This window comes from Oceanisphaera avium, assembly GCF_002157875.1.
GTDB classification, from domain to species: domain Bacteria; phylum Pseudomonadota; class Gammaproteobacteria; order Enterobacterales; family Aeromonadaceae; genus Oceanimonas; species Oceanimonas avium.
Genome location: NZ_CP021376.1, coordinates 1,532,501 through 1,590,171 on the forward strand (window position 1 = coordinate 1,532,501; position 57,671 = coordinate 1,590,171).

A 57,671-nucleotide genomic window follows, 5' to 3' on the forward strand; every position below is an offset into this window, starting at 1 on the left:
AGAGATAAACAAGTGCTGAACGCTGAAAATGAGACTGCTACTTATATAGTGAAGTATAAAAGGTAGTTGCAGCTATACAGGCAGAACTGGCCAGCGACTAAACAGTATCTCTATAAAGTGTGTCGCCGATACTGAAATTTATTCCATATCAACGACTTTTTATAACTTAGTCGCGATACGGCTCCGTTAACGTATATCTGCTAGCCCATTATGCAGCTTACTACTGAAGTGTTTTGGTTTTACGGGTGCGCCCGTAAGCTGCTTGCGCTAAGATAAGCCCCCATTTTTTACTCCCACTCTTTCGCTTGGAGACTTGAATGCCTTTTTCCCTTGGCCAGCGCTGGATTAGTGATACCGAAACCGATTTAGGGCTGGGCGCCATCGTCGCTATTGATGTGCGCATGGTGACCATGCTTTTTCCGGCTTGCGGCGAAAACCGTATGTATGCCATTAGTGACGCTCCTATTACTCGTGTCATGTTTAACCCAGGTGATGTGATAAGCAGCCATGAAGAATGGGAGTTAGAAGTCGTCTCGGTAACAGAAGATAACGGCCTGCTTACTTACCATGGCACGCGCCTTGATAACGGGGAAGAAACCAGCCTAAGAGAAACCTTTCTTAATCACTTTATAAAATTAAATAAGCCACAAGAGCGTTTGTTTGCCGGCCAAATAGATAAAATTGGTCGTTTTAATCTGCGCTATCAAGCGCTAATGCATCAGTTTAATCGTCGTCGCTCACCGCTACGGGGTCTTGCCAGTGGCAAAGTGAGTTTGATCCCTCACCAGTTACATATCGCTAAGGAAGTGGGTAGTCGCTATGCCCCTCGGGTGTTATTAGCCGATGAGGTAGGTTTAGGTAAGACCATAGAAGCGGGCATGATTATTCAGCAACAATGGCTATCGGGTCGCGCCAGTCGGATTTTGATCTTGGTGCCGGATGCGCTGATCCACCAATGGTTAATTGAAATGATGCGCCGCTTCAATCTGCATTTTGCGCTATTTGATGAAGAGCGCTGTGTGGAAGCCTTTGCTGATGCGGCCAATCCGTTTGATACCGAGCAGTTGGTATTATGTAGCTTAGATTTTATTACTAAGAAGCGTAAGCGCTTCGAACAATTACATGAAAGCGATTGGAACCTGCTGGTCGTAGATGAGGCGCACCATTTATTATGGGATGCCGAGCAACCAAGCCGTGCCTATGAAGTCGTAGAAGCGTTAGCTCAAGATACTGCGGGTGTGTTATTGCTTACCGCAACGCCAGATCAACAAGGCCATGAGAGTCATTTTGCGCGCTTGCGCTTATTAGATCCCGAACGCTTTTATGATTATGACGCTTTCTTAGCGGAAGAAGAAGAGTATCAGCCGCTAGCCGCTGCCGCAGAAGCTTTGTTAACTGAGGGGCCGCTTGATGCAACGGCGCTAGCTAATTTAGCGCCTTTTATTGATGAACTTGATCAAGATGTTTTACAAGATGCCAGCCAACGAAAAGCGCTGCTCGCAAAACTATTAGATCGCCACGGTACGGGACGCTTGTTATTTCGTAATACTCGCCAAGCGATTAAAGGCTTTCCGGCGCGTCTGCTGCATTTACATCCACTGCCCTTACCCACTCAATATAAGACGGCCATAAAAGTCGCTAATATGATGGGCTCTCAGCAAGACATTACCCAGCAAGCCTTACAAGCACTCTACCCAGAAGAAATTTATCGCCAATTTGAAGGTGATAATAATGCGTGGACCTTATTTGATAGCCGCGTGGACTGGTTATTGGAATTTACGAAAGCGCGGCGCAACCATAAGGTGTTAGTAATCACCGCTAAAGCGGGGGTTGCTCTCGCCTTAGAGGAAGTGTTGCGGACTAAAGAAGGTATTCGCGGCACTGTGTTTCATGAAGGCATGAGCTTATTAGAGCGAGATAAAGCCGCGGCCTATTTTGCTCAGCAAGAAGGCGGCGCTCAGGTGATGATTTGCTCAGAAATTGGCTCCGAGGGTCGTAACTTTCAGTTTGCTCATCAGTTAGTATTGTTTGACTTACCGCTTAATCCAGATCTATTAGAGCAGCGCATTGGCCGCCTCGATAGAATAGGACAAGAACACGACATCGATATTCATGTGCCTTATTTAGAAGGCACAGCCCAGGCCGCGCTCACCCACTGGTACGATCAAGGGATGGATGCTTTTAGTAAACCTAACGCCGTGGGCCAGCCAGTGTTTCAGCAGACATCGGCTACATTATTGGCATTATTAGCAGAGCATGGTCAAGACCAAGCAGGCTTAGCGCAATTAATTGAGCAAACGCGCGCCTTAACTCTCGAGCTAGAAAGCCAAATGGAACTAGGCCGAGATCGCTTATTAGAGCTAAATTCCAGTGGTGTAATAATGGATCGAGACTTGGCGGGTGAATTAAATGCCGTAGACGAAGATCCTACCTTAGCTATTTTCGCAATTAAATTATTTGATGAAGTGGGCGTACATCAAGATGATAAAGGTGAGAACGCCATTGTCTTACACCCCAGTGAGCATATGTTAGTTAGCCATTTCCCGGGCTTGCCTGAAGATGGCGCCAGCATTACTTTTGATAGAAACACCGCTCTTAGTCGTGATGATTTACAGTTACTCTCTTGGGATCATCCCATGATCCGTGGCGGTATTGACTTGGTATTAGGCTCTGAAATTGGTACCACCTCGGTTGCCATCCTTAAAAATAATGCCCTACCGGTAGGTACCCAATTTTTAGAAGTGATCTTTGTTGCCGAGTCGGCACAAAATTCACAGCTATATCGCTTTTTACCGCCCGCGCCCATTCGTCTCTTATTAGATAAAAAGGGTAACGACTTAGCAGAGAAAGTAACGTTCGAATCCTTTGATCGTCAACTCAGCCCAGTTAATCGCCATTTAGCCAGTAAACTGGTCAGTGCTTCGCAAACGATTATTCATCATCTGCTTCAACAAGCAGAGCCAGTGGCGCAATTACAAATGCAGACATTAGTTGAGCAGGCCCGTGAGCGCATGCATGACTCATTAGGCCAAGAGCTGGCACGCTTGCAGCAGTTGGCTAAGGTGAACCCGAACGTGCGCGAAAGTGAAATCATTCACATGCAAAGTTTAATGGAAGAGCTAGATAGCTTGCTCAATAACACCCGTTTAAAGCTGGATGCCATTCGCTATATTATTGTTAGTCATCAATAAGGAAATTCCATGGCCTTGCTGCACTATGATCCGCCGATGGATCCCATGTTTGACGTTGTGTACCAAGACGACAGCATTATTGTATTAAATAAGCCCAGTGGGCTATTAAGTGTGCCAGGGCGAGACCCGATTCACTTTGATAGTTTGTCACTGCGCGTAGGACGGGTGTATCCCACCACTCAGGTAGTGCACCGCTTAGACATGGCTACCTCGGGAGTCATCGTTATGGCGTTACACCGTAAAGCACACAGTGAGCTTAGTCGCCAATTTCGCGAGCGAGAAACGGCTAAGTGTTATTACGCTTGGGTTTATGGTAATCCTAAACAAAGTGCTGGCAGTATCGATTTACCACTTTGCTGTGATTGGCCAAATCGGCCACGGCATATGGTGGATCACGAAAACGGTAAAGCCGCACTTACTCATTGGCGTTGCATACGGCGCTTGAGCGATCGCAGCTTAATTAAGCTCACTCCCATTACCGGGCGCTCTCATCAATTACGGGTGCATATGAAGAGTTTAGGTCATGTGATATTAGGCGATAACCTGTATGCCGAGGGGGAAGCCCTTAGCATGGCGCCTCATTTACAACTGCATGCGGCTGAGCTTGAGTTTCGCCATCCTAAAACTAAAGAGTGGCTAAAATTTAGCGCGCCTGCTCCTTTTGATATTACATGAAGTATGAGTGGGGCGTGCTGCGCACAAGCGTATGCTTATTGTTAGCGGGAGTGTTGCTTACTCCCGCCCACGCTCGCCAGCCCGCCTATCTCAGTTGGACCGCTCTCGAGCAATATCAGGCGCAAAGTCACTCACTGACATTTACGCCAAGCCAAGAGCCTCAAGGTTATTTATTGATCTGGCCTGAAGTGGATCAGGCTCATCGCTGGCTTGGTGTGGCCCACTATTGGCAACAACAGCAATGGCAGGTCAGCCTGTTACTGCCAGAGGACAAACAGTCTCAGTTTGATGCCAGTGATGAACACGCCAGTGCTGCTCAACAAGCCTGGCAAAGCCAACAATTACTGCGCTTAAATGCCGCGGCGCCAGAGACAAGCGCGGGCGCCGAGCAAGCTTATCAAGTCGCACTGCTCCAAGGCAGCGCCGCCCTTTGGTATCAGCAAGGAGTGGACGCCGGTGACATTGCGCTTCCTCAGGCCTTAGTGTTATTTGATGCGCTACCTAGCACTCGTGCCCAACAGAGCATGCTGGCCATTAGCCTAGCGCGCAGTCCCTACCCTATTTTAGATATTTATAGTCAACCTGAAAGCCCCTTGGCTTGGCATAACCAGCAACAACGACACCAGCAATTACAACGCCGTGAAAAAACCGGTTATGCTCAAATGTTCATTAAGGAGCCAACTCGTCTTAATAAGTCGCTTTCAGGGTGGCTAGTGCGCCTAGGCTGGCTCCCATTGCCGCGTCATGCGCCTCTTTATTTACAGGAGCAACACAGTGAATCTGGTATTTCTCGACCAAGACACGCTACCAGCGCAGGCCCAACTGCGCCGCCCTAATTTTGCCCACCATTGGCAAAGCTATAACGATACTCTGGCCAACCAAGTCGTAGAACGTCTTAGTCATGCAGACATAGTGCTGATTAACAAAGTCAGTTTAACCTCTGACATGCTAGCGCAATTACCTAAGCTAAAGCTGGTTGCTCTGGCTGCAACGGGCTGTGATAACGTGGATCTTGAGGCCTGCAAACGGGCAGGAATTGCGGTGTGTAATGTTCGAGATTACAGCAAAAGCTCAGTACCGGAGCATGCATTATCGTTAATGATGGCACTCAGTCGTAACTTGCATGCTTATCGCAGCTCCATTGTTGAAGGGCGTTGGCAAGAAAGTGGGCAGTTTTGCTATTTTGATTATCCAGTACGCGACTTACAGGGCCAAACCTTAGGCTTAATCGGTTATGGCACTATTGCTAAAGATCTTGAGCAGCGAGCCTGCGCCTTAGGTATGAAAGTGATAATAGCCGCTCGTAAAGGCCAAACGACGCCCAAAGGGCGAGTCAGCTTTGAACAACTGCTCGGTGAGGCGGATATCATTAGTTTGCACTGTCCGCTTAATGAAGACACGCGCCACTTAATTGGCGAGGCTGAATTTAAGCAAATGAAAAATGATGCGCTGCTTGTTAACGTGGGCCGAGGCGGCTTAGTCGATGAAACGGCGTTACTCTTGGCTCTTAAGAATAAGCAAATTGGCGGTGCCGGCTTTGATGTGGTCACGGCAGAGCCGCCGGCTGTGGAAAATCCGTTAATGCAAGCCCTAGCCTATCCTAATTTTATCTTAACGCCGCATATTGCATGGGCAAGCCAAGCGTCTATGCAGCGCCTCGCCGATCAGTTAATCGATAATATCGAAGCCTTTGTCGCGGGTAATGCACAAAATAGAGTGGTGTAACCAGGGCGCCGAGCGCCTAGCTAAGAAAAATACAGTTCGGCAATGGCGGCGGGGGGCTGAAAAATTAGCAGCACGCGTGTGAAACTAAAAAAAGCACCGAACCTATACGAAGGTTGGTGCTTTTTTATTTTTAGCTGGGCGCTGGGTGCTCGGCGCTGCGCTTTATTTTATATTGCGTACGCTTTTGATGGTTTCCCAAGCTTGTTGAATATCTTGGGCTTTTTCTTTAGCCAGCTCCATCATTTCTTTAGGCAAGCCTTGAGAAACCAGCTTATCCGGATGATGCTTCGACATCTGGCGACGATAAGCGCGTTTCACTTCACTGTCATCCGCCGTCTCTGCCACCTCAAGAATGCGATAGGCATTACTGAGATGATCAGCGCTAGGTGGGGCTTTAAAGCCGCCTTGGCGTGAGCCCCCACCTTGCATTTGCGCTTGAGCAAAGGCCAGCAACTGTTCAAGTTCAGTGGCAGAAAAGCCCAGTTCAGCGGCTATCACTAATAAAATGGTGCGCTCACTGGCTTGTAACTCGCCATCAGCAAAGGCCACTTGTAATTGCACTTCCATGAAAAAGCGCAGTAAGTTGCGACTGTCTTTGACTCGTGCCCGAAACCGGCGCAGCGTATCTTTAAGTGGAAAATCTGCGCTTTTACCGGCGCGAAATGCATCTTGAGCACGGGTGCGCAATTCACCTTGCAAGCGCATTTGATTCATTAACTGCTCAGCTAAGCGAATTTCTTCATGTGAAACTTGGCCGCTTGATTTAGCCAAGTGTCCCATAGTGGCAAAGGTGGTATAAAGAAATTCAGCTTGTGCATCTTTATTAAAAACCCAAGCATTAGCTAACTTTTTATCGAGTAAATGTCCTAGCCATAAGCCCACTAAGGCGCCCGGTATGTGCCCTAATAAGAAACCAAACACCAGACCAATGAGTTTGCCTTTAATGTGTGACAACATAAGTTATGCCTTTTGCTTAAAAATCGCCATGCTATGAGAGCGTCCAGTATATCGCCTTTTAACGATTTACACCGCCCTTTGCGGCTGATCTCATCAGCAATATCTTAAATGAATGAGGGGTTAAGGTTGGCTATTTTGCAGGCTGATAGTGCTCGCTGCAAGAATGCTTTATCATAGCCCGTTACCATAAAGTAATGACACCTAAACCTCAACCAGCCCCAGGGCGGTGTCGCCACCAGGAAGCGAGCGTCAACCCATGAGAAAACGGATTATCGGCTTACCCTTGCTGCTGCTTTCAGGCCTCACTCAGGCCCAAACTGAAACACCAGACTCTCCAGAAATCTCGGCTTTGCCTTTTAGTCGTTGTTTTAGTCATGTCCCCTTAGTAGTGGAGTCAGATGACGAACAAACGAATGGCCCCATTAGCGTGACTGCTGATGTACTCGATGCCACCCGAGATGGAAAAATTATTTACCAAGGGCAAGTAGAAGTAGAGCAAGGAGCGCGCAAATTTAATGCCGATTATGTCGAGCTTGAACAACTTAGCCGCGATGTCGTTGCCACGGGCAACATTAATTTTACCGATGGCACTATTAGTGTGAATAATACTCAGCGCCTGACCGGTAATTTAAACACCAAAGACACCGACTTGCTGCAAGCGGATTACCAATTTCATGGTGAGCCAGGCCGCGGGCAAGCGCAAAAGGTTAGCTTGCGCAACCATACTCAAGATGTGGAGTTACAAGGTGCCAGCTATACGACGTGCCCGCCTAATGGTGAAGTATGGAAGCTCAAAGCCAGCTCAGTGAAGGTAGAGCAAGACGAAGTATTTGGTGAAGCATGGAACGCCGTATTATGGCTGGGTAAAGTGCCGATTTTTTACTTTCCTTATTTAAAGTTTCCCGTTAAAGATGAGCGCCAAAGTGGATTTTTATTTCCCACTTTTGATTTTGGCCGCCATAACGGCACTGACATTAGTTTGCCATATTATTGGAATATCGCCGAAAACTACGATGCCACCTTTACGCCGCGTTATATGGAAAAACGCGGCACCATGGCCCAGTTAGAATTTCGTTATTTACCGGTAGCCGGACAAAGCGGGACTTTGTACGGTGAGTACTTAAGTAGCGATAAAGAGCGCATTAGTACGGGCTTGGCAGATGATGCACGTTGGCTGGTGAATTGGCGCCATAATTCGCAATTTGATGCTGCCGGTCACTGGCGAGCTAATGTGGACTACACCAAAGTAGCGGCGGAGGATTATTTTTACTTTACGGATTTTTCACCGCCCGTTGGCCAATTAGTAGAAAATCAATTAATGCAGTCTTTTCGCGGTGGCTATTACGATACTGATTGGCAAGTAACCACCGAAATGCGGGACTATCAAATTTTACGCTCTGAAGTATCGACGCAACCTTTTCAATTAGCGCCGAGTGTAGCCTTGGCGAGTTATAAAGGGTTTGGGGCTTTTGACTTAGGGCTCGATGCGGAAGTCACTCAATTTAAAAATGACGCCGATGACGTGTATGAAGCGACTCGTGTTCATATAGAGCCTAAGCTAGTGTACTCAGTCGTTAACCACCCTGGCGCACAGTTAACAGCAGATGTGGGCGCTTATTACACCCATTACGAGCAAGATATCCCTCAACAACTGGGCGACTATTACAATAACCAAAGCGCCTACGGCCAAGGTTTTACGACAGATAGCCTAAAAAACAGCGCCGATAGACTGCTACCGCGAGCGCGCCTTAATGGAACTTTAGTCTTTGATCGAGAAACACAGTGGTTTGAACAAGATTTTGTGCAGACTCTGGAGCCACAGTTTCAATACTTATATGTGCCTTTTAAAGACCAAGATCACATTGGCTTATATGACACGACGACCTTGCGCCAAGACTATTACAGTTTATTTAGCGACCGCCGGTTTGCCGGCCTAGACCGTATTAGTGATGCCAACCAAATCACCGGGGGCTTTACCAGTCGTATTTATGATGCAGAGAGTGTGGAGCGTTTACGCTTAGCCATCGCGCAAAGCTATAACTTTACCTCGCCTCGGGTTCGCCTCTATCCCAATGACGAACCCAGTGAAACCAAGCGCTCATTTTTAACCTTTGAGGGCGACTTAAATATCGACGGCCAGTGGTTTTTGCATTCAGAAGCTCAGCAAGATACCCGCAATCATCGCTTATCGGGCGCGAATCTTACTTTGGAATATAATAATCAAGGAAAATTGGCGCAAATTGGCTTTCGCCACCTCAACCAAAACTATTTCCCTGATGCCAGTTTAACAGAGGATCTAAACCAGCTAGGCGGTACCTTTTCTTGGCCGCTTAATCCAAGTTGGCATGTGATTGGCGGTTATTACCGAGACATTGAACTCAATCGCAATATCGACAGTCTATTAGGTCTGCGCTACGACTCCTGCTGTTGGGCGCTGAGCCTAACTTGGGAGCAAGCACTCACAGAAAACTACCAAAACGGTCGTTATACGCCGCTACAAGAAACGCTCATTGGACTCAGATTTGAACTCAAAGGCTTTAGTTCCTTTGGTGCGGGCAATGGAGACTTTAAAGCGGGGACGAATTTATTACCTTATTATCGCCCTTTTAACCTCAATAACTAATTTTCATAGTGCACAGGACTTGTCATGAATAAAAGATGTAAACAATTACTGCTTGCCGCCAGTTTGGGGCTATTTGCAACCGCCACCCAAGCAGTAGAGCTGTTGGATAAAGTCGTGGCCGTGGTCGATAAAGATGTGGTCTTAGAAAGTCAGCTAACGGGGCTGGTCAATCAAGTTAAAAATAGTGCTAGCAGTGCTGGGCAAAACTTGCCTGATGAGCGCTCACTGCGAAAGCAGGCTCTAGAGCGCTTGATTTTAGAGAGTTTACAACTGCAACTTGCAGAGCGCTTGGGCTTGCGTATTACTGACACGCAACTTGAGCAAGCCATCGCGAATGTGGCGCGCAGCCAAAATAAAACCCCAGAACAGTTGCAAGCTGAGGCCAAAAAAGAGGGCTTAACCTATAGCCAGTTTCGTGAGCAAGTCCGTAGTGAAATTTTATTAAGCGAGTTAGCCCGCAATCAAGTACGCCGACGCATTAATGTGTCAGATCAAGAAGTAAAGCAAGTTGTACAAATGATGAGCGAGCAAGGCCAAAATCAACAACGCTATCGGGTGGGAAATATTTTATTAGCCCTGCCCAGTGAGCCTAGCAATGAGCAATTGCGCCAAGCCAGTCAACAAGCAGAGCAGTTAATTGCCAAGTTAAAGCAAGGTGGCGATTTTAGGAAGCTCGCCATCGCTCATAGCGCAGGTCCTAAGGCCTTAGAAGGCGGTGATTGGGGAATGTTGGGCGTAAACGACATGCCTTCCTTGTTTAGCGAAGCGGTGAAAAATCATCAAAAAGGTGATATTATTGGTCCGCTGCGCTCAGGGGCCGGAGTACATATTTTAATGGTGTTAGATATGGAGTCTGCGGATCAGCAGCTAGTAGAGGCCACTGAAGTGCGCGCTCGCCATATCTTACTTAAGCCCTCTATCATCATGAGTGAAGAAAAAGCCCAAACCATGCTCACTGACTTTGCTAACGCGATTAAAAGCGGCAAAGCCACGCTGGCTCAACTGGCCGAACAATATTCAGAAGATCCCGGCTCCGCTATTCAAGGTGGAGACTTAGGTTGGTCAGCACCCCAAGCTTATGTTAGTAGTTTTCGAGATGTCGTTTCACAGCTTAAAGTGGGTGAGCTCAGTGAGCCTTTTCGCTCTGAGCACGGCTGGCATTTAGTTAAACTAGAAGACAAGCGCGTGGTCGATGCCACCGAGCAAGCCACGGAGCAAAAAGCCTATCAGCTTATTTTTAATCGTCGCTTTAACGAAGAAGTGCAAACTTGGCTGGACGAGCTCAAAGACGAGGCCTATATCCGTATTGTCGACTCTCAATTATCAAACGGTGAACTGTGATTTGTAAACGTATTGCCATAACCCCAGGCGAACCGGCCGGCATTGGCCCCGAGTTAATGCTGGCGTTAGCCGCTCAAGATTGGCCGGTCGAGCTAGTAGTCATTGCTGACCCTGAATTGATCCAGGCTCGCGCTAAGGCGCTAGGTAAAGACTTAGTCTTACTGCCTTATGATGCCGCGCGCGCACCTCAGCCCCAGCGTAAAGGCACGCTCACTGTTGCCTCAGTAAAATTAGCCAAGCCCGCTTCGCCTGGCGTACTCGATGAGGCTAATGGCTTTTATGTATTAGAAACCCTAAAGCGAGCATCCGATGGCAATATGAGTGGGGAATTTGCCGCCGTGGTGACCGGCCCGGTACATAAAGGCATTATTAATAAAGCAGGGGTGTCTTTTTCAGGGCACACGGAGTTTTTTGCTCAACAAGCAAACGTGCCCGATGTGGTCATGTTACTGGCCGCGCCTGGCTTGCGAGTGGCTCAAGTGACTACGCATATTCCTTTAGCGTATGTGGCTAAAGCCATTACTGAAGATCGATTAACTAAAATTATTCGTATCTTAAACGCCGAGCTTAAAAGTAAATTTGGTTTAGCTCACCCGCGTATTTATGTGTGTGGCTTAAATCCCCATGCCGGAGAGGATGGTCATTTAGGCCGTGAAGAGCTAGATGTCATCAGCCCTACTTTAGCAAAGCTCAATAACGAGGGCATGAACTTAATAGGTCCCGTCTCGGCCGATACCGCTTTTCAGCCTAAATATATGCAAGATGCCGATGCCTATTTAGCTATGTATCACGATCAAGGATTACCGGTGCTTAAATACATTGGTTTTGGGCAGGCGGTCAATATCACCTTAGGCTTGCCCTTTATTCGCACCTCTGTGGATCATGGTACCGCGCTGGAGCTGGCCGGAACTAATAATATCGATGCGGGCAGCATGTTGTGCGCGCTTAACCAAGCCATTGAAATGATAGAAAAACGCGATGAATAGTAACGTTCACCAAGGGCATAAAGCGCGCAAACGCTTCGGCCAAAACTTCTTGCATGACGATTATGTGATCGACCAAATCGTAGATGCTATTTATCCCACAGACGACTTTGTAATGGTAGAAATAGGCCCAGGCCTTGGCGCCTTAACGGGGCCGGTCTGTGAGCGGATAAAAAAATTAAATGTCGTGGAGCTAGACCGAGATCTAGCGGCGCGCCTTGCCAGTCATCCGTTTTTAAAAGATAAGCTCAATATTCATCAAGCAGATGCAATGAAGTTTGACTTCACGCAACTGCGAGAGCCAGGTAAAAAGCTGAAAATTTTTGGTAATTTGCCCTACAACATCTCTACTCAATTAATGTTTCATTTATTTGAGTTTGCCGCAGATGTGGAAGACATGCATTTTATGCTCCAAAAAGAAGTGGTTAATCGTCTCGCTGCAGGCCCAGGTAGCAAAACCTACGGACGCTTAAGCGTGATGGCGCAATATTATTGCCAAGTGGTGCCGGTATTAGAAGTGGGACCTGAGGCATTTAAGCCCGCACCTAAAGTAGACTCAGCCGTGGTAAAGTTACTGCCCTACGCCACTCCCCCCTATCCGGTGAGTGATATTGCTTGTCTGTCCCGCATTACCGCCGATGCTTTTGGTAAACGACGTAAAACGATTCGCAATAGCTTAAGTCATCTTTTTAGTGCAGACCAATTAAGCGAGCTTGGCTTGGATGCTGGCGCGCGCCCTGAACAGTTAACGCTAGCGCAATATGTCACTTTGGCTAATGCGCTCGCTCAACGTAAGGAATAAATATGTCTTCTGGCGATATTCGCATTACGACTGTGCCTCACTACTTAGCCGAGCACTCCACGCCTGATGAGCAAAACTATGTCTTTGCTTATACGATTACGATTCAAAACCATGGCTCAGCCAGCGTGCAGTTATTAAGCCGACGCTGGCTAATTACCGATGCCAATGGAAAAGTATTGGAAGTAGAGGGTGAAGGTGTGGTCGGTGAGCAGCCTAATATCGCCCCAGGAGCCGTTTTTACTTATACCAGTGGCGTTAATTTAGCGACCCCGCTTGGCGTTATGGAGGGCAGTTATCGCTTAGTGAAGCAAGATGGCAGTGAATTTGATACCCCCATTGCTCCTTTTCGCTTATCGCTGCCTAATCTTATTAATTAATGGCTACGTATATCGTTGGCGATTTACAAGGCTGCCTCACTGAGCTTGACACTTTACTCAATGAAGTGGCCTTTCGCCCTTCTCAAGATACTTTATGGTTAACCGGCGACTTAGTGGCCCGCGGCCCAGACTCGTTAGGGTGTTTGCGCCGCGTGATAGCACTTGGCAATGCCGCTACCACCGTCTTGGGTAATCACGACTTACATTTGCTGGCCGTCGCTAATGGCATCAATCGCGCTAACCCCGCCGATAAGATCGGTCCTATCTTGCAAGCGCGCGATAGCCAGGACTTATTATATTGGTTACGCCATCAGCCCTTACTTGCAGAGTTTACTCCTTCCTCTCCTCCGGCTCAGCCAACAGCGACTGCAAACCGCCCCCAAGTGGAAAGCTTTGTTATGAGTCATGCGGGTATTCCACCCCAATGGAGCATAGAGCAAGCCCGCAGTGCGGCACGCTTTGTGGAAGCGCAATTACGCTCGCCTCATTACAAAGAACGCTTAGCGCAGATGTATGGTAATAGCCCTGCTTTTTGGACTGAGGACTTAGGAGAAATAGAACAACTGCGTTTTGCTATTAATGCCTTCACCCGCATGCGTTTATGCTATGCCGATGGACGACTAGATTTTGATAATAAATCCACCCTTAGCGCCGCTCCTCGCCACCTTAGCCCTTGGTTTAAGTTACGCCAAGATCGCCAAGATCCGCCGCTGATCTTCGGTCATTGGGCGGCATTAGAAGGGGAGTGCCAGGTACCCGATATTTATGCGCTAGATACCGGCTGTGTGTGGGGAGGAAGCATGACGTTATTATGTTGGGAAACGGGGGAGCGTATTAGTAGTCCCTGCCCAGTTTATGCATGAAGCGTGAAATAATAGGTAACGAATAACACGGCAATAAAAATGAAGGGTGAGCTGAAAAATATGGGGATCTGCAACTGCAGCTTTTCCTGCTCACACTTAGCCCTTCACTTCTTACACTCGCTTATAAACCTGAAAGCGGCAATTATATTCATTGCGCTCATCGGCAAGGCGTAACTCTTCACACTCAAGCTGCCAGTCAGCGGCGTGAAACGGAAAGTAAGTATCCCCTTGCACATCCGCTTCAATCAAAGTGAGATATAAACGCTGGCTTAGCGATAAGAACGCTTGATACAGCTGCCCGCCGCCCATCACCATCACCTCAGCTTCATCCTTAACTAACGCCAGTGCAGCCGCGGGCGAAGAGACCACTTCAGTGCCGGTAGGCGCATCGGTTAAGCTCTGGCTAACAATAATGTTGCGCCGCCCCGGCAGAGCGCGCCCAATGGAGTTAAAGGTATTACGTCCCATTACAATGGGCTTACCTAAGGTAGTTTGTTTAAAATAAGCAAGATCCGCCGGCAAATGCCAAGGCATGGCGTTATCTTTACCAATTACCCCATTGCGCGTCATGGCCACTATCATGGCAACTATCATCTTTTACCTCAGTTAATAAAGCGGCGACAGCAGTCGTACTGTCGCTCTTTCGATACTATTCTCGGGTGTAGATAACGTGGCCGTCATCTTCTTCATCATCCCAGTCTTCATCATCATCTTCGTCATCAACCAGGGGCGCTGCGTGCTCTTGCAAGGTTGCTTCGTGGTAATCATCCCATTTAAAGTTGACCGGCTCACGGGCATCTTCTAACTCTTGTTGAGTACGAGGATGTTCATCTAAGAATTCCATTAAAGCTTCGGTAACCGCTTTAGTGCCCTCTTTACTGATGGCATTAATGCGAAACACCGGCCCTTGCCAATCCAGACGCTCTATCACTTGTTCGATAATAGCATCGCCTTCTTCTTCTAAGACTAAATCAAGCTTATTAAAGAGTAACCAACGCGGCTTATTAGCGACCACTTCGCTGTATTGATTAAGCTCATTAATGATCACTTCAGCATTATCAGCAGGACAGCTACCATCTGCGGGTAATACATCCACGATATGCAATAAGACGCGACAACGCTCTAAGTGTTTTAAAAAGCGAATACCTAAGCCCGCGCCCTCAGAAGCACCTGCAATTAGCCCTGGAATATCGGCCACGACAAAGCTTTTATGGTCATTACAGCGCACCACACCTAAATTAGGCGCAAGTGTCGTAAAAGGATAATCGGCTACCTTAGGCTTAGCCGCAGATACTGCCCGAATAAAGGTGGACTTACCGGCATTGGGCAAGCCAAGCATGCCCACATCGGCTAGCAATAATAGCTCTAATAATAAGTCTCGAACCTCACCTGGCGTACCATTCGTTTTTTGGCGCGGCGCCCGGTTTACCGAACTTTTAAAGCGCGCATTCCCCAAACCATGAAAGCCGCCTTTGGCGACTAATAGTTTTTGGCCGTCTCGCGTTAAATCTCCTAAGATTTCACCGGTCATCTCATCTTTGGCTCGGGTGCCTACCGGTACCTTAAGCACTAAGTCTTGGCCGCGTTTGCCCGTGCAATTACTACTGCGGCCATTTTCACCACGTTCAGCACGATGAAAGCGCTCAAAATGGTAGTCAATTAAGGTATTAAGGTTGGTGTCGGCCAGCATATATAAGTCACCGCCATCGCCCCCATCACCGCCGTCTGGGCCACCGTTTGGGATATATTTCTCGCGGCGAAAGCTCACACAGCCATTGCCACCATCACCGGCTTCGACCCTAATTTCTGCTTCATCTACAAATTTCATTACAATATCTCCCATTCACCCACTGTGCACAGTATATCTAGTTTAAGTAGGGAACGTGCTTTAAAAAGCAAAAAGCCCCGCCATAGGCGGGGCTTTCTTAGTTCGGCTATTACAGCTTACTCAGCTTCAATGCTGACGAACTTACGGTTATTTGGACCTTTAACTTCAAACTTCACCTTGCCAGAGGCAGTGGCAAATAAAGTGTGGTCTTTACCTAGGCCAACATTAACGCCGGCGTGGAAACGAGTGCCGCGCTGGCGAACGATGATGTTGCCCGCCAAGACACTTTCACCACCAAAACGCTTAACACCAAGACGTTTACTTTCTGAATCGCGACCGTTACGAGTAGAGCCGCCTGCTTTTTTCGATGCCATGGAACTGAACTCCTATCTTAGGCGCTGATGCCGGTGATCTTCACTTCAGTGAACCACTGACGATGACCTTGCTGTTTGCGTGAGTGCTTACGACGACGGAACTTAACGATTTTGACTTTTTTGCCACGACCGTGAGCTACGACTTCAGCTGTTACTTTGCTACCGTCGATGTAAGGAACACCCACTGTAACGTCTTCACCTTGAGCAACCATAAGCACTTTGTCGAATTCGACAGAGGCGCCAGTTTCAACGTCTAATTTTTCTAGACGAAGTACTAGACCTTCGGTTACACGGTGTTGTTTTCCGCCGCTTTGGATTACCGCGTACATGTTTATAACTCCGAATGATTGGCACTTTTACCCTCAAAGGGGCGTGCACTAAAACTGTTCTACAATGGTCGCGTATTGTACGCAGATTGCTAGGGTGAGACAAGAGCGCAGCCATAAAAAAATCAGTCTTGTGCCACACCCCATTAAAGCGGTACTTGTTGGCTTTAACCCTATGGTAAATAGTGTAAAATCGTTATCTCACTGATTTTTGACTGCGTCGTTTGGCTAATAATTCTATGGTAGACATGAATAAAATAAAACAACTAACCGAGCAAGATATGCAATCGGTGAATGACTTAATCGGGGCGCGCTTGCAATCTGATGTCGCGCTTATTAACCAACTGGGCTTTTATATTGTGAGTGCAGGCGGTAAGCGTATGCGTCCCCAACTTACCGTGCTGGCAGCGCGCGCCTTGGGCTATGAAGGTGACGCACACATCACCTTGGCCGCCATTATTGAATTTATTCACACCGCTACTTTGTTACATGACGATGTAGTGGATGAGTCAGACTTGCGCCGCGGTCGCGACACCGCCAATGCCTTATTTGGTAATGCAGCCAGCGTTTTGGTGGGAGATTTTCTTTATACTCGCGCTTTTCAGATGATGACTGAGCTAGATAACATGAAAATCATGAATATCTTAAGCGATGCCACCAATATTATTGCTGAGGGAGAAGTGTTGCAGTTGATGAACTGTAATGATCCCGACACTACTCAAGCCAGCTATATGCAGGTTATTTACTGCAAAACCGCCAAGCTCTTTGAAGCGGCCACCCGCTTAGCCGCGGTACTTACTCACCAGTCTGAAGAAGTTGAGCAAGCCATGCTTAATTATGGCAAATACTTAGGGACAGCATTTCAGCTGGTTGACGACATTATGGACTACAGTTCAGACAGCTCAGACATGGGTAAGAACGTAGGCGATGATCTGGCTGAGGGTAAGCCTACCCTGCCTTTATTGCATGCCATAGCGGTAGGTAATGACGCCCAGCGTGAACGAATTCGTGATGCCATTGCTCATCGGACCGGCATGGATCATTTAGAAGAAATCATGGCGATTTTAGCCGAGACCCAAGCCTTAGAATACAGTCAGCAACAAGCAGAATTAGAAGCGCAAAAAGCCATTGATAGCTTAAAGGTGCTGCCTGACTCTGAACATAAGCAAGCCTTAATCGACTTAGCCCATTTGGCAGTAAGACGTAATTCGTGAGGTGTGAGGTGTGAGGTGAAAATATCGTAGCAACCGTTCTAGAGGTTTGTTCTTATCCCTGCATGCTTTGCCCCTCCCAGAAAACAAAAACGCCAGCTTACGCTGGCATTTTTTATCACAGTAAAGCGATTAATTAAGCTTCAAAGGGATGGCGCAAAATAAGTGTTTCATCACGATCAGGACCGGTTGAAATAATATCAATCGGTACCCCGGTCAGCTCTTCAATGCGCTTAATGTAATTACGCGCAGCTTGTGGCAAGTCTTCTAAAGTCACCACACCCACAGTATTTTCGCTCCAACCTGGCATAGTTTCATACACAGGCGTCACTGTCTCATAGTCTTCAGCGGCCATGGGCGGCACATCTTTTACAGAGCCATCTGGCATCTTGTAGCCCACACAGATTTTTAACTCTTTCAAGCCATCTAATACATCTAACTTGGTTAAGCAAAAACCTGAAATAGAGTTTACTTGGATAGCGCGCTTGATGGTGACTAAGTCTAACCAGCCCGTACGGCGCAAGCGGCCCGTAGTAGCACCAAACTCATGGCCCACTGTCCCTAAGTGCTTACCAGCTGCATCCAGTTTTTCTTGACCGTCATACAACTCAGTAGGGAAAGGACCTGAGCCAACACGCGTGGTATAGGCTTTGATAATACCTAACACATAGTCAATGTAGCAGGGGCCAAAACCAGAGCCCGTCGCCACGCCACCGGCTGTGGTGTTAGAGGAAGTCACAAACGGGTAGGTACCATGATCGATATCAAGCAGCGTGCCTTGCGCGCCCTCAAACATGATCTTGTCACCGTTTTTGCGAGCCACATCCAGCACATCAGTGACATCAATTACCATACTGGTTAGCAGCTCGGCATAGCCTTTTGCTTCTTCCAATACGGTGTCATAGCACACCGCCTCTACACCGTATAAACCGGTTAATTGAAAGTTGTAGTAATCAATAACTTCTTTCAATTTAATGGCAAAGGTATCCATGTTCGCTAAATCGCCAACACGTAACCCGCGCCGCGCTACCTTGTCTTCGTAGGCAGGACCGATACCACGGCCGGTGGTGCCAATAGCATTGGCGCCACGCGCTACTTCGCGAGCTTGGTCCATAGCGACATGATATTGCAGGATCAATGGACAAGCTTCGCTCAGTACCAAGCGCTCACGCACTGGAATACCGCTGGCTTCAAGCCCAGCCATTTCCTTGAGCAAAGCCTCGGGTGACAGCACTACACCATTAGCAATGATGCAAGTACAGTTTTCGCGCAAAATACCTGATGGAATAAGGTGGAGAACGGTTTTTTTACCGTCAATTACCAGAGTATGGCCAGCATTGTGCCCACCTTGATAACGCACCACATAACGGGCTTTGTTAGTCAGAAGGTCAACGACCTTACCCTTACCCTCGTCACCCCACTGGGTGCCTAGTACCACAACGTTTTGTCCCATTTTTCCTTTCACTAACTGTTAAGTTATTAAAAACCGAGTCTATCAAATTTTGACCAAAGTCGGAATAAACTAACACCAACTTGGTGGAAAAACTCGAACAAAAAAAAGCCCGGTCTCCCGGGCTAGAGTTTACTGTGCTTTTCCTGAAGGATCTTTCATAAAGCGGAAGAAGTCCCCGTCAGGCTTTAATACCATTAAATCCCCACCCTGCTCAAAGCTCTTACGATAGGCTTCAAGGCTGCGGATGAAACTAAAGAACTCCGGATCCTCAGCATAGGCTTCGGCATAAATCGTGGCCGCCGCGGCATCGCCTTCACCTCGTAAGGTACGGCCATTACGCTGGGCATCGGCAATCATAACAGTTACGTCACGATCCGCCTTAGCTTTAATGATCTCCGACTGCTCACGACCTTGAGATCTATGCTCTCGCGCCACAGCGGCACGCTCGGCGCGCATCCGCTGATAGATAGAAGTAGAGATTTCGGTGGGTAGATTGATCTGCTTAATGCGCACATCCACTACCTTAATCCCTAAATCTGCCGATGACTCTAATTGATCACGTAGTGCGGCTTCCATCACTTCACCGCGTTTACCCGAAACAATTTCCCGAATCGTTAGGCTACCAATCTCAGAACGCAGACTGTTATTAATACGACGGCGCAGTAAACTTTCTGCTTGTAAGCGATTACCGCCGCCCGTGGCTAAATAATAAGTAGCAAAGTTATCGATGCGCCATTTTACGAATGAGTCAATAATTAAGTCTTTTTTCTCAGACGTAATAAAGCGATCCGCTTGATCATCAAGCGTTTGCAAACGCGCATCTAGCTTTCGCACCTGATCAATTAGCGGCACTTTAAAGTGTAGCCCTGGGCCATAAAGCGTCGGCAACTCGGTACCTTGTTCACGCTTTACTTTGCCAAACTGCAGCACTATGCCTCGCTCACCTTCTACTACCACAAACACTGAGGCATAAAAGATAATGGCAATCAGGGCAACAATAACCAATAAACCTTTTCTCATGGCTTAGTTTCTCCCTGTTGGACGTAAATTGCCGCTATCAACTTTGGGCGCGCGAGTTCGTTCACTTCCCGCACCGGCCGCTGCCGCCTGCTTTTGTAAGTCGTTGATATAATCCGAGGTAATAATATTCGGATCGACCTTAGCCTTACGATTAGCATTTTGCTCAACCAACTTATCTAACGGTAAGTACATCAGGTTGCTGCTACCTTCTGGCGTATCCACAATCACCTTATTCACCTTAGAATAGATATCTTCCATGGTTTCAAGGTAGATACGTTGGCGCATTAGCTCAGGTTGCTCTTTATATAAAGGCATGAGTTGGCGAAAACGGGCCACTTCACCTTCGGCGCGCAATGCAATCTGCTCTTTATAACCTTCCGCTTCTTGCAATAAGCGCTTCGCTTGACCACGCGCCTTAGGCCGGATTTCTCGGTCATAGGCTTCGGCTTCACGAATAAAGCGTTGTTCATCTTCTTGCGCAGCAATGGCGTCATCAAAAGCATCTTTTACTTCTTCAGGTGGGCGCGCGGGCAAGAAGTTAAGATCCAAAATCGATAAACCTAAGTCGTAGGGCTCGATAATTGTTTCTAATAACTCACGCGTTGCTTGGCGTACGCCATCACGACCTTTAGTTAACACATCATCCATGGTGCTGTGACCCACCACAAAGCGCAGCGCACTGTCTAGCGCTTGATGTAAACTGTCATCGGCATTAGTCACGTTAAACAGATAGTCGCGCGGCTCAATCACGCGATACTGCACTTCCATCTCAACGCGTACTAAGTTTTCATCTTCGGTAAGCATAAAGCCAGATGCAGGTTGTGAGCGCACTGACTCTACGTCTACCGGGAAGACACGATCAACAAAGGTTGCTTTCCAGCTCAGGCCCGGCTCTACGGTTTGGTAATAATTACCAAAACGCAACACCACCCCTCGCTGAGCTTCACCTATGGTATAAAAGCCACTGACGACCCATACCACAAGCGCTATGACCAAGGCGATAATCACGCCAAAAGAGCCAAGGCTGCCTCCGCTTCCGGAATCAGAGCTACGCTGACCGAGTAAGCCACCGAATTTATTTCTCAGGTTTCTAATTACCTGATCCAGATCTGGCGGCCCTTGTTGCTTACCGTTATTCCCCCACGGGTCACGGTCTTTGCCACCATTTCCAGGCTCATTCCAAGCCATTTGTCTCTCCGTCTTTCTGGTTTATAAAAGTAACTTTACCAAGCAATCAATCGCTTATAAAGCGCTGTAACGGCTCATCTTCTTGTTTTAGCAAACGGCGCCAATCTGCTTGCTGCAACCGAATATCTACTACAAACTCTCCTTGCTCACTAAAGGTCTCATTCACCACGCCATTCAATTCATATAAACGGCTGCGAAGTTTAGACTCGCTGGGCGGCAAGATTAATCGATGCTCAACTAATACTCCTGCAAGCAATTGATTTAGCGCATCCAGTAAACCCTCAATACCTAAGTCTTGTTGAGCCGACAGCCACACCGCTCGGGGTTGACCCTCGTCATTGAGCTCAATACGAGGCGGGATATCATCAAATTTATCTATCTTATTAAATACCATGAGTACCGGTACGTCTTGGGCATCTATTTGCTCGAGCACCGAATTCACCTCATCAATATTTTCATTCATCTGCTCATCAAAGCAGTCCACCACATGCAGTAATAAGTCTGCATCGCGCGTTTCTTGTAAGGTCGCCTTAAAGGCGGCAATCAAGTCATGAGGCAAATGGCGAATAAAGCCCACCGTATCTGCCAATACCACAGCACCGGCATCAGGCAATTCAATTTTTCGAAGCGTAGGATCTAGCGTGGCAAACAGCTGATCCGCAGCATACACCCCCGCATCCGTTAGTCGATTAAACAACGTCGACTTACCGGCGTTGGTATAACCCACCAAGGACACAGTGGGCGTTGCGGCGCGCTTGCGCGAACGCCGCCCTTGCTCTCGTTGGCGCGATACTTTTTCAAGCCGCTTTTGAATCAACTTAATACGCTCACGCAATAAGCGGCGATCCGTTTCAAGCTGCATCTCACCCGGACCACGCAAGCCAATACCACCTTTTTGGCGGCCTAACTCTTCATAGCCACCGACTAAGCGAGTGGATAAATGGCGCAGCTGAGCGAGCTCAACTTGTAGCTTGCCTTCATGGGTGCGCGCGCGCTGAGCAAAAATATCTAAAATCAAACCCGTGCGATTAAGGACTCGACACCGAATAATACGCTCAAGATTACGCTCTTGAGACGCACTTAAGCTGTGATTAAAAATAACCACATCTACGTCATGTAGCTGCACTAAGGCAGCTAACTCATCGACTTTTCCCGTACCAATAAAAAACTTGGCTTGAGGTGAGGCGCGCGTGCCCGTTAATAACCCACGCACCATTACACCCGCAGAGTCCACTAATAACTCCAGCTCTGCTAGGTCTTCACGCTCGTGGTCACTATTAAAATCAATGTGAACTAAGATTGCCGACTCAGGGCTTTCATCACGCTCAAACAAGCTGCGTACTCCCAACCATAAGATCACCACAGCTTATGCTCGGCCACCCGAGGACAATACTCAATCTATTTGTTGCTCAGTCGCCGATATTTCTGTGCTTGCGCTCGGTGTCATTTGCACAGGGCGCGAGGGAACCACAGTAGAAATGGCATGCTTATACACCATCTGGCTGACAGTATTTTTTAGTAAAATAACGAATTGGTCGAATGACTCTACTTGTCCTTGTAACTTAATGCCATTGACAAGATAAATAGAGACGGGGACGCGCTCGCGACGCAGAGCATTTAAAAAAGGATCCTGCAAAGATTGTCCCTTAGCCATAATGTTGTCCTTATCTTGGTAAATGTTGTTATTGTTAATTATTATTTTCAGCGTCGATCTGCGCCATTATATCCTGAACAAGGCTCTCACTATGGGTATCTAACCAGTGCACTTGGGGCCAGCCACGCAGCCAAGTTAATTGTCTTTTTGCTAACTGACGAGTGGCGGCTTGCCCTTGCGCTATCATGTCATCATAGCCGACAACACCGCTAAGGTAATCCCACATTTGTCGATAGCCCACACAGCGAATAGCGGGTAAGTCGCTATGTAAGTCAGGGCGTTGATATAAGCACTGCACTTCTTGCTCAAACCCCTGCGCTAGCATTTGTAAAAAGCGAGCATTAATTCGCTGATGTAACTCGGCGCGCTCTTGAGGCGCAATTGCAAACTGTAACACTTTGTAAGGCAGCGGATCACCTTTAAGCTGGGTTAATTGAGTTAGTGTGCGCCCCGTTAAGCGAAAAACTTCTAATGCTCGCGAAATGCGCTGAGGATCATTAGGGTGAATGCGCGCCGCTGCAACCGAGTCTACTTGCGCTAGCTCGTGATGCAGCGCCTCCCAACCTTGCCGCTGTGCTTGCGCTTCAATATCAGCACGAACTTCAGCATTAGCGCTGGGCAAAGGCGATAAGCCCTCTAACAAGGCTTTAAAATAAAGCATAGTACCGCCAACAAGTAGCGGAATACGTCCTCTGCTGGTGATATCGGCCATAGCCGCGAGTGCATCTCGTCTAAAATCAGCAGCCGAGTAGGCTTGTGCTGGGTCGAGCAAATCAATTAGGCGATGTGGGGCACGTTTAAGCTCAGCAGCACTCGGCTTAGCCGTCCCAATATCCATGCCCTTATAGACCAGCGCCGAGTCGACACTGATGATCTCACAGGGCAACTGTTGGCACAGCTCAATCGCTAACCCCGTCTTACCTGACGCCGTCGGTCCCATTAAAAATATGGCGAGCGGTTTATCGCTCATGATCCCACCTATCTAATTGTTGTTCTAACGCTAACGGCTGTAAAAAATGGGCCATAGTCTCAGGGGCTCCTTTGGCTAAGCACGCTTGTAGCTCTAACCACAAGGCATGGGCTTGTACTAAGCTCCACACTCGGCGCTGCATACCCTGTCTGCATAACCAGAGGCATAATTCCTGCCCCGACACTTGTTGTTCTAATTGTGCCAATAACTGCCCAAACAAGCGCGCTAAATCAGCGTGGCGCAGCGGCTGAGGCACTCGTGTCAAAATAATGGTGTCGCCATGCCCCTTTTTCAACTCCAAGCCAAGTTTTAATAATTGAGCTTGATGCGTTTCGACACTCTCTAGCTGGCTCGCACTAAGTGCTAACCGTATGGGTAACAATAGCGGCTGAGAAGTTAGCCCTTGCTCCCACATCGCAAATAAAGCACAACCATCTAAGTAGGCGCGGGCTTGATTAAGCTCACATAGCCACAGCTGTTGTTGATGCCACACGACCAAGGCGCGCTCTTTCACTAATTGCAAGACACCGCCGTGTTCATTATCCAACACGCGAAGTTCGCTACTTTGAGGCTGGGCATCCACAGCGGGAGCCAAGGTCGTTAATAAGCCATTAATCCCCTGCCACGTCTGCTCACTAATATTACTGGGGCTTTGCTCTCGGGCGAAATGAGATCTCGCCGCGCCGCCATAGCCATGGCGAGGAGCCTGATATTCAAGGGGAGTTTCAGCCTCTTCTTTTGAAGTCACAGGAGTAACCGGCTCTGCAGCACTCTCGCTGACGTCATCTACAGGACTTGGCTCATCAAGCGTTTGGCCTGAAGAAGAAGCGCTTATCGCCTGCTCCAGCGCTTGGGCTAATACTTGATAAATAAAGTCATGCACTAATCTGGCTTGCTGAAACCGCACTTCGTGTTTTGCCGGATGAACATTCACATCCACTTCAGCGGGATCCAGCTCCAGATATAAAACAAAGGCACCATGAGTGTCAGGCGCTAATCGCTCACCGTACGCTTGGCGAATGGCATGATTTAGCAATTTATCACGCATCATGCGCCCATTAACGTAAGTATATTGCACATCTGGCTGTGCTCTCGCCCCACTGGGTAAAACCCACCAGCCCCACAACCGCAGACCATTATGCTCACACTCCACTTTAAGGGCTGCTTGCATAAATGCGCTGCCACAGATGGCACTTAATCGTTTATCTTGTTGAGAAGGTAAGCGAGCTGCGCGATATTGGCGTACTTGTTTGCCGTTATGGCGCAAGACCCAATCTACATCAAAGCGGCTTAGCGCGATCCGGCGCACCACTTCATCAATATGGCCAAACTCGGTTTTATCGGTGCGCATAAACTTGCGCCGAGCGGGGGTATTAAAAAATAAGTCTTGTACTTCAAGCGTGGTACCCGTGGGATGAGAAGCCGGCACCAGTTTTACGTCCATGTCTCGCCCTTGTGCCATGGCTTGCCAGGCTTCACTTTGGGCGGCAGGTTTTGAGGTCAGTGTTAAGCGGGCCACCGAGCTAATAGAGGCTAAGGCTTCACCACGAAAGCCCAAGCTCATAATAGACTCCAGATCTTCTAGCGTACTGACTTTAGAAGTGGCGTGGCGAGAGAGCGCCAGCGCCAACTCGTCTTTAGCAATACCTTGGCCATTATCACGAATGCGAATAAGCTTAGCGCCGCCCTTTTCAATATCAATTTCTATACGACTCGCGCCCGCATCTAAGCTATTTTCAATTAGCTCTTTAACTACCGAGGCGGGGCGCTCCACCACTTCGCCTGCCGCAATTTGGTTGGCAAGGCGCGCCGGCAAGATCTGGATGGCCATGCTAACTCCCTGGAATATCCAACACTTGCCCAACTCGTACCACATCGCTTTGCATGCTGTTATAGCCTTTTAACCGCGTGAGACTAACGCCATAGCGCTGGGCGATTAGGGACAAGCTTTCACCGCTACGCACCGTATGCTTTTGTGGCTTGCCTGCGGCTTTATTCGCCATCATGGTGCCACTTGGCGGGTTTTGCTGGTAATAAGACTTAACGCCATTAAACACCGCTTGCGCTACTTTTTGCTGATGGGCCGGCGTTAGTAATAATCGCTCTTCTTCGGGGTTAGAAATAAAACCAGCTTCTATTAATAACGACGGAATATCCGGGGATTTAAGCACCGCCAGACTGGCATGCTCGGGCTTAGCTTTGTGTAAGCGCACCACCTTGCCCATGGCTGTTAAAATATGTTCACTAATGGCATAGCTATCCGCCCGAGATTTATCCATCGATAAGTCAAGAAAGGTACGCGTTAAATAAGGGTTACCATCGGTTTGAGAGATCACCTCCCCTACGCCACCTAAAAGCTCCGATTGGCGCTCTTGTTTTTCTAACCAACCAGCCATTTCTCGATTCGCGCGATTAGAAGATAATACCCACACCGAGGCTCCCCGTGGCCCGCTATTGGCCACACTATCCGCATGAATAGACAGTAAAAGGTCAGCACGCCCACGACGAGCGATCTCAGAGCGCTGATTAAGATTTACATAATAATCACCGGTGCGCGTCATGACCGCGCGCATGCCCGGCTCTTTATTAATTAAGTCGGCGAGGCGGCGAGAAATCGCCAAGGTGACATGTTTTTCATGATTTTTCTTAGGGCCTATGGCGCCAGGATCTTCACCGCCGTGGCCTGCATCAATAGCAATAACCACTTCTTTTTGTCCCTGAGGCGCCACCTTATGCAGTACCTGCTGTTGTGCAGGGGCACGAGTCGCATCCTGATAAGGCAAGTCGATGACTAAGCGATGGCCATAATCTCCCGCAGGCGTAAGTGGAAACACCACCGGTTGACTGGCACTTTTCAGTTCAAAAACTAAACGATAATTGCTGGGAGCGGTAGGTTTGCTATCACGAATTTTAGTGATGAGCTCACTTTTATTATTGATAGCGCTAAATTGCACCTGATTTTGGGTTTGTTGTAAGTCCACCACTAACCGATGAGGGTCTTGCAGCATAAAATATTGATAATTGGGCCCGGCACTCATGTCGAGTACGATGCGCGTATTATCTGGCGAGGGCCAGACACGAATGCTTTCTATCTGATTTGCCCAGGCAGACACACTGCAGCAAAAACACAAGAGGATGAGGATCGCCTTCACGCTGATAATTTCTCCAATAACGCAACCCCAATCGGAGTATTAGCCAACAACAGAGCCTGGCGGGCCAGAGCATCATAAGACAAAGTAATTTCGATATCAGCGCTTGGCAATAAGCCATGCCCGCGCTCAGGCCATTCCACCAAACACAGACTATTAGGCGTAAAGTAATCGCGAATGCCCATAAATTCTAGCTCTTCAGGATCGCTAAGACGATATAAATCAAAGTGGTATACCTGCCAAGCGGCCACTTGATAGGGCTCCACTAGGGTATAAGTGGGGCTTTTTACGTTGCCCTTATGGCCCAGTGCTTGGATCACGCCACGGCTAAGCGTGGTTTTACCCGCGCCAAGGTCTCCGTGTAAAAATATCACCGTGGCTTGATTGAAGGACTGAGCCAGTTTTTGTCCCAGCGCTAGCGTTTGTGCTTCGTCAGCAAGCGCTATGTGTAGCTGATTATTCGTCATATTCTTCATCTTCATTAAGTAGGCATCTAAGAGGGAGCAATAAGTCTGAAGCTAATAAGCCACGCTTTCCCTCCCTCGCTGCTCTATCTGCGGCAATGGCATGTAAACACACCCCAAGTGACGCCGCTGTAAAGGTGCTTAACCCTTGAGCCAGTAAGGCGGCGATGATACCAGATAACAGGTCCCCCATCCCACCCGAGGCCATGCCATTATTACCATAATGACATACTCTCACTTGCTGCTCATCAGCCACCAGCGTGCCTGCGCCTTTTAATACCACGACTCCTCCATATTTAGATTGCAAAGTGCGCACTGCACGTAAGCGATCCGCTTCTATTTCAGCTACGGTACACTGTAACAATCGCGCCGCTTCTCCAGAGTGAGGAGTGAGCACCCACTCTTGTTTAATGGCGCTAGTAGCGTGCGCTAACCGCGGATTCTGAGCAAGCCACCACAAAGCATCTGCATCGATCACCATAGGCGCTGTATTGTGCTGTAAGGCACATTGATACAAAGCAAACGCCCAGTCATCTCTGCCTAACCCTGGCCCAAGCACCATACAAGAAGGCCATTGCCAGTCATTAAAATCAGGAAAGCGAGCTGTCATTAGCTCAGGGCGCCCTAAATTTAAGCTAAATTGATGCTCTTTATGGCTCAACAAACGTACCAACCCCGCACCACAACGCAGCGCCCCTTCGCCCGCTAGACGAATAGCCCCGCTCATGCCTAAATTTCCACCCACCGCCAATACTCGCCCTGCTTCTCCTTTATGAGCAGCCACACGGCGTGAGGGCAATAACGGGCGCAATGCAGACCAATGCATTACCTGCGCAGCACTCGTTAAAAATTGAGCATGATGACTTAGCGCGGATTCAATATTTAATGATGCTAATAACACGCGCCCCGCCACATCGGGACCCCGACCCGTCAAGAGACCAAGTTTTAGGCCTATCATGCACACCGTGATATTGGCTTGTACAGCAACAGTGGCAATATGGCCGGTATTACTCTCCAACCCTGAGGGAATATCAATGGCTAGCACCGGAGTCTTTAACTGAGTGTGAGCGTGATTAATAAGACTAATTGCTTGGGCATAGGCGGGGCGAAGCACACCTTTAAAGCCAATCCCTAGCAGCGCATCAATAATAAGATCAGGCTCTTTGTCAGACTGCAGTGCACTGAGCTCAGAAATAGTGCCGCCTGCCTCAAGATAAGCGTGGCGCGCCTGAGCTGCTTCATCGCTTTGGCGCGTTTCATCCCCAACTTGTACCAGCGTTACCTTAATGCCCGCCGCATGCGCTAAGCGCGCCACTATATAACCGTCGCCGCCATTATTACCGCTTCCCGTCATTACCCACCAATGCTGAGCGTGAGGCCAAGAAGCATGAGCTTGGTGAAACACCGCTAAGCCGGCACGCGCCATTAGCTCCATCATGCTCACACCCGCTTGCTTGGCAGCCTGGTATTCTAAGGTGCGGATCTGCTCCGAGTGCCACACCGATTGTGTTAGCATGTGGGACTTTTCTAGTTTAATCATATCCAAGAAAGCTTCTATCCATGACCGACTTCGAGACATTAGCGCACAATATCAAGCTCTGGGCAGCAGAGCTAGGCTTTAGCCAAGTAGGTATTAGTGATACCAATCTCAGTGAGCATGAGCCCGCTTTGGCCGATTGGCTTGCTAAAGGTCATCATGGAGAGATGGAGTATATGGCGCGCCACGGCATGATGCGCGCGCGCCCTCAAGAGCTATTGCCCGGCACATTAAGAGTGATTTCGGTGCGGCTCAATTATATGCCAGAGCATGCCGCCATTGCCCATGTGCTAAGCCAGCCGGATTTAGGTTACATTAGCCGTTACGCACTGGGGCGCGATTACCATAAATTGATGCGCCAGCGTTTAAAAAAACTAGCCGACCGTATTGAGCAAGCCGCTCATGAATTAGTCGCGCGCCCTTTTGTAGACTCGGCGCCGGTATTAGAGCGTCCACTGGCCGCTAAGGCGGGATTAGGCTGGGTGGGTAAACACTCGTTACTGATTAATCAGCAACAAGGCTCTTTTTTCTTTCTGGGTGAATTATTAGTTAATCTGCCTTTACCGATCGACGCGCCAGTCGCCGAGGGCTGCGGACAATGTGTGGCTTGTATTACCGCTTGTCCCACTGGCGCCATCGTTGCGCCTTATGTGGTAGATGCTCGGCGCTGTATTTCTTATCTCACCATAGAGCAAGACGGCCCCATTCCGTTAGCGCTACGTCCCTTAATGGGAAATCGTATTTATGGCTGTGATGACTGCCAGCTTATTTGCCCGTGGAATAAATTTACTAATGCCAGTCAAGAAGCCGACTTTGCTGCGCGCGATAATCTGCATGCCCCTGAATTGCTAGCGTTATTTGCGTGGAGTGAGGAATATTTTCTTACACAAACCCAAGGCAGTCCTATTCGCCGTATTGGCCACCGCCGTTGGTTACGTAATATTGCAGTCGCACTAGGGAATGCGCCCGTGAGTCCCAGTATTATCTTGGCTCTAGAAGAAAAGTTAAGCCAACCTGCATTAGATGCCATGGTACGCGAGCATGTGGAATGGGCACTCGCTCAGCAACAAGGTGCGCTTAACCCACCACAGCGAAAAACGCAGCGCTTGATCCGGGCTGTAGATAAAGGCATGTCAGCTCACGCTCGCTTAAGCCAACCTAAGCCGTAAATTTACAGCTCGACAAGTGCGCCCTCGCCGTCCATCTTTAACTTGTAAGTTTTAGTCATAGGAGCGGCCAATGTCTTTTCACTTAGCACAACGCACACTTTATACTTTACTATGCGACTACATAGCACAACACGGTTCTGAACTGGTAAATAATCCTGCACTTAAGGCGGCACTACAAGATATTGAAGCCTTAATTGATTTTTCTTTATACCAAGAAGATATTGCCGTAGATGCCGATGCCGCTTTGCGAGTGAGTAAAGTAGGCTTAGCCTGGCTTGACTACGCAGCTGCGCACCCTAATCACCCTCAAGGCTATGCCTCTCAGGCAAAACAACAACTCGAAAGCACGGCACAAAATTAGCGTTTAACCATAACTCTCGCATGGCTTAGTATTACAGCCATAAAAAAACCGACCATAAGGTCGGTTTTTTTAATGTGGAGCGGGAAACGAGATTCGAACTCGCGACCCCAACCTTGGCAAGGTTGTGCTCTACCAGCTGAGCTATTCCCGCTAAACTTACTTTTAACTTTCTACGCCCACGTTCTGGTAACGCTTGCGTTTAATTTGGAGCGGGAAACGAGATTCGAACTCGCGACCCCAACCTTGGCAAGGTTGTGCTCTACCAGCTGAGCTATTCCCGCTAAACTTACTTTTAACTTTTTACACCCACGTTCTGGTAACGCTTGTATTTAATTTGGAGCGGGAAACGAGATTCGAACTCGCGACCCCAACCTTGGCAAGGTTGTGCTCTACCAGCTGAGCTATTCCCGCTAAACTTACTTTTAACTTTCTACGCCCACGTTCTGGTAACGCTTGCATTTAATTTGGAGCGGGAAACGAGATTCGAACTCGCGACCCCAACCTTGGCAAGGTTGTGCTCTACCAGCTGAGCTATTCCCGCTAATTATTACTTAGTATAATTTTGCAAAAGTCGCGGCGACCCGTTATCAACTTCAGCAAGGTTATCTTCTACCCGCTGAGCTATTCCCGCAAAACTACTTAACTTTCTTAACACTCAATATCGCTTTGCTAGCAATATTGTCTTAATTTGGAGCGGGAAACGAGATTCGAACTCGCGACCCCAACCTTGGCAAGGTTGTGCTCTACCAGCTGAGCTATTCCCGCTAATTATTACTTAGTGCGTATTTGCAGTGGTCGCGGCGACCCATTATCAACTTCAGCAAAGTTATCTTCTACCCGCTAAGTTATTCCCGCAAATAATCTAGTCACTATATTCTTAATATGTCGCAGACCAATGAAATAATTACCAGTGGCTACGGGATGCGAATTATACGAGCGCACTGTTTGAATGCAAGTCCTTTTTCGGTGTTAGCTAACCGTTTGGCTACTTACTCGACAAATCCGCCCTTTTTGTTTAAATCTTGAGCCTATATTTTAAAAACTTGCTCTCGATAAAATTGCATCTCACTGATCGACTCGCGAATATCGTCTAAGGCTTGATGGCTGCCTTGTTTTGTAAAGCGCTCCAATATGGCAGGTTGCCAGCGGCGAACCAACTCTTTCACGGTACTCACATCAATGCTGCGATAATGAAAAAACGCTTCTAACTCTGGCATATAGCGCACTAAAAATCGTCTATCTTGTCCAATAGTATTGCCACATAAAGGCGAAGTTTGCTCGGGCACCCATTGTTTTAAAAAGGCTAAGGTTTGGGCCACGGCTGTGGCTTCATCCACTTTGCTAGCTTTAACGCGCGCCACCAAGCCAGACTGGGTATGAGTATTGACATTCCACTCATCCATTTTCGCTAACTCATCTTCACTTTGATGAATCGCTAACACCGGCCCTTCAGCCAAAATAGTTAACTCTTTATCGGTAACGATACTGGCGATTTCGATAATTTTATGTTGCTCCGGTTCAAGGCCAGTCATTTCTAAATCGATCCAAACCAAATTTTCTGCATGTAAGCTCATATTATCTCGCAAAGCACAGCGGTGAGAGGGACAAGTTGAAACAGGAAAGTGTATCATAGCAACTAATAAATGCAGGGTTAGGAATAGCATGACCAAGAAAAAAAAGCTCAGTAAAGGCCAAACTCGACGAGTACGAGATAATCACAGCGCGCGTCTTAAGCGCGAGGTTGCCGATACCATAGACGATAGCCAATTAGGCCCACAGCAAGATGGACTGGTGATCAGTCGCTTTGGTCAACATGCGGACATAGAAGATAGTGAACAACACATTCACCGTTGCAACCTAAGACGCACCCTAGGCTCTTTGGTCACCGGCGACAAAGTCGCTTGGCGCCCAGGTATTGCCAGCGCTCAAGGCATCAGTGGGGTAGTTGAAGCCGTCCATCCGCGCTCTACTGTGTTAACGCGTCCTGATTTTTATGACGGTGTTAAGCCAGTTGCGGCTAATATTGACCAAATTGTCTTGGTTTCTTCGGTATTGCCTGAGCTAAGTTGTCATGTGATTGACCGCTATTTAGTGGCCGCTGAAGATGTGGATATGCCGCCTATGATAGTGCTAAACAAAGTGGACTTGCTCAGTAGTAGCGAGCGCCAGCAGGCTGAGCAACTATTACAGCGTTATGTAGCTATTGGTTATCAGGTGCTTTATGTCAGTTGTGACACAGGTGAAGGACTCATAGAGCTAAAACAAGCTCTTAAAGACCGTACTAGTATCTTTGTCGGTCAATCTGGGGTTGGTAAGTCTTCGTTAGTGAATGCCGTAATGCCAGAAGTAGCGGCGCTCACCGGCGCTGTTTCCGATAATTCAGGACTTGGTCAACACACCACCACGACGGCTCGTTTATATCATTTCCCCTCTGGCGGCTCGCTTATTGACTCGCCAGGGATCCGAGAGTTTTCTTTGTGGCACTTAGCTCCTGAGCGCGTGGCATGGTGCTTTAGAGAATTTAGAGACTACCTCGGAGGCTGTCGGTTTCGCGATTGTAAACACGGCACAGATCCCGGCTGCTTATTACAACAAGCAAGCACAGAGGGGCACATCCATGAGGACCGCCTAGCAAGCTATCACCGCATTATGGCAGCCATGGCCGATAAGCCCACCCGCCATCATCCTAATTCATTATAAATTACGCACTCTTGTTGCTTCATCTTTTGATGAAGCGTACTTTTCGGAAGCAAATAAATGACTGATCATTTAAAAATTTTAATGCAATATTTACTGCCTAAACACTTAGTATCGCGCTTAGCGGGTAAGTTAGCAGCGCTTGAAAGTGGGCCGCTACCGCAATGGCTAATTAAACGCTTTATTCACCACTACCAAGTGGATATGAGCGAAGCGCTTTATGAACAAGCTGCACATTATAAAAGCTTTAATGAGTTTTTTACTCGCCCTCTTAAAGCCGATGCCCGGCCACTGAACAATGATAACAATACATTAGCTATGCCAGTGGATGGCGCTATCAGTCAAGTCGCCCCCATTATTCAGGGGCGAATTATTCAAGCTAAAGGCCATGATTACAGTGCGCGCACGCTGCTTGGCGGTGATAAAGCACTGGCCAGTCCTTTTATGGACGGCGATTTTGCCACTATCTATCTGGCTCCTAAAGACTATCACCGTATTCATATGCCACTGGATGGCGTACTGAAAACCATGATTTATGTGCCTGGTGAGTTGTTTTCCGTCAATCCGCTGACCGCTTCGCGAGTACCGGGCTTATTTGCGCGTAATGAACGAGTGGTGTGTATTTTTGATACTCAAGCTGGCCCCATGGCCATGGTGCTGGTGGGTGCTACTATCGTCGCTAGCATTGAAACTGTATGGGCGGGCACCATTACCCCGCCCCCAGGTAAGCAAATTCAGCGTTGGGATTACACATCTGACTCAGCGCCACGCCTAGCTAAAGGCCAAGAAATGGGCCGCTTTAAATTAGGCAGTACTGTGGTGTGTTTGTTTACTCCAGGGCAGGTAAACTTAGCCGAACATTTGCTGCCTGGCACTCGTACTCGTATGGGTGAAGAGTTTGGCACCATTAACGTTTTTCCTGTCTAGTCCCGCTGGGAATGTGGGCGCTAGGCGCCACATTTTTAAATATTAATGTAATTAAGGATCCGCCGTGTTTGCGCCCATATTAATGGCCTTGGCCTTATTATTTTCTATCCCAAGTATGGCGGATCAAAATGTAGCCGATATTGAAGCTTTGCTAAGTGAAGTACCCGAGGGCGATCAACCAGAATTAAAAAAACTACGGGAAGATTATAATCAAGCACTGCAACTGGTACGAGATGGCGAGCGATATAAAGAACAAGCCACCGGTTATCAGCAGTTTATGGATAACTATCCAGAAGAGCTAAAAAAACTTGAGAAAAAACAAGCGCTCTTAAAAGCGCCAGACCTAGACTATGTTGCCAAACTAGATGAAGAAGGCACTCAGCAAGAGCTAGTAGAAGCACAAGCGCTGCGCTTAAAATTAAGGCGCCAGCGTGAAGAATTAACGAATGCGCTTAACCTGCAAGAGTTAAGCAATACTGGTATTCATGATCTGCTCGATGAGTTGCGCCTGCAACTACGAGATGCTCAGCAATCACTCGATAAGCTGCAATTTGCCGATACTCGGGGGCGTAAAGAAACCGCCATCCGCACGCTGGTTATGGCACGAGAACAACATTTACAACATCGTATCCAAGCCTTAGAGCTTGAAGAGTTGTCTTCCAGTAATAAAGACAACATTAATCGTATTAAAGTCGATATTATACAACGTCAATTACAAAATGTAGATATCAAGATTGAAGCACTGCAGCTGCGACAAAACGAGTTACGCCGTGCAACCACTCAAGCGGCCATTGCGGAAAGTGAGCGCTTATTAGATGAAGTGGAAAGCGACGCCCAAATTCTTATCGACCAACAAGCGACCAACCAACAGCTCTCAGCCTTACTAGGAGAAAAAAGCCGCGAAGTAGAAGCGCTGCAACTTGAATATCAAACGGTAGAGCGAGCCGCCTCTGAATTAGGGGATATGAAAACTAACCTCAAAGAACAGCTAGAATGGTTGCAAGTGAGTCGGGGATTTGGCGAAAACCTACGGACTCGACTCAGTGAATTGCCCGCTCCTTACTCGCTAGCGCAACTTGAAGCACGCATTGTCCAAAGCCGCGTGGATAAATACGGTTACCAAGAAACGTTAGATAATTTGCGAAACAATAACTATCGCACCGAGTTATTGCTAAGCGAAAAAGCACAAAGCATCACTGAAGCGCAGCGCCTACAAGTGGATGAGCTATTAGCCACCCAGCAACGGCTCTTAGAGCGACTCGTCAGTGCTACCGATAATCAAATCCATGAGCAAACTCGACTTAAAGTTGCCTACAGTCGCCAAAATAGTCAGCTGCAAGAAATCCGTGCTCTTACCGATGAGCGGTTATTTTGGCTACCGGACTTACGCCCTATTGGCAGCCAATTTCCTAGCGCCATTATGGAAACCTTGGGTTGGTTATTAACCTGGTCTACTTGGACGGCTTTACCACAAACCGTATTACAGCAAAGCACGGCAAGCCTAGCCCTCTATGGCATGAGCTGCGTATTAGTGATGTATTTAGGTATTTTAAGTCGGCGCAGCTTACGGGCTTACTTAGCGCGCATTAGCCCGCGCATTGGTAATGTGACCCAAGATAAATATGACTATACCTTTAATACCTTACTATTAAGCATGCTGACCGCGCTGCCTATCCCCGCTTTGCTCTCCTTATTGGGCAATGCCTTTATTTCCCCGTGGGCACCTCCTGTGGTACTGGCCTTAGCCCACGGTTTAAAGCAACTGATGCTGCCGGTCTTTATCTTATTGTTTGCTCGTAATCTGATGTTAGAAAACGGGCTGTTAATTGTGCACTTTAACTTAGCGCCAGCGCGGGTACGCCGTATTTGGCAGCAGTTTCAACGTTTAATGCTATCGCTATTACCCGCCTTATTAATTTTATATTTAGCGCGCGATTATCGAGACTTTTCTCTTTATGACACCCTAGGCCGACTCAGCTTTATCGCCGTTTGCCTACTGACTAGCTTATTTTCTTGGCGCATGTTTCGCGAAGACTTGCCGCTTTTGGTTTCTCCGCCTCGCCAAGAGCACCTCACGCTGGTTAACCATTTCTTATGGGCTTTACTCATTATTTCCCCCTTACTGGCCGCCGTGGCTGCCTTAATGGGCTATTTATTTACCGCAAGTACCCTGTTGCGCCAATTAGAAGTGTCGGTATTAGTCGGCATGGGCTTTTTGATGTTTTACTACTTAGTGCGCCGCTGGATGCTTATTCAGCGCCGACGCCTTGCCTTTGAGCGCGCTAAAACTAAACGTGCAGAAATTTTAGCCCAGCGTAAAGAAAAAGATGAAACGACCGAGGGGCATGCCAGCAGCCCAAGTCCAGAAGCGGAAGCGGCGGCAGTTGCCGAAGTGGATCTTGATATTATTAGTGCTCAGTCATTAGGCTTATTACGCTCAGCTCTTATGCTAGGTTTTTTACTTAGCCTTATGCTGCTCTGGTCAGAAATTAATACCGCCTTTAGTTTTCTTAATAGCATCGAAGTCTGGCAAGTCTCTAGTAGCTTTGCCGGCGAAGAGGCCCTTACTCCTATTTCTTTAAAAGACTTAGTCATCGCCTTATTTGTTATCGTGCTCACTTGGATCACGGCGCGCAACTTACCCGGTTTAATGGAGCTTAGTGTCTTACAGCACTTAGACTTATCGCCAGGGACTGGCTTTGCTATTACCACTATTTCTAAATACGTAGTATTGCTTATTGGCGCCTTTACTACCTTTGGCATGTTAGGCATTGATTGGTCTAAAACTCAGTGGCTCGTCGCCGCCCTATCGGTGGGCTTGGGCTTTGGTTTACAAGAGATTTTTGCCAACTTTGTTTCTGGCTTAATTATCTTATTTGAAAAACCCATTCGTATCGGCGATACCGTGACGATTCGCGAGCTCACCGGAACTATTTCTAAGATCAAAACTCGCGCTACTACTATTGTGGACTGGGATCGCCGCGAGATTATCGTTCCTAATAAAGCCTTTATCACCGAACAATTCGTGAACTGGTCATTATCCGATGCTATTACTCGGGTGCGCTTAATGGTGCGAGTACGCTTAGATGCCGATATTGATTTAGTACAGCGTATTACCTACGAAGCTATCGCCGAGTGCAGCCATATTCTGGAGTCGCCAGTACCCGAAGTCTTTTTAGTGGAGCTGACAGACTCCGCCTTAGTCTATGAGGTACGAGTCTATGTGGAAGACATGAGTCATCGTATGCCCATGACGCATGAGCTACATAACTTATTGTTAACGCGCTTGCGCCAACACGATATTAAAATACCTCACCAGCAAGTTGATATTCGACTGTTAGGCGAGCAACCCATGAGCGCCATGTTAAAAGCAACCGACTTAACCACCGCTAGCAAGATGGAAGCGGCATCACTCACGCCCAATAAAGCGCAGGAATAGCGCAGATACCTAAATAGCCAGCTTTTGGAGAGCAAATGAACTTTACCCTCAAACAGTTGCGCTTATTTGTTAGCGTTGCTGAAAATGGCAGCTTAAGTCGAGCTGCCCAATCTCAAGCCATGACGCAGTCGGCGGCCACCATGTCGCTTCAAGAGTTGGAGCGCCAGCTCAGTCATCCTTTGTTTGATAGAGTAGGACGGCGTCTAAAACTCAATGCTTGGGGCTTGTGGTTATTACCAAGAGCACAAAAAATGCTCGCCGACTGCTATCAAATAGAACAAGGTTTTAATGGTCACAGCCCCATTGCCGGTCAATTACGCTTAGGAGCCAGTCGCACCATCGCCGACTCTTGGATACCCCAGCTAATTGATAATTGTGCCGCCCGCTATCCAAGACTGGATATTCGTTTGAAGGTGGATAACACCCACAGCTTGTTGCAACAGCTGTATAGCGGCCAGTTAGAAATGGCATTAATTGAGGCCCAAGTACAAGAAAAATGGCTAAAGCTTGAGCCTTGGTGCCAAGATGAATTAGTGATTGTATGCAACCCGCATCATCCATTAGCCAGTGCCAAGTCGATTGAACTTAGTGCTCTTAGCGAATGTGAATGGATATTACGCGAGCCAGGATCTGGCACCCGTAATACCTTTGAACAAGCCCTAAAAGGGCGACTGCCCCCTTTGGTGATCCGTCAAGAATACCCACACCTACCCACTATTAAACGCTTATTACAATCTAAGCCTTGGCTAAGCTGCATCTCGCGCTTAAGCGTGGCCGATGAGTTGGCAAGCGGTACTTTAGTGGCCTTGCCGGTCAAAGACTTACCGCTAAGCCGCTTTTTTTATTTTGCTTGGCATAAAGACCGTGGCGATCACCCCTCACGCTTAGCGTTAATGGAGCTCGCAACAGAGCTACTCACCGACTAAGGGATCTTTTCTTATTATAGAGCTGGTCTTATTTCTTTAAGCGCGAGTTATCGGAAACGCCAAAACTTCCGCCAACTCACTGGCGCCTAAGCTCAGCATAATCAAGCGATCGACGCCTAAAGCGACCCCTGCACAAGGGGGCAAACCAGCCTCAAGCGCGGCTAATAAATATTCATCCACAGGACGCTCAACTAAACCCCGTTGCAGTCGCAAGTCATTATCTTGCTCAAAGCGTTGGCGCTGCTCTGCGGCATCTGTTAACTCATGAAAGCCATTAGCCAGCTCTATGCCTTTAAAGTACACCTCAAAGCGCTCAGCCACTCGGTTATCGTGCGGATTAATGCGAGCTAGCGCTGCTTGACTGGCCGGAAAGTCATAGACAAAACAAGGCGTATCTTGGCCAAGACTCGGCTCTACGCCTAAGGCAAACAGGAGCTGTAAAATGGTGTCTCTATCGGTTTCTATGGCCAGTAAATCATCGGCTCCTAAGCCTTGGCCAGCGTGGCGCAGCTCATCTATGCTGGCGCTAAGTGGACAGACCTTTAAGTGAGCAATAAAGGCTTGTTGATAGGTTATTCGACAAGGCGTGGCCACTTTTAATACACGCTGTAATAAGTCGGCCATTTCATCCATTAATTGATGATGATCAAAGCCTGGGCGATACCACTCCAACATGGTGAATTCAGGATTATGTAAGCGCCCCGCTTCTTCATTACGATACGCCTTAGCCATTTGATAAATCGCACCAAAATCGGCAGCTAATAGGCGCTTCATATGAAATTCAGGGGAGGTTTGTAGATAAAGTGCTAAGCCACTGCCATGGCCTGGTCCCACAAAACGGGTCGTAAAATTTTGCAGGTGCACATCGGTGCCACCGGCACTGGCCAGGGTGGGGGTGTCTACTTCTAATACTTGTCGTTCGGCAAAAAAAGCACGAATATCCGCTAAAATACTCGCTCGTTGGCGAAGTGCAGTTAGGCTGGCAGTCGGTTGCCAAGCAGAGGCTGTCATCTGTGTATCCAAAAAGCGAAAGCTTACCTTTAATCAGGCACTAAGTGAAAGAAAACGACATTTGATTTAAAAGGCACGCTTAACATCTTATAGCTTTGCACAATCAAGGGGGCAGGCGCGCTCCCCATATCACTCGCGCCTTTAAGCTCCACTTGGTTTCCCTCAGGATCGTAAACATACACAGATAATCCCTCACCTTGAGCGCCAAAGCGCTGGCTAGCACGCTCATAAATGACCGCGTTTTTCGCTAAATATTGATATAAAGCCTCTACCTCAAAGGGAGCAATTAACAGACAGAAATGATCCAAATTGGCTTTGCATTGATCAGGCACTTGCCCATCACCGCCTAAGGGGCCTTGTATATCAACCAAATCGATTAATTGACTCCCTGCTCGTAGTTGGTAAAGTCCCAGCTCTGCTACTTCTCGCTCGAGCTGACAGCCCAACACCCGACAGTAAAAGTCCAACATGCGCATGGGTTGCCTGACTCTTAGCACTAAGTGATCGAGTCCTAACACTTCAAATGCACTCATGTTTCCCCCCCCAAGCCCTAAGTTCGCCCACTGGTATGTCAGCCATTATTCTTGCTACTAGCATAGTCTTATCTGGGCGCAGGGGCTTATTGAGGCTCATCTTTAAATTAATTGTTGATTATTAAGTCAAGAGTGTTGCAATATTTTTCCATAAACCTAGAATACTGAAAACCGGGGGCCTAAGAAACTCCCGGTTTTTTTGTGCCTGTCACTTACTGAGAGATAATCCATGCGTATTGAAGAAGACTTGAAACTGGGCTTTAGCGATGTACTGTTTCGTCCTAAGCGCTCAACCTTAAATAGCCGTTCTCAAGTAGAGCTCAACCGCGAATTTGTGTTTAAACACTCGGGTCGTCGTTGGTCTGGCGTGCCCATTATTGCTGCCAATATGGATACCGTTGCCACCTTTGAAATGACCTGTGCTTTGGCAAAACACAATATTCTCACTGCAGTACACAAGCACTACTCGGTAGAAGAGTGGCAGGCTTTTGTTAATTCACAAACCCGCGATACCTTGCAGCATGTCATTGTCTCCAGTGGTATTTCTGATGCAGACTTTGAAAAGCTTCAGCAAATTTTAGCCATTTCAAGCGAGCTGAATTTTATCTGTATTGATGTGGCGAATGGTTACAGTGAGCACTTCACTGCCTTTGTTCAGCGCGTGCGCAAGCAATTTCCTAAGCACACTATTATTGCTGGTAACGTAGTGACCGGCGAAATGGTTGAAGAGCTGATTTTATCTGGCGCCGACATCGTTAAAGTAGGTATAGGTCCAGGCTCAGTGTGCACCACGCGTGTTAAAACGGGCGTTGGCTATCCACAGCTGTCTGCCATTATTGAATGCGCCGATGCCGCCCACGGCCTAGATGGCCAAATTATTGGTGACGGTGGTTGTACGTGCCCTGGCGATGTTGCAAAAGCCTTTGGTGGCGGTGCAGATTTCGTGATGTTAGGTGGCATGTTAGCCGCACACGAAGAGTGTGGCGGCGAGCTAGTAGAGCGTGATGGTAAGCGCTACATGAACTTCTATGGCATGAGCTCATCAAGCGCCATGGGTAAACACTCAGGTGGCGTAGCAAAATACCGTGCTGCCGAGGGCAAAACCGTCCAACTGCCTTATCGTGGTCCCGTAGAGAGCACCATTCAAGATATTTTGGGTGGCGTGCGTTCCACTTGTACCTACGTGGGTGCCGCTCGGTTAAAAGAGCTAACCAAGCGCACTACTTTTATCCGGGTACGTGAACAAGAGAACAACGTATACGGCAAAGAGTAAGACGAAGAGTGAAAGGTGCGGCGCAGGCAGGCTCACCTCACGCTTAACCAATAAAAACGGCGCCCTTGAGGCGCCGTTTTTATTGGCAAAATTAACGCTTACTTAACGCGAGATACATATTCGCCAGAGCGAGTATCTACTTTTAGCACTTCACCAATTTGTATAAACAGTGGCACACGCACCACGGCACCGCTTGAAAGCGTTGCAGGCTTGCCACCGGTACCGGCAGTATCGCCTTTTAAGCCAGGATCTGTGTCTACTACTTCTAATTCCACAAAGTTAGGCGCAGTCACCGAAATAGTGGCGCCGTTCCACAAGGTTAATGTGCAAACATCTTGCTCTTTTAACCATAACTTAGTGTCACCTACGGCTTTCTCATCGGCGGCCAACTGTTCAAAAGTGTCATTATCCATAAAATGGTAGAACTCACCATCGTTATACAGATAAGCCATTTCCATATCGACCACATCGGCACCTTCAAAGGTTTCGCCTGACTTAAAGGTCTTTTCCAATTGCTTACCGTTTAATAAACGACGCAGCTTAACGCGGTTAAAGGCTTGGCCCTTACCTGGCTTCACAAATTCGTTTTCAACGATAGTACAAGGTTCGCCGTCTAACATAATTTTTAGGCCAGCGCGAAAATCATTGGTACTATAAGAGGCCATGTTACCCTCGTGAGTTTGACAGAGTTGCAGAAAATGCCGGCAATCATACCCCTAAAACAGGGAAATTTACATATTAACTGGCAAAAAGAACTTGGCCAGGCCCTAACCTCACCCGAACAGCTATTAAATTACTTACAAATAGACCCTACTCCTTGGCAGGCAGGTTTTGCTGCCCGTAAACTTTTTGCCATGCGTGTGCCGCGCCCCTTTGCGGATAAAATGCGCAAAGGCGACGCAAACGATCCGTTATTACGCCAAGTGCTGCCCCTAGATGAAGAGTTTGCTGAGGTGGCGGGATTTGTAAGCGATCCCTTGGATGAGCATCACAGCGCGCTGCCCGGTCTATTACACAAATACCGCTCACGAGTTTTATTAGTGGTGCGCGGGGGCTGTGCTATTAACTGTCGTTATTGTTTTCGCCGCCATTTTCCTTACGCTGAAAACAGCCCCAATCAAGCTGGCTGGCAACAAGCACTAGCTTATATTGGCGAGCACCCCGAAATAAATGAAGTCATTTTATCGGGCGGTGACCCCTTAATGGCTAAAGACTCCCACTTAGATCAATTACTAACAGGGTTAGAAGCCATTCCTCATCTTAAGCGAGTGCGTATTCATAGTCGCCTCCCTGTGGTGATCCCCACTCGTTTAACGGCTGAATTAAAAAATCGCCTGAGTGTGAGCCGATTACAAAGTATTTTGGTACTCCATATTAACCATGCTAATGAGCTAGATGATGACCTAAGCCAGCGACTTACCATTTGGCGCCAAGCAGGCATCACCTTACTGAATCAAAGCGTATTATTAGCCGGTGTAAATGATAATGCCGCCATCCTTTGTGACTTGTCAGAGCGACTGTTTAGCGCCGGTGTTTTACCTTATTATTTGCATCAACTCGATAAAGTGGCAGGTGCAGCGCACTTTGCGGTCAGTGATACTACTGCCAAAAAACTAATGGCCACTATGCTGAGCGAACTGCCGGGCTTTCTAGTCCCTAAATTAGTACGAGAAATTGGTGGTGAAGCCAATAAAACTCCCCTCGACTTAGGCCTAGAGCCCGGTCCGCACTCCGCTTTATAGTCTGATGGCACTGAGTAACATAATAAAAAGGAAGCAAGATGCACGACCAAGTCACCTCTAAATTAAATGACACCTTAAAAGAGCTGTATCACCAAGCTATTGATGCAGATAAGAAGTTGGCTGAGTTGCGTAGCAAAGGCCAAGCTAAATTTAGCGCTGTATTACGAGAAGACAGTCAATTTATTACCCGAGCCGATCACTTTATGCCCTATGTGGCCGAGCTTGCTGAAGAGTTAGAAGTATTAATGACGGTAGATGAACAAGAGTACCAAGCGTTATTATCGCGTATGGTCCATAAACTACAGTTATTAGGAGAAACCTTAGTGCATTTTTTGCGCCTGCCGCTGGTTTAAAGTCATCCGGTAACCAAGCGCGCGGTTACCGGTAATTTAAATGCTGTAACCAAGGAGTGACTTCAGTCGCGAATAATAATTCACTCACCGCTTCTCCTTGGATTAATAAGCCACTGGCCATTTCTTCTAATGCCGCCAGCTCACTGGCATGATCTACGCCACTACATACCACCTTAGCCGCCAATAACTCAGCTATAGCAATTAAGCTTCTAAGCTGCGATCTGGCCTCTCCCGCATGCTCAATGCCCGTGCAAAAAGCACTATCTAGTTTTAACCAATCAAATCTTAGTTGTGATAAGGGGCCAATAGGCGCACTGCCATTACCAAAGTCAGTTAACATCACACGAATACCGGTAGCATTAATGCGCGAAAGTAAGCGGGTCGCTTTTTTCATGTCTGGTGCCAGCGTATTTTCACTTATCTCCAAAACTAAACTATGCGCAGGTAAGGAGAAGTCTTGTAATACCGTTATTAAAGTGGCCTCAATGCCGGGGCGAAATAACGCCGCAGGAAGCGGCAAAGTAACAAATAAAGGCTGTGCACAGTGGCGCTGCCATACTTTTAATTGGCTACATATGGTTTGTAAACTCCACAACAACACGCTTTCTGAACATTGATAAAGCTCGGTCACGCGCAGCAGTTCATTAGGTGCTATCACGCCATAGTGAGGATGGTGCCAACTGGTTAATACTTGTAAGCCAACACATTGAGCCGTAGGCCAAGCCATTAACGGCTGCAATTCCAAGGTTAAACTACTGCTAGTGAGCGCGGCGGGTAAATCTTTTGCCAACTGTTGGCGCCGAGACATTTCTTTTATAAGAGAGGGATCAAAAAAGACATAGGCTTGTTGTTCTTGTTTGCACAAAGCCAGCGCCAAATCACCGCGCGCTTGAATATCCACTAAATTATCTGCATCCGAGGGAGATAACACCACCCCCATTAGCGGTTCAATATAAAAGTCATAGCCATCAATCACGATTTTTCCACTAAGAGCATGATTCAACCGTGAAATTTGCGCGCGAATATCCGCAAGCTCCACCACGCCCTTACCAAGTATGAACATCTTATTTTGGCGCGGTAAGCCTAATACCTCATGCTCTAGTAAGTTATCTTTTAAACGCTCGCTACAACTTTTTAATAGCTTATCAACCACAGCAAAACCAAAACGCTGGTAATATGAGTCGAGATTTTTAATCTCTAACGCTGTCACACTAAAAGGCTGCTGTCGCTCTAATAAATGACCCATTAAACGCTGTAAGGCAAACCGATTAGGCAACCCAGTCAGCGGATCGCGCTGTTGTAAGCCCCAATAGCGATAGAGTTCTCGAAATAACAGCACGAGCAACAGGATTAAGGTCACAAAAAAACCACTGATCCGTTGAAATAATACTTTACCCAATTCTCGGTACGCTTGGTCATATTCAGCATAAAAGCGCACATTTTGATGCATAAGCGAACTCACTGAACGGGCCAGCGGCGGCAAATAAGGACTAAGTGCCGTTAAAATAATGAGGTAATCACTGGAGTTGGGCGTGAGCGCCTCTACTATGGGTTCCAGTTCGTGGATGCGATTATCAATTTGGCGGATCAATAAGCCAAGCTCAGGGCCTGCTCCTGGACTGCGGGTAAATTTTTGGCTTAATAGCAGCGGGGTTCTGCTCCATAAAATATCGTAGCGCAACATAAATTCATCTTGGCTAATGGAGTCGGCGTGGCGTAATCGCACGGCATCTAAGAAGCGATGCATTTCTAATTGTAGCTGCATTAATGACCAAGGCACTTCATAAGTGCGCTGTTCAAGCAAGCTATTGTGGGCGCGGATTTTACTTAAGGTGTGGCTAGCGGTGCTACCCAAATATATCATGGTGATTAATAAGCTGGCGCTTAATAAAAATTTAATCGCAAAGAGATGGCCATATTGTTTACCGAACGTAGCTGAGCTGGCAAAAAAACGTTTCATTTAGGCTCCGTGATCACTTTTATGGTCCTGAGTTGCCATACCATAAAATGAATAAAGTCAGCCTGCTTTATTCGCGGCACTTGATCAAAAGGTAGCATTAACCATAACGGACCTTGGTTACGTTGCGTCATAATATGATTGTTGTCTTGCCACGCGAGAATAGGTTGGTAAATCTTAATATCCGCCCAGTCTAGCGCTATACTAAAGCCATTTAGCGCCTCTAAACTCAGACTGCTTACGGTTTTATCACTAAATAAGCTGGCCAGCAGCGCGGTTAAGTCCACGCCACTATAAGTGTGAGGCTGCGTGCTCCAGGGGTGAGCAGTAGTGATCTGAGCTTGCGGCAGCGCTTGCAGCTCACTAAGAGTAAAATCCCATTGAGGATAATACTGCCCCTGGTGTTCTATATCGCCGTACATGGTTAATACAATCGGCTCCGGCAAAGCATGAGCAACACCCATGCCACACAGCAATAATATTCCAGCTAGCAACTTCATTCGCTCTCCCTCCGCGCAAGAACTACACCCTTAAGCAACTAAACTGAAATAGCGAAGACAGCCCGTCTCTTATAGCTATGACCTATTTATAAGATGTTAACTATATCATTTAACTATGAGCCAATAAATCGCGTTTAAATGAGTAAGGGTAAAGATTCTGTAAAGACCACGCATTAACTTTTATATATAAAAAACGACATTACAGAAAAGTTTAGAAGCACTTAGCACTCAGTAAGATGATTTCGCTCAAAAAATTATATCTCACTGCCAGTAAATGAGAAACAGCGCGCAATATTTATAAAATTGAAAACCCCAAGCTATAACTAACCTTAAACGCACTTCGCTAGGCAAAAAAATATCCGAGCTTATATTAAGCTCGGATATTTTTGTTAGTAGCCTGGTTGCAAGGTGAGCGCCGACTCACATCAAGTGATGTCGGCGGTAGCTAACCCCTTATCTCAATCCCTTAATAAAGACTCCCCTCAACAACGGCGATGATGTTTAAATTACATCATGCCGCCCATGCCACCCATTCCGCCCATGCCACCCATATCTGGCATGCCACCACTTTCTTTTTGCGGTAGGTCAGTGACCATGGCTTCGGTGGTGATCATCAAGCCTGCCACCGATGCGGCAAACTGTAATGCAGAACGTGTTACTTTAGTGGGGTCTAAGATACCCATCTCTAGCATATCGCCATAGCTGTCGTTACTGGCGTTATAACCGAAGTTACCGCTACCATCTTTTACTTTTGATACCACAACCGAGGCTTCTTCACCGGCGTTAGTAACAATTTGGCGCAGTGGAGACTCCATGGCGCGCAGTGCCACTTTAATACCAACGTTTTGGTCTTCGTTATCACCTAGCAACTCTTGTAGCTGAGAAGCGGCACGTACCAGAGCTACACCACCACCGGGTACTACCCCTTCTTCAACGGCGGCGCGAGTGGCATGTAACGCATCATCAACGCGAGTTTTCTTCTCTTTCATTTCCATTTCAGTGGCGGCGCCCACCTTAATTACCGCGACACCACCGGCTAACTTAGCCACCCGCTCTTGTAACTTCTCTTTGTCGTAATCAGAGCTTGAGTCTTCAATTTGCTGACGAATTTGGGCAACACGCGCTTCAATAGCAGCCACTTCACCCACGCCATCAATAATGGTGGTGTTATCTTTACTGATCACCACTCGCTTAGCACGGCCTAAGTCTTCTAGGGTGGCTTTTTCCAGCTCCAGACCCACTTCTTCAGAAATGACGGTACCACCGGTTAAAATAGCAATGTCTTGCAACATGGCTTTACGGCGATCACCAAAACCTGGGGCTTTAACAGCCGCTACTTTCACAATGCCGCGCATGTTGTTAACCACTAGGGTTGCCAGTGCTTCGCCTTCTACGTCTTCAGCAATCAGCAATAGTGGCTTAGACTGCTTAGCCACACCTTCAAGGGTGGGTAACAATTCGCGAATATTAGAGACTTTCTTATCTACCAACAAAATAAAGGCATCGTCTAATTCAACGGTACCGGTTTCTTGTTTGTTGATGAAATAAGGAGACAGGTAGCCACGATCAAACTGCATGCCTTCCACTACATCCAGCTCATCTTGTAGGCCTTGACCTTCTTCTACGGTGATCACCCCATCTGTGCCCACTTTTTCCATGGCTTCAGCAATTAAGGCGCCCACAGTTTCATCGGCGTTGGCAGAGATAGTGCCTACCTGCGCAATGGCTTTGGTGTCTTTACAAGGTACAGACAGCGCTTTTAATTCTTCTACGGCTTGGCGCACGGCTTTATCGATACCGCGCTTAAGATCCATGGGATTCATGCCCGCAGCCACGGCCTTTAAGCCTTCATTCACAATAGACTGCGCTAATACGGTTGCAGTAGTAGTACCGTCACCGGCTTCATCGTTTGCCTTAGACGCCACTTCTTTAACCATTTGCGCGCCCATGTTCTCAAACTTATCTTCCAGCTCGATCTCTTTTGCCACCGACACGCCATCTTTGGTGATCGCAGGAGCACCAAATGACTTGTCCAGTACCACGTTGCGCCCTTTAGGACCCAGCGTTACTTTTACTGCATCGGCCAAAATATTTACACCCGCCAGCATTTTGATGCGGGCGTCATTACCAAATTTTACGTCTTTAGCAGCCATTATTTATCTTCCTTAAACGAATAGATTAAAGTGGAAAAACTGTTGATTACTCAACAATCGCCAGAATGTCATTTTCAGACAAGATCAACACTTCTTGACCGTCTAGCTTTTCGGTTTTAACGCCGTAGCCTTCATTGAAAATAACCTGATCACCCACCTTAACGGACATGGCTTTTACTTCACCGCTGTCCAGTACGCGGCCATTACCTACGGCTAACACTTCGCCTCGAGTAGACTTCTCAGCGGCGGAACCCGTTAACACTATACCTCCGGCAGACTTGGTCTCGGCTTCGGTACGTTTGATAATAACGCGATCATGTAATGGACGAATCTTCATCAATAACTCTCCTGATGAGTAATGTTACTTAGTGACATACACGGCCGACGGCCGCAAACTGTTAGACTGCTTTACTATATGGGAGCATTTTTTTTTGCTTCAAGGGCAGACCATAAATTTTTTTCTTTGGCTTAGGTTCTTAATACGCCCAACCGCACACCGGCCAATCTTTATTGAAGAGATCCATTGTGGCTTCATCAAATCTATTGCTCACCGCGCCCATTGGCCGCCAGTTGGCCAAAATGGCCGGCCCCATGGCACTGGGCATTATCGCTATTCAAGCCTTTAACTTGGTGGATATTTTCTTTATTGGCTTATTAGGCACCGATGCCTTAGCTGCCATTAGCTTTACCTTTCCGGTGACCTTCGTCGTAATCTCTTTGGCCATGGGCTTAGGAGCGGGCTTATCGGCGTGCATGGGGCAAGCCTTAGGACGGGGTGATCATCAGCAAGCAGCATTATTTACCAGCCACAGTTTATTACTCACCTTAGGCTTAGTGTGTGTCATTTCTGTGCTTGGCAGCCTCACCATAGATCCACTTTTTCGCTTACTAGGAGCCACAGAAGCGCTGTTATTATTGCTACATGATTATATGTGGATTTGGTATATGACAGTGCCGCTGCTGGTACTGCCCATGGTGGCCAACTCCGCTATTCGCGCCACCGGCGATACTCGCACCCCCAGTTTAGTGATGATAGTAGCAGGGCTAGTAAATGGGCTTTTAGATCCGCTGCTTATCTTTGGGTTAGGTCCTTTTCCTGAGCTGGGAATTAAAGGCGCGGCCATTGCTTCTGCGTGTTCTTGGTTTATGGCTTGTACAGTGGGATTATGGCTATTATGGCGTCGTGAGCGCTTATTAGTGTGGCCCTTTCATCAAGCCAAACACATTGTGGCCCATTGGCGCCAGCTGTTGCACGTCGCCCTTCCCGCTTGTTTTACTAACTTATTAAATCCTTTAAGTGTTGCGATATTAATGATGATTTTGGCCCGCTTAGGGACCGAGGTCGTCGCCGCGTATGGTGCCGCTTCAAGAATTGAAGCCATGTTATTAATTGGCGTAATGGCGCGCAGCTCAGTACTAGCCCCCTTTATTTCCCAAAATACCGGCGCGGGGTTGCATGAGCGCAGTCGCTTTGCGTTATTTCAGTCGATGAGATTTGCGCTGTGGTTTCAATTAGCGCTGTTTGTGGGGCTCTGGTTTAGCGCGCCTTGGCTGGCTGCCCGCTTTAGCGATAATGCACAAGTAAGCCAGTATTTAACCTTTTATCTGCGATTAGTACCTTTGGGCTATGGCTTGCAAGGGTGTTTTATGTTGCTCGCCTCGGCGCTTAATGGCCTTAGAGTATCGAGTATTTCATTTGCACTTAATAGTGTGCGCTTGTTTGGCTTACTCTTGCCGCTGGCATGGCTGGGTAATGTATGGCACGCCGAGCAAGGTGTTTTTATTGGCATTTTAATGGCCAATATCTTAGCGGGCATTATTGCCATAGGCTTTGCGTGGTCACGTTTTCCTTGGAAGATTAAACGACCGCTATAAATAAAAAGCAGGCTTATTGGCCTGCTTACTCAGTTATTAATTATGGCTCGGGGTCTTTACGCTCAAAATCCCCTTCAAAGGTAGTGCCGGCATCCTCAGATAACCGCTCATGGTTGGGGGTATCTGTACGATGAAACTCGCCACTAAAGGTATGACCTTGAGTTTGGCTATGTAGCACCACTTTACTTAACCAGCGCTCTACTAACCAATGTCGCACGGGTGGCAGTAGTAACACTAAGCCTAGGATATCCGAGACAAAACCAGGCAATACTAATAGCACACCACTGAGTGCTAGCATAATGCCCGCCAGTACCTCTTTAGCCGGCGGCTCACCTGCACTTATCTTGCGCTGCACTTCCATTAAGGTATAAAAACCTTGAATGCGCACTAAACTCAAACCCACGATAGCACTCAATAAAATTAACGCTATGGTACTCCAAGTGCCAAGCGCTGCGCCTACTTCAATAAATACGAATATCTCTAGTAGCGTCGCTGCTACAAATACTAAAAAAACTTTACCCACTCCATCCTCATCTTGTACCCAGTGGTACTTGTTTGGGGTTAAACCATGATAATGGGGATAAAGCGCCCACTTTTCAAATAAACAAAGCCAATGCTTTTGTCTAAAGGGCAAGATATAGTGCTGCTCTTAGCTAATGGTGTATGAGGTGATGTGATGATGTTAAGTCTTAGTGCCCGCACTATTTCTTGTAAACGATTGTTTTTATCCAGTTTATTTTCTCTTACCTTAGTGACTAACGTAGCGCACGCTGGCTTATTTTCTTGGTTTAGCGCCAAAGACGCTAATGAGGCGCAGCAAAGTGAATTTTTAACGCCAGAGCAAGCATTTAGCCTAGACTCACAGCAAACGGCAGAGGCCTTACTCCTGAGCTTTAACGTTGCACCAGGCTATTATCTTTATCGCCAGCAACTCATTATTACTCCCGAGCAAGTCGAGTTTGGCAAATGGCAACTGCCGCCAGGAACGCCTCACCAAGATATTTACTATGGTGAAAGCCAAGTATATAACGAGTCTTTTACGCTTAATTTGCCGCTGAGCCATATAAATGATGGCGCTAAAGTGAAAGTCCAGTACCAAGGTTGTACTCAAGACTTATGCTATGCGCCACAAACCGAGTGGGTAGAACTTGAAAGCAAAAAATAACGGCTATCTTTTGGTTGCGAGGCCAACATTAGACCTTTGCTATGATTAATGGCTTTGCATATGGCCACTTCTTCTTTTAATACTGCTAAACCTACTTGGTATTTATATTTAGTACGCTGCGTTGATGGCAGTCTTTATGCGGGTATTAGCTTAGATCCACAGCGTCGCTGTCACGAGCATAATCAACAACGCTCGCGCGCGTCTCGCTACGTTTGGGCGCGGCGCCCCGCACAATTAGTGTGGAATAAACCCGTTGCTAGTCATTCTGAGGCGCTTAAATTAGAAATAAAACTTAAACGCTTATCTAAAGCGCAAAAAGAACAACTCATTATTGAAGATAAGGTTTGGACGACATTTTATGCTCCATTAAAAACGGCGCCCTAGGCGCCGCTTTTAATCATGCTCACTGTTACTCAATGAGTAAGGTGACTTATTATTCAGTCGCAGGTTTAGCAGCGTCTTGCGCTGTGTCGGCCTCGGCTTTTTCAGCTGATTCTTTAGACTCTTTCGCGTCTTCAGCAGCGTTATCGGCTCCAGATTCAGCATTTGTGTCATCTTTAGTTGCCGCTGCTTTTTCTTCACTTGGTGCGTTAGTAGCAGCCGCATCTTGTTCGCTGGCTTCTATCTCTAATAGCTCAACTTCAAAAACTAATACCGCATTGCCCGGAATAGTGCTGGCGCCATTTTCGCCGTAAGCTAATTCAGAAGGGATCACAAACTTGTACTTAGCGCCAACTGGCATCAGTTGTACGCCTTCGGTCCAACCGGGGATCACTTGGTTAAGTGGGAAGCTCGTTGGCTCACCACGGGCGATGGAGCTATCAAACTCGGTGCCATCGATGAGCGTACCCACATAGTGGACTGTGACAACGTCTTCTGCTTTTGGCTTATCGCCTTTGCCTTCACTTAACACTTCATACTGTAAGCCAGACTCAGTGACTTTTACGCCATCGCGCTTTGCGTTCTCGGCTAAAAACTTCTCACCTTCAGCTAAGTTTTTATCAGCTTCTTCTTTAGCTTGAGTCTCGATTAGCTCATTAATATGGGTATCGTAAGCCATCAGCGCTTCTTGAATTTCTTCATCGCTCATGCTGCCTTTATCGGTAAAGCCGTCACGTACACCTTCTAAAATAGTGTCGTTATCCAGATCCACACCCAGTTCTTGCTGCTTTTCTAAGGTAGAGCCAATATAGCGACCCATAGATAAACCGATGGCATAAGCAGACTTAGCTTCAAAGCTGCTCAAATCACTGGCAGAGCGCTCTTGAGTGGCAGCAGCTTTTTTCTCAACCGCGGGCGCGTTAGTCGCCTTATCGTCATTACAACCACTCAGGCCCATTATTACCGCAGAGGCAAGTAAACTGACTTGTAACAGTTTTTTCATTATTAGCTCCAGAATAGGGGAAAAATCCCATGGAAAATGAGATGCTTATAAATCCGAACCTATACTAACGTGTCCCCTTACCGATGCGAAAGCCTAAACTGATAAAATTAGCGACTCCCGTGCTGCTGGCCATGTTATGCGTCACTTTTTTACCCATTATGGGCTGTGATAGCCAAACTAAGCCTCTTGAACGGCATAAATTTTCTAAAGGTAGCATTGTGGCCGCCCAAACCACCGCTGATGGAAAATTTAGTATCATCTCAACCGGCCCCAGCCCGTACAAGTATGGCGCCCCGAGCAAGAGGCGCCTCTCTATCAGTGGTATCAGGGCGAGTCTAACGATGCCATCACCTTACTTGCTAGCTCTCCTGATAGTCAGTTTGCAGCCACTGCTACTGACTCCACCGTTGCCATATGGTCATTAACAGAGGGGAAAAACCTCGGCTTTTATGAGCTAACTGAGTCACTGCGTACCTTAAGCTTGAGTAATAATGCCGCTAGCCTTTTATTAGGCTATCAAAACGGTACGGTGGAATTTATAGATCTACAAACGGGTCGGCGTTTGCTATTTATGGGCCATCAAAGTGTGGCCGGCGATAATCGCATTAATGCCGTCGATCTTTCTGCTAATGGCCGTTATGCATTAAGCGGCAGTTTAGATGGTCAAGTATTACTGTGGCAAACCACAGACGCCCAACTACTTAGCCAATGGCATCAGGAGCAAAACATTACTGTGGTGCGCTTAGATCCCCAAGGACAGCTCGCTTTTAGTGCTAACGCTCAGGGGCAAGGAGAAGTACACGCCATTCCTTCAGGCCAGCTGCTAAGCAAGCTACAAGTGCCCTATCGCGGACAAACCTTTGTTAGTGCTCGCTTAGATGCCGCGCATAATAGAATGCTAACCGGTAGTACCTCACGGCGCTTAGAGTTATGGCAATTAGATAGCGGTGAATTATTACAAGAATGGCAAGTGGGCACTCACACCAAATTACGACCCGCAAGCGCGATTGTGTATGATGTCGCGTTTTTAGACACCGACCACTTATATAGTGTGAGCTCAGCTGGACTGGGGGAAACGTGGCGCATTACTTTCAAGGAACATAAGCATGAATAGTGAAATATTGGCGCGCTTAGAACAATTAGAAACTCGGCTGGCTTTTCAAGATGACACCATAGAGCAGTTACACCAAGAGCTCAGCGCGCAAGGGGCCCATACCGCTAAGCTGCAAGCACAGCTCACTATTATGGTCGAGCGCCTTAAAGACATGCAGCCCGCTAGCTCATCTTCTCAAGCTGATGAACGCCCGCCTCACTATTAATAAGTGCTAGCTAGGAAATAAGATCCATAAAAAAGGCGCCGTGCGCCTTTTTTATTGATTAAGCTCAACCACTACTGTTAGTGATGATGATCACAGCAGCCGTCGTGCTCGTCATGATCGTGGGCGCCATGCACATGACCATGCTCTAACTCTTCTGCAGTGGCGGCGCGAGTCGCACGCACAACTCCGTTAAAGGTGAGCGTCATGCCTGCGAGAGGATGATTACCGTCTACTGTTACTGACTCTTCAGCCACTTCAATAATGGTCACTGGACGGTGGCCATCATCGGTTTCTGCCACAAAGGTATCGCCTTCAGCTACTTCCATGCCATCAAATAGTTCACCGGGTACCGATTGGATCAAGCTAGTATCACGCTCACCGTAAGCTTGGTCGGGGCGCAGCGTCACATTAAAACTATCGCCTACCTCCTTTCCTTCTAGCTCTTCTTCTAAGCCAGAAACTAAATAACCGGTACCGTGTATATATTCTAACGGCTGTTTATCTTCTGTGGTGTCGAGAACTTCACCGTCAATATTAGTAACGGTGAAGTCTAAGGTGACCACCGTATTGTCAGAAATGCTCATGAAATAACCTGCTAATAAAATTTGTAATAGCATACAGGATGGCTCATAGGGTTTAAATGTGCCACCCCCATAAAGGCATTACTTTTAACCGCACCCTTTACATTGATATACTGCTTAATCGGGTTTAAAAAGACCAATGACCTCACCCTGACTGGCTTGGCTGACTTGATCATCGGTTTGGCTTTGATGATGGCCGCAACTCACACATTCGACTTTCTCGACACCCTGCTCCAGATACAGCATCATGGTATCTATTTCATGACACTTAGGGCATTGCGCCCCAGCAATAAAACGTTTTTTACGACGGGTTACCATGGTGTTCTGTCCTGCACATTCAACCTTGTTTTAAATTCTCCGCCAAAAATGAACCGATCACAATGACCACAGTTGCCCAATACAGTATTGACTACCAGCTTCTTGAGCCAGCGCACTTAATGGCTGGCAAACGCCAGCGCCACTTTAAAGGCTTGCTATTTATTGTGCACCAAGGTGCAGGCCTGCTTCAACTTGGCCCCCATTACTATCTATTGGGCAAAGAAGACGCCGTATTTTTACCCGCCGATACCTTATTTAGCTGGCATACCTTAGCGATGAGTTGCGTTAGCCGCTTGGCCTTTTCGCCGCGCTTAGCACAGCCTAAACAGGCAGGCTTATTATTAGCAGCCCCTTTATTGGTGGCCGGAGCTGCGCGTTTAGCAAGTTGGACTGAGTGCCTTGAGTGGCAAGGCGCGCATGGGCGCTTATGCCGCGTGATCCACGATGAATTACAGCGCCATACTCCCATTGCACTCAACACCCGCGCCCGTGGCGCAGCCTTGTCCCCCTTACAGCAAATGTTGAGTGCTAACCTAGTCAATTTTAGCTTAAGCGCCGAGCAAGAAATTGAGTTTGCAGCCCGTTTTGCGCTGCCTCCCGCAGATGTTAAGCGCCAAATTTCCTTGCTGATGATATTACGAGATTTAGCAAAAACGCCGGACTTAAACGCGCTGGTACAAGCGTATGGCTTAGGCTCAGTAAGCGAATTTGAACAAGCCTGCCGTCAATGGCTTAATCCTTAAGAATAACGCCATTAATACGGGTAAAATACCTTCTTATTAGACATATATATTTGAGATTTTATGATCACCCTCAGCCAAATTGAACTGCTCAGAGGCGGCCGCCCTCTGTTAAAAGACACCAGCGCCACCATTCATACCGGCAAAAAAGTGGGCCTAGTCGGAAAAAATGGCTGTGGTAAGTCAACGCTATTTGCTTTATTTAAAGGCGAGCTTAGCCTAGATAACGGTCAGTTTTACTTACCCGCCGATTGGCAGCTGGCAAGTGTGGCGCAAGAAACGCCTGCCCTTGAGTGCTCAGCACTGGATTATGTCATTGATGGTGACCAAGAATATCGGCGTTTATGCCGCGAGCTCGCCCTTGCCGAGGAGCAAGAAGATGGCATTAAGATTGCCGAACTCCATGGCAAACTCGACACTCATGGCGGCTATCATATTCATGCTCGCGCCGCCGAGTTACTCCACGGCTTAGGCTTTAGTAATGACAGCCAAAGCCGCCCAGTCAGTGATTTTTCTGGTGGTTGGCGCATGCGCCTTAACTTAGGCCAAGCACTCATTTGTCGTTCTGACTTATTATTACTTGATGAGCCCACTAACCACTTAGACTTAGATGCAGTGATCTGGCTAGAGCGTTGGTTGAAAAGCTACCCCGGCACCTTAGTTTTAATCTCTCACGACCGTGATTTTTTAGATGCGGTAGTAAACCGAGTAATCCACATAGAAAATCAGCAGCTTAATGAATATACCGGCAACTATTCCGACTTTGAACGTCTGCGTGCTGAACAACTCGCTCTACAGCAATCCATGTTTGCTAAGCAACAGCGCGAGCTTAGCCATATGCAAGAATACGTAGATCGCTTTCGCTATAAAGCCAGTAAAGCCAAACAAGCACAGAGCCGTTTAAAAGCCATGGAGCGCATGGAGCGCATCTTACCGGCTCACGCTGACTCACCATTTAGCTTTAAATTTCTCGAACCCAGCAGCTTACCTATTCCTTTGATCACCATGGAAAAGCTATCTGCAGGTTACGGCGATAAGATTATTTTATCTAACATCAAGCTCAATCTGGTGCCTGGCTCACGGATTGGTTTATTAGGCAGAAACGGTGCCGGCAAATCGACGCTGATCAAGCTATTATCTGGCGAATTAGCTCCTTTATCGGGAAAGTTAGTCGCTAACAGCGGCATTGCTTTAGGCTACTTTGCTCAGCATCAGCTGGAGAGTTTAGACTTATCTGAGTCGGCACTCACTCATTTAGGGCGCCTAGACCCGAGTGCAACTGAGCAAAGCTTGCGCGATTATTTAGGTGGCTTTGATTTTAAAGGCGATAAAGTGAAAGAGCCGGTGGGCCCGTTTTCCGGCGGTGAAAAGGCGCGACTGGTACTGGCATTAATTGTTTATCAAAAGCCTAATTTACTGCTGCTCGATGAGCCGACTAACCACTTAGACTTAGATATGCGTGAAGCGCTGACTATGGCGCTACAGTTTTTTGAGGGCGCCATGGTGATTGTTTCTCACGACCGCCACTTATTGCGCGCCACCACCGATGAATTTTACTTAGTAGATGATGGCAAGGTGGAGCCCTTTGACGGCGACTTAGACGATTATCATCAATGGCTAATTGCAAAAGATAAAGCCGAGCAACCAACTAGCACGCCAACCACAGGTGAACACTCGGCAAATAATCGCAAAGCCGAAAAACGCCGCCAGGCAGAGCTGCGCCAACTTACCCAACCGCTGCGCAAAGCCATTACCAAATTAGAGAAGCAGATGGAGTCGCTACAGCAACAGCTGAATGATATTGAAACCGCTATGGCGGATCCTGAGCTCTATCAAAGCGAACAAAAAACCAAATTACAGCAATTACTGCAAGCGCAAGCGCCCGTGCAACAAGAGTTAGCCCAAGCAGAAGCTCAATGGTTAGAATTGCAAGAGCAGTTAGAAGAGCTAGAAGCTGAATAGGCAAACGCTAAGAGGAAAGCATGCAGATACCGAGCGCCGAACAGTTTTGGCAGTTTAGTGAACAACATTATGCCCGACCCGGCGTGGCCGCGGCTTGTTTGCAACTACAAGATGACTATGATGCCAACGTAAATTTATTATTGCTGTTAGTCATGCTAGAAGCACAAGGCGTTAAGCTAGACCCTAGTCCGTTATTAAGCGTGGTAGCAGAGCGCAGCACCTTATTTAGCCAATGGCGCACACTGCGCCGCCAACTTAAGCCCAAGCTAAGTCACAATGATTACTCAGCGCTATTGCACCACGAATTAGCGCTTGAACGCTGGCAACAACACGCCCTTATTCAGGCACTACCAGCACGGATACCCTCTCAGTCCACGGGCGGCTTAATGGCTTATCTTGTGTTACTAAAGGTTCCTCAAGCAGCCTTATGGCAGGCAAAACTTGCGGGTTAAATGGTTTTTCTTGATTTTATATATGGACTTATATGCTTAGTTATCGTCACGGTTTTCATGCGGGCAATCACGCAGATGTGCTTAAACACGCGGTACAGTCATTAATTTTAGAGGCTTTATCTA

Annotated in this window: 55 protein-coding genes, 5 tRNA genes and 1 pseudogene (1 of these 61 cut by a window edge); 29 read left to right on the top strand and 32 right to left on the bottom strand. The window is 47.6% G+C overall.

Translation table 11 applies throughout. The annotated features are described in order from the left end of the window. Nucleotides 1–317 precede the first annotated feature (317 nt). From rapA to CBP12_RS07050, 4 genes are read left to right on the top strand one after another with little or no spacing between them, the layout of a single operon-like run. The gene (rapA, locus tag CBP12_RS07035; protein ID WP_086963801.1) at nt 318–3,191 is read left to right on the top strand and encodes an RNA polymerase-associated protein RapA; all 2,874 of its coding nucleotides are present in this window, start codon (nt 318–320) and stop codon (nt 3,189–3,191) included. Between the two features lie 15 nt (nt 3,192–3,206). Then, nucleotides 3,207–3,866 carry an RluA family pseudouridine synthase gene (locus CBP12_RS07040; RefSeq protein ID WP_198341897.1) on the top strand — a complete coding sequence of 220 codons (660 nt, stop codon included), beginning with the start codon at nt 3,207–3,209 and terminating at the stop codon, nt 3,864–3,866. A gap of 14 nt (nt 3,867–3,880) precedes the next feature. Next, nucleotides 3,881–4,702 (top strand): DUF3530 family protein, encoded by an 822-nt coding sequence (locus CBP12_RS07045; RefSeq protein WP_157420071.1) that lies wholly within the window; start codon nt 3,881–3,883, stop codon nt 4,700–4,702. Continuing rightward, nucleotides 4,611–5,591, top strand: a complete 981-nt coding sequence (locus CBP12_RS07050; RefSeq protein WP_198341765.1) for a D-2-hydroxyacid dehydrogenase — start codon at nt 4,611–4,613, stop codon at nt 5,589–5,591. The genes CBP12_RS07045 and CBP12_RS07050 overlap by 92 nt, the downstream gene beginning before the upstream one ends. Nucleotides 5,592–5,753: 162 nt before the next feature. Here CBP12_RS07050 and djlA read toward each other — a convergent pair whose 3' ends face one another. Next, nucleotides 5,754–6,548, bottom strand: a complete 795-nt coding sequence (djlA, locus tag CBP12_RS07055) for a co-chaperone DjlA (protein WP_086963805.1) — start codon at nt 6,546–6,548, stop codon at nt 5,754–5,756. 256 nt (nt 6,549–6,804) lie between these two features. Here djlA and lptD point away from each other — a divergent pair, with 256 nt between their 5' ends. Genes lptD through CBP12_RS07085 form a run of 6 tightly spaced genes read left to right on the top strand, consistent with a single transcriptional unit; the run spans nt 6,805 to nt 13,537 of the window. Further along, nucleotides 6,805–9,171: an LPS assembly protein LptD gene (lptD, locus tag CBP12_RS07060; RefSeq protein WP_086963806.1), complete on the top strand. Its 2,367-nt coding sequence runs from the start codon at nt 6,805–6,807 to the stop codon at nt 9,169–9,171. Between the two features lie 24 nt (nt 9,172–9,195). After that, a complete protein-coding gene (gene surA, locus CBP12_RS07065; protein WP_086963807.1) occupies nt 9,196–10,512 on the top strand; it encodes a peptidylprolyl isomerase SurA in 1,317 nt (438 codons plus the stop codon). Beyond that, nucleotides 10,509–11,498, top strand: coding sequence for a 4-hydroxythreonine-4-phosphate dehydrogenase PdxA (gene pdxA / locus CBP12_RS07070; protein WP_086963808.1), 990 nt, complete (start codon nt 10,509–10,511; stop codon nt 11,496–11,498). Before surA ends, pdxA begins: the two co-directional genes overlap by 4 nt. Then, complete coding sequence (rsmA, locus tag CBP12_RS07075) at nt 11,491–12,297, top strand: 16S rRNA (adenine(1518)-N(6)/adenine(1519)-N(6))-dimethyltransferase RsmA (RefSeq protein ID WP_086963809.1); 807 nt, start codon at nt 11,491–11,493, stop codon at nt 12,295–12,297. Before pdxA ends, rsmA begins: the two co-directional genes overlap by 8 nt. Before the next feature lie 2 nt (nt 12,298–12,299). Continuing rightward, nucleotides 12,300–12,674, top strand: a complete 375-nt coding sequence (gene apaG, locus CBP12_RS07080; protein WP_086963810.1) for a Co2+/Mg2+ efflux protein ApaG — start codon at nt 12,300–12,302, stop codon at nt 12,672–12,674. Continuing rightward, nucleotides 12,674–13,537 (top strand): symmetrical bis(5'-nucleosyl)-tetraphosphatase, encoded by an 864-nt coding sequence (locus CBP12_RS07085; protein WP_086963811.1) that lies wholly within the window; start codon nt 12,674–12,676, stop codon nt 13,535–13,537. Before apaG ends, CBP12_RS07085 begins: the two co-directional genes overlap by 1 nt. Before the next feature lie 111 nt (nt 13,538–13,648). Here CBP12_RS07085 and folA read toward each other — a convergent pair whose 3' ends face one another. The 4 genes from folA to rplU form a co-directional block, all read right to left on the bottom strand. Continuing rightward, entirely contained in the window at nt 13,649–14,131 is a 483-nt protein-coding gene (folA, locus tag CBP12_RS07090) for a type 3 dihydrofolate reductase (protein ID WP_086963812.1), read from the bottom strand. A gap of 55 nt (nt 14,132–14,186) precedes the next feature. Next, complete coding sequence (gene cgtA / locus CBP12_RS07095; protein ID WP_086963813.1) at nt 14,187–15,365, bottom strand: Obg family GTPase CgtA; 1,179 nt, start codon at nt 15,363–15,365, stop codon at nt 14,187–14,189. Between the two features lie 116 nt (nt 15,366–15,481). Continuing rightward, nucleotides 15,482–15,739 (bottom strand): 50S ribosomal protein L27, encoded by a 258-nt coding sequence (gene rpmA / locus CBP12_RS07100; RefSeq protein WP_086963814.1) that lies wholly within the window; start codon nt 15,737–15,739, stop codon nt 15,482–15,484. Between the two features lie 17 nt (nt 15,740–15,756). Further along, nucleotides 15,757–16,068, bottom strand: coding sequence for a 50S ribosomal protein L21 (gene rplU / locus CBP12_RS07105; protein ID WP_086963815.1), 312 nt, complete (start codon nt 16,066–16,068; stop codon nt 15,757–15,759). A 236-nt stretch (nt 16,069–16,304) separates the two neighbouring features. Between rplU and ispB the strand changes: the two genes are divergently transcribed. Beyond that, the gene (gene ispB / locus CBP12_RS07110; RefSeq protein ID WP_198341898.1) at nt 16,305–17,279 is read left to right on the top strand and encodes an octaprenyl diphosphate synthase; all 975 of its coding nucleotides are present in this window, start codon (nt 16,305–16,307) and stop codon (nt 17,277–17,279) included. Nucleotides 17,280–17,412: 133 nt separating this feature from the next. On the opposite strand, the gene CBP12_RS07115 is transcribed toward ispB, so the two are convergent. From CBP12_RS07115 to CBP12_RS07160, 10 genes are all read right to left on the bottom strand, one after another. Continuing rightward, nucleotides 17,413–18,729 carry an adenylosuccinate synthase gene (locus CBP12_RS07115; protein WP_086963816.1) on the bottom strand — a complete coding sequence of 439 codons (1,317 nt, stop codon included), beginning with the start codon at nt 18,727–18,729 and terminating at the stop codon, nt 17,413–17,415. Nucleotides 18,730–18,858: 129 nt separating this feature from the next. Next, nucleotides 18,859–19,749, bottom strand: a complete 891-nt coding sequence (gene hflC / locus CBP12_RS07120; RefSeq protein ID WP_086963817.1) for a protease modulator HflC — start codon at nt 19,747–19,749, stop codon at nt 18,859–18,861. Nucleotides 19,750–19,752: 3 nt separating this feature from the next. After that, nucleotides 19,753–20,937: an FtsH protease activity modulator HflK gene (hflK, locus tag CBP12_RS07125; protein ID WP_086963818.1), complete on the bottom strand. Its 1,185-nt coding sequence runs from the start codon at nt 20,935–20,937 to the stop codon at nt 19,753–19,755. A gap of 46 nt (nt 20,938–20,983) precedes the next feature. After that, entirely contained in the window at nt 20,984–22,270 is a 1,287-nt protein-coding gene (gene hflX / locus CBP12_RS07130) for a ribosome rescue GTPase HflX (protein WP_086965446.1), read from the bottom strand. Between the two features lie 60 nt (nt 22,271–22,330). Continuing rightward, entirely contained in the window at nt 22,331–22,591 is a 261-nt protein-coding gene (hfq, locus tag CBP12_RS07135) for an RNA chaperone Hfq (RefSeq protein ID WP_086963819.1), read from the bottom strand. A gap of 34 nt (nt 22,592–22,625) precedes the next feature. After that, nucleotides 22,626–23,561, bottom strand: coding sequence for a tRNA (adenosine(37)-N6)-dimethylallyltransferase MiaA (miaA, locus tag CBP12_RS07140; protein WP_198341766.1), 936 nt, complete (start codon nt 23,559–23,561; stop codon nt 22,626–22,628). After that, nucleotides 23,551–25,392 (bottom strand): DNA mismatch repair endonuclease MutL, encoded by a 1,842-nt coding sequence (mutL, locus tag CBP12_RS07145; protein ID WP_086963821.1) that lies wholly within the window; start codon nt 25,390–25,392, stop codon nt 23,551–23,553. Before mutL ends, miaA begins: the two co-directional genes overlap by 11 nt. A 1-nt stretch (nt 25,393) precedes the next feature. After that, nucleotides 25,394–26,713, bottom strand: coding sequence for an N-acetylmuramoyl-L-alanine amidase (locus tag CBP12_RS07150; protein ID WP_086963822.1), 1,320 nt, complete (start codon nt 26,711–26,713; stop codon nt 25,394–25,396). Continuing rightward, complete coding sequence (gene tsaE / locus CBP12_RS07155; RefSeq protein ID WP_086963823.1) at nt 26,710–27,177, bottom strand: tRNA (adenosine(37)-N6)-threonylcarbamoyltransferase complex ATPase subunit type 1 TsaE; 468 nt, start codon at nt 27,175–27,177, stop codon at nt 26,710–26,712. Before tsaE ends, CBP12_RS07150 begins: the two co-directional genes overlap by 4 nt. Next, nucleotides 27,167–28,714, bottom strand: coding sequence for an NAD(P)H-hydrate dehydratase (locus tag CBP12_RS07160; protein ID WP_232455193.1), 1,548 nt, complete (start codon nt 28,712–28,714; stop codon nt 27,167–27,169). The genes tsaE and CBP12_RS07160 overlap by 11 nt, the downstream gene beginning before the upstream one ends. 20 nt (nt 28,715–28,734) lie before the next feature. Between CBP12_RS07160 and queG the strand changes: the two genes are divergently transcribed. Next, on the top strand, nt 28,735–29,880 hold the full coding sequence (gene queG / locus CBP12_RS07165; RefSeq protein WP_086963825.1) for a tRNA epoxyqueuosine(34) reductase QueG: 1,146 nt from the start codon (nt 28,735–28,737) through the stop codon (nt 29,878–29,880). 70 nt (nt 29,881–29,950) lie between these two features. Then, a complete protein-coding gene (locus CBP12_RS07170) occupies nt 29,951–30,241 on the top strand; it encodes a hypothetical protein (RefSeq protein WP_086963826.1) in 291 nt (96 codons plus the stop codon). Between the two features lie 75 nt (nt 30,242–30,316). Here the strand turns inward: CBP12_RS07170 and CBP12_RS07175 are convergent. The 6 genes from CBP12_RS07175 to orn form a co-directional block, all read right to left on the bottom strand. Next, nucleotides 30,317–30,392, bottom strand: a tRNA-Gly gene (locus CBP12_RS07175). 54 nt (nt 30,393–30,446) lie between these two features. Then, nucleotides 30,447–30,522, bottom strand: a tRNA-Gly gene (locus CBP12_RS07180). A 54-nt stretch (nt 30,523–30,576) separates the two neighbouring features. Then, nucleotides 30,577–30,652, bottom strand: a tRNA-Gly gene (locus CBP12_RS07185). A 54-nt stretch (nt 30,653–30,706) separates the two neighbouring features. Beyond that, nucleotides 30,707–30,782 (bottom strand) — tRNA-Gly (locus CBP12_RS07190). A 148-nt stretch (nt 30,783–30,930) separates the two neighbouring features. Beyond that, nucleotides 30,931–31,006, bottom strand: a tRNA-Gly gene (locus CBP12_RS07195). 263 nt (nt 31,007–31,269) lie between these two features. Continuing rightward, entirely contained in the window at nt 31,270–31,815 is a 546-nt protein-coding gene (gene orn / locus CBP12_RS07200; RefSeq protein ID WP_086963827.1) for an oligoribonuclease, read from the bottom strand. 88 nt (nt 31,816–31,903) lie between these two features. Between orn and rsgA the strand changes: the two genes are divergently transcribed. The 4 genes from rsgA to CBP12_RS07220 all read left to right on the top strand — a co-directional run bounded on the left by rsgA (nt 31,904) and on the right by CBP12_RS07220 (nt 38,230). Then, entirely contained in the window at nt 31,904–32,941 is a 1,038-nt protein-coding gene (rsgA, locus tag CBP12_RS07205) for a small ribosomal subunit biogenesis GTPase RsgA (RefSeq protein WP_086963828.1), read from the top strand. Nucleotides 32,942–32,998: 57 nt separating this feature from the next. Next, entirely contained in the window at nt 32,999–33,865 is an 867-nt protein-coding gene (gene asd / locus CBP12_RS07210; RefSeq protein ID WP_086963829.1) for an archaetidylserine decarboxylase, read from the top strand. 64 nt (nt 33,866–33,929) lie between these two features. Beyond that, a complete protein-coding gene (gene mscM, locus CBP12_RS07215) occupies nt 33,930–37,304 on the top strand; it encodes a miniconductance mechanosensitive channel MscM (RefSeq protein ID WP_086963830.1) in 3,375 nt (1,124 codons plus the stop codon). Between the two features lie 35 nt (nt 37,305–37,339). Continuing rightward, a complete protein-coding gene (locus CBP12_RS07220) occupies nt 37,340–38,230 on the top strand; it encodes a LysR substrate-binding domain-containing protein (RefSeq protein WP_086963831.1) in 891 nt (296 codons plus the stop codon). Nucleotides 38,231–38,266: 36 nt separating this feature from the next. Here CBP12_RS07220 and epmA read toward each other — a convergent pair whose 3' ends face one another. Both epmA and CBP12_RS07230 read right to left on the bottom strand, forming a co-directional pair. Further along, complete coding sequence (epmA, locus tag CBP12_RS07225; protein ID WP_086963832.1) at nt 38,267–39,241, bottom strand: elongation factor P--(R)-beta-lysine ligase; 975 nt, start codon at nt 39,239–39,241, stop codon at nt 38,267–38,269. Between the two features lie 29 nt (nt 39,242–39,270). Beyond that, nucleotides 39,271–39,774, bottom strand: coding sequence for a VOC family protein (locus tag CBP12_RS07230; RefSeq protein WP_086963833.1), 504 nt, complete (start codon nt 39,772–39,774; stop codon nt 39,271–39,273). A 229-nt stretch (nt 39,775–40,003) separates the two neighbouring features. Here CBP12_RS07230 and CBP12_RS07235 point away from each other — a divergent pair, with 229 nt between their 5' ends. Next, nucleotides 40,004–41,047, top strand: a complete 1,044-nt coding sequence (locus CBP12_RS07235; protein WP_086963834.1) for a GMP reductase — start codon at nt 40,004–40,006, stop codon at nt 41,045–41,047. Nucleotides 41,048–41,145: 98 nt separating this feature from the next. Here the strand turns inward: CBP12_RS07235 and efp are convergent, their stop codons facing one another. Beyond that, the gene (gene efp / locus CBP12_RS07240; RefSeq protein WP_086963835.1) at nt 41,146–41,712 is read right to left on the bottom strand and encodes an elongation factor P; all 567 of its coding nucleotides are present in this window, start codon (nt 41,710–41,712) and stop codon (nt 41,146–41,148) included. A gap of 33 nt (nt 41,713–41,745) precedes the next feature. On the opposite strand from efp, the gene epmB reads away from it, so the two are divergent. Then, nucleotides 41,746–42,789, top strand: coding sequence for an EF-P beta-lysylation protein EpmB (epmB, locus tag CBP12_RS07245; RefSeq protein ID WP_086963836.1), 1,044 nt, complete (start codon nt 41,746–41,748; stop codon nt 42,787–42,789). Between the two features lie 38 nt (nt 42,790–42,827). Next, nucleotides 42,828–43,142 (top strand): hypothetical protein, encoded by a 315-nt coding sequence (locus CBP12_RS07250; RefSeq protein WP_086963837.1) that lies wholly within the window; start codon nt 42,828–42,830, stop codon nt 43,140–43,142. A gap of 25 nt (nt 43,143–43,167) precedes the next feature. Here the strand turns inward: CBP12_RS07250 and CBP12_RS07255 are convergent, their stop codons facing one another. The 4 genes from CBP12_RS07255 to CBP12_RS07270 all read right to left on the bottom strand — a co-directional run bounded on the left by CBP12_RS07255 (nt 43,168) and on the right by CBP12_RS07270 (nt 48,089). Then, nucleotides 43,168–45,102 (bottom strand): EAL domain-containing protein, encoded by a 1,935-nt coding sequence (locus tag CBP12_RS07255; RefSeq protein ID WP_086963838.1) that lies wholly within the window; start codon nt 45,100–45,102, stop codon nt 43,168–43,170. After that, nucleotides 45,099–45,599: a molybdopterin-binding protein gene (locus tag CBP12_RS07260; RefSeq protein WP_086963839.1), complete on the bottom strand. Its 501-nt coding sequence runs from the start codon at nt 45,597–45,599 to the stop codon at nt 45,099–45,101. Before CBP12_RS07260 ends, CBP12_RS07255 begins: the two co-directional genes overlap by 4 nt. A gap of 506 nt (nt 45,600–46,105) precedes the next feature. Then, on the bottom strand, nt 46,106–47,752 hold the full coding sequence (gene groL, locus CBP12_RS07265; protein ID WP_086963840.1) for a chaperonin GroEL: 1,647 nt from the start codon (nt 47,750–47,752) through the stop codon (nt 46,106–46,108). A 46-nt stretch (nt 47,753–47,798) separates the two neighbouring features. Beyond that, on the bottom strand, nt 47,799–48,089 hold the full coding sequence (locus CBP12_RS07270) for a co-chaperone GroES (protein ID WP_086963841.1): 291 nt from the start codon (nt 48,087–48,089) through the stop codon (nt 47,799–47,801). Nucleotides 48,090–48,277: 188 nt separating this feature from the next. On the opposite strand from CBP12_RS07270, the gene CBP12_RS07275 reads away from it, so the two are divergent. After that, on the top strand, nt 48,278–49,627 hold the full coding sequence (locus tag CBP12_RS07275) for an MATE family efflux transporter (protein WP_269765805.1): 1,350 nt from the start codon (nt 48,278–48,280) through the stop codon (nt 49,625–49,627). Nucleotides 49,628–49,667: 40 nt separating this feature from the next. Here the strand turns inward: CBP12_RS07275 and CBP12_RS07280 are convergent, their stop codons facing one another. Further along, the gene (locus CBP12_RS07280; RefSeq protein WP_232455031.1) at nt 49,668–50,261 is read right to left on the bottom strand and encodes an FxsA family protein; all 594 of its coding nucleotides are present in this window, start codon (nt 50,259–50,261) and stop codon (nt 49,668–49,670) included. A 42-nt stretch (nt 50,262–50,303) separates the two neighbouring features. On the opposite strand from CBP12_RS07280, the gene CBP12_RS07285 reads away from it, so the two are divergent. Together CBP12_RS07285 and CBP12_RS07290 are read left to right on the top strand one after the other, a co-directional pair. Continuing rightward, nucleotides 50,304–50,792 (top strand): protein-disulfide reductase DsbD domain-containing protein, encoded by a 489-nt coding sequence (locus tag CBP12_RS07285; RefSeq protein ID WP_086963842.1) that lies wholly within the window; start codon nt 50,304–50,306, stop codon nt 50,790–50,792. 60 nt (nt 50,793–50,852) lie between these two features. After that, entirely contained in the window at nt 50,853–51,176 is a 324-nt protein-coding gene (locus tag CBP12_RS07290; protein WP_086963843.1) for a GIY-YIG nuclease family protein, read from the top strand. A 220-nt stretch (nt 51,177–51,396) separates the two neighbouring features. On the opposite strand, the pseudogene fkpA reads toward CBP12_RS07290, so the two are convergent. Next, a pseudogene (gene fkpA, locus CBP12_RS07295) lies at nt 51,397–52,176 on the bottom strand (FKBP-type peptidyl-prolyl cis-trans isomerase); the annotation flags it as partial. Between the two features lie 481 nt (nt 52,177–52,657). On the opposite strand from fkpA, the gene CBP12_RS13735 reads away from it, so the two are divergent. Together CBP12_RS13735 and CBP12_RS07305 are read left to right on the top strand one after the other, a co-directional pair. Beyond that, entirely contained in the window at nt 52,658–53,290 is a 633-nt protein-coding gene (locus CBP12_RS13735; RefSeq protein ID WP_232455032.1) for a WD40 repeat domain-containing protein, read from the top strand. After that, nucleotides 53,283–53,495, top strand: coding sequence for a SlyX family protein (locus CBP12_RS07305; protein ID WP_086963845.1), 213 nt, complete (start codon nt 53,283–53,285; stop codon nt 53,493–53,495). The genes CBP12_RS13735 and CBP12_RS07305 overlap by 8 nt, the downstream gene beginning before the upstream one ends. A gap of 77 nt (nt 53,496–53,572) precedes the next feature. Here CBP12_RS07305 and CBP12_RS07310 read toward each other — a convergent pair whose 3' ends face one another. Beyond that, nucleotides 53,573–54,079 (bottom strand): FKBP-type peptidyl-prolyl cis-trans isomerase, encoded by a 507-nt coding sequence (locus tag CBP12_RS07310; RefSeq protein ID WP_086965452.1) that lies wholly within the window; start codon nt 54,077–54,079, stop codon nt 53,573–53,575. Nucleotides 54,080–54,193: 114 nt separating this feature from the next. After that, nucleotides 54,194–54,394, bottom strand: coding sequence for a YheV family putative zinc ribbon protein (locus CBP12_RS07315; protein ID WP_086963846.1), 201 nt, complete (start codon nt 54,392–54,394; stop codon nt 54,194–54,196). Nucleotides 54,395–54,456: 62 nt separating this feature from the next. Between CBP12_RS07315 and CBP12_RS07320 the strand changes: the two genes are divergently transcribed. The 4 genes in view from CBP12_RS07320 to CBP12_RS07335 are tightly spaced (at most 60 nt apart) and all read left to right on the top strand, a layout consistent with a single transcriptional unit that may run on beyond the window. After that, nucleotides 54,457–55,137, top strand: a complete 681-nt coding sequence (locus CBP12_RS07320; RefSeq protein WP_086963847.1) for a hypothetical protein — start codon at nt 54,457–54,459, stop codon at nt 55,135–55,137. Between the two features lie 60 nt (nt 55,138–55,197). Beyond that, nucleotides 55,198–57,096, top strand: coding sequence for an ABC transporter ATP-binding protein (locus CBP12_RS07325; protein ID WP_086963848.1), 1,899 nt, complete (start codon nt 55,198–55,200; stop codon nt 57,094–57,096). A gap of 20 nt (nt 57,097–57,116) precedes the next feature. After that, nucleotides 57,117–57,548, top strand: a complete 432-nt coding sequence (locus tag CBP12_RS07330) for a TIGR02444 family protein (RefSeq protein ID WP_232455033.1) — start codon at nt 57,117–57,119, stop codon at nt 57,546–57,548. Between the two features lie 32 nt (nt 57,549–57,580). Further along, nucleotides 57,581–57,671, top strand: partial view of a 23S rRNA (adenine(2030)-N(6))-methyltransferase RlmJ gene (locus CBP12_RS07335; RefSeq protein WP_086963849.1) — the 5' end (the start) only. The gene runs 815 nt beyond the window's last position; the window shows 91 of its 906 coding nt (coding positions 1–91); the start codon lies at nt 57,581–57,583; its stop codon lies beyond the right edge, outside the window.

Coding starts and splice junctions, on each gene's coding strand:
- rapA (WP_086963801.1), top strand. CDS start 318: ATGCCTTTTTCCCTTGGCCAGCGCTGGATTAGTGATACCGAAACCGAT.
- CBP12_RS07050 (WP_198341765.1), top strand. CDS start 4,611: ATGCGCCTCTTTATTTACAGGAGCAACACAGTGAATCTGGTATTTCTC.
- djlA (WP_086963805.1), bottom strand. CDS start 6,548: ATGTTGTCACACATTAAAGGCAAACTCATTGGTCTGGTGTTTGGTTTC.
- lptD (WP_086963806.1), top strand. CDS start 6,805: ATGAGAAAACGGATTATCGGCTTACCCTTGCTGCTGCTTTCAGGCCTC.
- surA (WP_086963807.1), top strand. CDS start 9,196: ATGAATAAAAGATGTAAACAATTACTGCTTGCCGCCAGTTTGGGGCTA.
- rsmA (WP_086963809.1), top strand. CDS start 11,491: ATGAATAGTAACGTTCACCAAGGGCATAAAGCGCGCAAACGCTTCGGC.
- apaG (WP_086963810.1), top strand. CDS start 12,300: ATGTCTTCTGGCGATATTCGCATTACGACTGTGCCTCACTACTTAGCC.
- CBP12_RS07085 (WP_086963811.1), top strand. CDS start 12,674: ATGGCTACGTATATCGTTGGCGATTTACAAGGCTGCCTCACTGAGCTT.
- folA (WP_086963812.1), bottom strand. CDS start 14,131: ATGATAGTTGCCATGATAGTGGCCATGACGCGCAATGGGGTAATTGGT.
- cgtA (WP_086963813.1), bottom strand. CDS start 15,365: ATGAAATTTGTAGATGAAGCAGAAATTAGGGTCGAAGCCGGTGATGGT.
- rpmA (WP_086963814.1), bottom strand. CDS start 15,739: ATGGCATCGAAAAAAGCAGGCGGCTCTACTCGTAACGGTCGCGATTCA.
- rplU (WP_086963815.1), bottom strand. CDS start 16,068: ATGTACGCGGTAATCCAAAGCGGCGGAAAACAACACCGTGTAACCGAA.
- ispB (WP_198341898.1), top strand. CDS start 16,305: ATGGTAGACATGAATAAAATAAAACAACTAACCGAGCAAGATATGCAA.
- CBP12_RS07115 (WP_086963816.1), bottom strand. CDS start 18,729: ATGGGACAAAACGTTGTGGTACTAGGCACCCAGTGGGGTGACGAGGGT.
- hflC (WP_086963817.1), bottom strand. CDS start 19,749: ATGAGAAAAGGTTTATTGGTTATTGTTGCCCTGATTGCCATTATCTTT.
- hflK (WP_086963818.1), bottom strand. CDS start 20,937: ATGGCTTGGAATGAGCCTGGAAATGGTGGCAAAGACCGTGACCCGTGG.
- hfq (WP_086963819.1), bottom strand. CDS start 22,591: ATGGCTAAGGGACAATCTTTGCAGGATCCTTTTTTAAATGCTCTGCGT.
- miaA (WP_198341766.1), bottom strand. CDS start 23,561: ATGAGCGATAAACCGCTCGCCATATTTTTAATGGGACCGACGGCGTCA.
- mutL (WP_086963821.1), bottom strand. CDS start 25,392: ATGGCCATCCAGATCTTGCCGGCGCGCCTTGCCAACCAAATTGCGGCA.
- tsaE (WP_086963823.1), bottom strand. CDS start 27,177: ATGACGAATAATCAGCTACACATAGCGCTTGCTGACGAAGCACAAACG.
- CBP12_RS07160 (WP_232455193.1), bottom strand. CDS start 28,714: ATGATTAAACTAGAAAAGTCCCACATGCTAACACAATCGGTGTGGCAC.
- queG (WP_086963825.1), top strand. CDS start 28,735: ATGACCGACTTCGAGACATTAGCGCACAATATCAAGCTCTGGGCAGCA.
- CBP12_RS07170 (WP_086963826.1), top strand. CDS start 29,951: ATGTCTTTTCACTTAGCACAACGCACACTTTATACTTTACTATGCGAC.
- orn (WP_086963827.1), bottom strand. CDS start 31,815: ATGAGCTTACATGCAGAAAATTTGGTTTGGATCGATTTAGAAATGACT.
- rsgA (WP_086963828.1), top strand. CDS start 31,904: ATGACCAAGAAAAAAAAGCTCAGTAAAGGCCAAACTCGACGAGTACGA.
- asd (WP_086963829.1), top strand. CDS start 32,999: ATGACTGATCATTTAAAAATTTTAATGCAATATTTACTGCCTAAACAC.
- CBP12_RS07220 (WP_086963831.1), top strand. CDS start 37,340: ATGAACTTTACCCTCAAACAGTTGCGCTTATTTGTTAGCGTTGCTGAA.
- epmA (WP_086963832.1), bottom strand. CDS start 39,241: ATGACAGCCTCTGCTTGGCAACCGACTGCCAGCCTAACTGCACTTCGC.
- CBP12_RS07230 (WP_086963833.1), bottom strand. CDS start 39,774: ATGAGTGCATTTGAAGTGTTAGGACTCGATCACTTAGTGCTAAGAGTC.
- CBP12_RS07235 (WP_086963834.1), top strand. CDS start 40,004: ATGCGTATTGAAGAAGACTTGAAACTGGGCTTTAGCGATGTACTGTTT.
- efp (WP_086963835.1), bottom strand. CDS start 41,712: ATGGCCTCTTATAGTACCAATGATTTTCGCGCTGGCCTAAAAATTATG.
- epmB (WP_086963836.1), top strand. CDS start 41,746: ATGCCGGCAATCATACCCCTAAAACAGGGAAATTTACATATTAACTGG.
- CBP12_RS07250 (WP_086963837.1), top strand. CDS start 42,828: ATGCACGACCAAGTCACCTCTAAATTAAATGACACCTTAAAAGAGCTG.
- CBP12_RS07255 (WP_086963838.1), bottom strand. CDS start 45,102: ATGAAACGTTTTTTTGCCAGCTCAGCTACGTTCGGTAAACAATATGGC.
- CBP12_RS07260 (WP_086963839.1), bottom strand. CDS start 45,599: ATGAAGTTGCTAGCTGGAATATTATTGCTGTGTGGCATGGGTGTTGCT.
- groL (WP_086963840.1), bottom strand. CDS start 47,752: ATGGCTGCTAAAGACGTAAAATTTGGTAATGACGCCCGCATCAAAATG.
- CBP12_RS07270 (WP_086963841.1), bottom strand. CDS start 48,089: ATGAAGATTCGTCCATTACATGATCGCGTTATTATCAAACGTACCGAA.
- CBP12_RS07285 (WP_086963842.1), top strand. CDS start 50,304: ATGATGTTAAGTCTTAGTGCCCGCACTATTTCTTGTAAACGATTGTTT.
- CBP12_RS07290 (WP_086963843.1), top strand. CDS start 50,853: ATGGCCACTTCTTCTTTTAATACTGCTAAACCTACTTGGTATTTATAT.
- CBP12_RS07305 (WP_086963845.1), top strand. CDS start 53,283: ATGAATAGTGAAATATTGGCGCGCTTAGAACAATTAGAAACTCGGCTG.
- CBP12_RS07310 (WP_086965452.1), bottom strand. CDS start 54,079: ATGAGCATTTCTGACAATACGGTGGTCACCTTAGACTTCACCGTTACT.
- CBP12_RS07315 (WP_086963846.1), bottom strand. CDS start 54,394: ATGGTAACCCGTCGTAAAAAACGTTTTATTGCTGGGGCGCAATGCCCT.
- CBP12_RS07320 (WP_086963847.1), top strand. CDS start 54,457: ATGACCACAGTTGCCCAATACAGTATTGACTACCAGCTTCTTGAGCCA.
- CBP12_RS07325 (WP_086963848.1), top strand. CDS start 55,198: ATGATCACCCTCAGCCAAATTGAACTGCTCAGAGGCGGCCGCCCTCTG.
- CBP12_RS07330 (WP_232455033.1), top strand. CDS start 57,117: ATGCAGATACCGAGCGCCGAACAGTTTTGGCAGTTTAGTGAACAACAT.